Source organism: Planococcus halocryophilus (assembly GCF_022489025.1).
Classification (GTDB): Bacteria; Bacillota; Bacilli; order Bacillales_A; family Planococcaceae; genus Planococcus; species Planococcus halocryophilus_A.
On sequence record NZ_JAKVTG010000002.1, the window covers coordinates 115,344 to 172,669 of the forward strand.

General features: G+C 39.7%; 61 protein-coding genes and 1 pseudogene (2 of these 62 cut by a window edge). 23 read left to right on the forward strand and 39 right to left on the reverse strand.

Annotated features, from left to right (window positions below):
• Together MLE13_RS03460 and MLE13_RS03465 are read right to left on the reverse strand one after the other, a co-directional pair.
• A protein-coding gene (locus tag MLE13_RS03460) for a DUF4181 domain-containing protein (RefSeq protein ID WP_240748070.1) crosses the window boundary here: on the reverse strand, positions 1-73 show its 5' end (the start). It extends 338 nt beyond the left edge of the window; only the first 73 of its 411 coding nucleotides appear in the window; it begins with the start codon at positions 71-73; its stop codon lies off the left edge, out of view.
• A 13-nt stretch (positions 74-86) separates the two neighbouring features.
• Positions 87-302 (reverse strand): DUF6366 family protein, encoded by a 216-nt coding sequence (locus tag MLE13_RS03465; protein ID WP_240748071.1) that lies wholly within the window; start codon positions 300-302, stop codon positions 87-89.
• Between the two features lie 193 nt (positions 303-495).
• On the opposite strand from MLE13_RS03465, the gene MLE13_RS03470 reads away from it, so the two are divergent.
• Positions 496-1,680, forward strand: coding sequence for a MalY/PatB family protein (locus MLE13_RS03470; RefSeq protein ID WP_240748072.1), 1,185 nt, complete (start codon positions 496-498; stop codon positions 1,678-1,680).
• Between the two features lie 96 nt (positions 1,681-1,776).
• Here MLE13_RS03470 and MLE13_RS03475 read toward each other — a convergent pair whose 3' ends face one another.
• The 4 genes from MLE13_RS03475 to MLE13_RS03490 form a co-directional block, all read right to left on the reverse strand.
• A complete protein-coding gene (locus tag MLE13_RS03475) occupies positions 1,777-3,270 on the reverse strand; it encodes a BCCT family transporter (RefSeq protein ID WP_240748073.1) in 1,494 nt (497 codons plus the stop codon).
• Between the two features lie 261 nt (positions 3,271-3,531).
• On the reverse strand, positions 3,532-4,482 hold the full coding sequence (locus tag MLE13_RS03480; RefSeq protein ID WP_240748074.1) for a ribose-phosphate diphosphokinase: 951 nt from the start codon (positions 4,480-4,482) through the stop codon (positions 3,532-3,534).
• A gap of 176 nt (positions 4,483-4,658) precedes the next feature.
• Positions 4,659-7,088, reverse strand: a complete 2,430-nt coding sequence (locus tag MLE13_RS03485; RefSeq protein WP_240748075.1) for a DEAD/DEAH box helicase family protein — start codon at positions 7,086-7,088, stop codon at positions 4,659-4,661.
• Positions 7,081-7,407, reverse strand: coding sequence for a nucleoside triphosphate pyrophosphohydrolase (locus tag MLE13_RS03490; RefSeq protein WP_240748076.1), 327 nt, complete (start codon positions 7,405-7,407; stop codon positions 7,081-7,083). Before MLE13_RS03490 ends, MLE13_RS03485 begins: the two co-directional genes overlap by 8 nt.
• A gap of 442 nt (positions 7,408-7,849) precedes the next feature.
• Here MLE13_RS03490 and MLE13_RS03495 point away from each other — a divergent pair, with 442 nt between their 5' ends.
• The 3 genes from MLE13_RS03495 to MLE13_RS03505 all read left to right on the forward strand — a co-directional run bounded on the left by MLE13_RS03495 (position 7,850) and on the right by MLE13_RS03505 (position 9,386).
• Complete coding sequence (locus tag MLE13_RS03495; RefSeq protein WP_240748077.1) at positions 7,850-8,467, forward strand: recombinase family protein; 618 nt, start codon at positions 7,850-7,852, stop codon at positions 8,465-8,467.
• A 128-nt stretch (positions 8,468-8,595) separates the two neighbouring features.
• Positions 8,596-9,042 carry a hypothetical protein gene (locus MLE13_RS03500; protein ID WP_240748078.1) on the forward strand — a complete coding sequence of 149 codons (447 nt, stop codon included), beginning with the start codon at positions 8,596-8,598 and terminating at the stop codon, positions 9,040-9,042.
• A gap of 17 nt (positions 9,043-9,059) precedes the next feature.
• On the forward strand, positions 9,060-9,386 hold the full coding sequence (locus MLE13_RS03505; protein WP_240748079.1) for a helix-turn-helix domain-containing protein: 327 nt from the start codon (positions 9,060-9,062) through the stop codon (positions 9,384-9,386).
• A 186-nt stretch (positions 9,387-9,572) separates the two neighbouring features.
• Here MLE13_RS03505 and MLE13_RS03510 read toward each other — a convergent pair whose 3' ends face one another.
• The 4 genes from MLE13_RS03510 to MLE13_RS03525 all read right to left on the reverse strand — a co-directional run bounded on the left by MLE13_RS03510 (position 9,573) and on the right by MLE13_RS03525 (position 15,070).
• Positions 9,573-10,142 carry a tyrosine-type recombinase/integrase gene (locus tag MLE13_RS03510; RefSeq protein WP_240748080.1) on the reverse strand — a complete coding sequence of 190 codons (570 nt, stop codon included), beginning with the start codon at positions 10,140-10,142 and terminating at the stop codon, positions 9,573-9,575.
• Between the two features lie 59 nt (positions 10,143-10,201).
• Complete coding sequence (locus MLE13_RS03515; protein WP_240748081.1) at positions 10,202-10,468, reverse strand: hypothetical protein; 267 nt, start codon at positions 10,466-10,468, stop codon at positions 10,202-10,204.
• Between the two features lie 605 nt (positions 10,469-11,073).
• The gene (locus MLE13_RS03520) at positions 11,074-12,099 is read right to left on the reverse strand and encodes an McrC family protein (protein WP_240748082.1); all 1,026 of its coding nucleotides are present in this window, start codon (positions 12,097-12,099) and stop codon (positions 11,074-11,076) included.
• Position 12,100: 1 nt separating this feature from the next.
• The gene (locus tag MLE13_RS03525; protein ID WP_240748083.1) at positions 12,101-15,070 is read right to left on the reverse strand and encodes an AAA family ATPase; all 2,970 of its coding nucleotides are present in this window, start codon (positions 15,068-15,070) and stop codon (positions 12,101-12,103) included.
• A gap of 222 nt (positions 15,071-15,292) precedes the next feature.
• On the opposite strand from MLE13_RS03525, the gene MLE13_RS03530 reads away from it, so the two are divergent.
• Entirely contained in the window at positions 15,293-16,450 is a 1,158-nt protein-coding gene (locus MLE13_RS03530; RefSeq protein WP_240748084.1) for a hypothetical protein, read from the forward strand.
• A 342-nt stretch (positions 16,451-16,792) separates the two neighbouring features.
• On the opposite strand, the gene MLE13_RS03535 is transcribed toward MLE13_RS03530, so the two are convergent.
• The 3 genes from MLE13_RS03535 to MLE13_RS03545 form a co-directional block, all read right to left on the reverse strand.
• The gene (locus MLE13_RS03535) at positions 16,793-17,887 is read right to left on the reverse strand and encodes an NAD/NADP octopine/nopaline dehydrogenase family protein (RefSeq protein ID WP_240748085.1); all 1,095 of its coding nucleotides are present in this window, start codon (positions 17,885-17,887) and stop codon (positions 16,793-16,795) included.
• A gap of 43 nt (positions 17,888-17,930) precedes the next feature.
• On the reverse strand, positions 17,931-19,358 hold the full coding sequence (locus MLE13_RS03540; protein WP_240748086.1) for a YfcC family protein: 1,428 nt from the start codon (positions 19,356-19,358) through the stop codon (positions 17,931-17,933).
• Positions 19,359-19,477: 119 nt separating this feature from the next.
• Complete coding sequence (locus tag MLE13_RS03545; protein WP_240748087.1) at positions 19,478-20,200, reverse strand: GntR family transcriptional regulator; 723 nt, start codon at positions 20,198-20,200, stop codon at positions 19,478-19,480.
• Positions 20,201-20,340: 140 nt separating this feature from the next.
• Between MLE13_RS03545 and MLE13_RS03550 the strand changes: the two are divergent.
• A pseudogene (locus MLE13_RS03550) lies at positions 20,341-20,595 on the forward strand (DNA/RNA non-specific endonuclease); the annotation flags it as partial.
• 4 nt (positions 20,596-20,599) lie between these two features.
• Here MLE13_RS03550 and MLE13_RS03555 read toward each other — a convergent pair.
• Entirely contained in the window at positions 20,600-21,244 is a 645-nt protein-coding gene (locus MLE13_RS03555; RefSeq protein WP_240748088.1) for a copper homeostasis protein CutC, read from the reverse strand.
• Between the two features lie 349 nt (positions 21,245-21,593).
• Here MLE13_RS03555 and MLE13_RS03560 point away from each other — a divergent pair, with 349 nt between their 5' ends.
• The 3 genes from MLE13_RS03560 to MLE13_RS03570 all read left to right on the forward strand — a co-directional run bounded on the left by MLE13_RS03560 (position 21,594) and on the right by MLE13_RS03570 (position 23,215).
• Positions 21,594-21,932, forward strand: coding sequence for a hypothetical protein (locus MLE13_RS03560; RefSeq protein WP_240748089.1), 339 nt, complete (start codon positions 21,594-21,596; stop codon positions 21,930-21,932).
• Positions 21,933-22,007: 75 nt separating this feature from the next.
• Complete coding sequence (locus tag MLE13_RS03565) at positions 22,008-22,571, forward strand: GNAT family N-acetyltransferase (RefSeq protein ID WP_240748090.1); 564 nt, start codon at positions 22,008-22,010, stop codon at positions 22,569-22,571.
• Positions 22,568-23,215, forward strand: a complete 648-nt coding sequence (locus MLE13_RS03570; RefSeq protein WP_240748091.1) for a hypothetical protein — start codon at positions 22,568-22,570, stop codon at positions 23,213-23,215. Before MLE13_RS03565 ends, MLE13_RS03570 begins: the two co-directional genes overlap by 4 nt.
• A 59-nt stretch (positions 23,216-23,274) precedes the next feature.
• Here MLE13_RS03570 and MLE13_RS03575 read toward each other — a convergent pair whose 3' ends face one another.
• The gene (locus MLE13_RS03575) at positions 23,275-23,559 is read right to left on the reverse strand and encodes an AbrB/MazE/SpoVT family DNA-binding domain-containing protein (RefSeq protein WP_240748092.1); all 285 of its coding nucleotides are present in this window, start codon (positions 23,557-23,559) and stop codon (positions 23,275-23,277) included.
• Between the two features lie 387 nt (positions 23,560-23,946).
• Here MLE13_RS03575 and MLE13_RS03580 point away from each other — a divergent pair, with 387 nt between their 5' ends.
• From MLE13_RS03580 to MLE13_RS03615, 8 genes are all read left to right on the forward strand, one after another.
• Entirely contained in the window at positions 23,947-24,348 is a 402-nt protein-coding gene (locus MLE13_RS03580) for a DUF4362 domain-containing protein (RefSeq protein ID WP_240748093.1), read from the forward strand.
• A gap of 64 nt (positions 24,349-24,412) precedes the next feature.
• Entirely contained in the window at positions 24,413-24,709 is a 297-nt protein-coding gene (locus tag MLE13_RS03585; protein ID WP_240748094.1) for a hypothetical protein, read from the forward strand.
• 123 nt (positions 24,710-24,832) lie between these two features.
• Positions 24,833-25,576 (forward strand): SDR family NAD(P)-dependent oxidoreductase, encoded by a 744-nt coding sequence (locus MLE13_RS03590; protein ID WP_240748095.1) that lies wholly within the window; start codon positions 24,833-24,835, stop codon positions 25,574-25,576.
• Positions 25,577-25,612: 36 nt separating this feature from the next.
• The gene (locus MLE13_RS03595) at positions 25,613-25,843 is read left to right on the forward strand and encodes a hypothetical protein (protein ID WP_240748096.1); all 231 of its coding nucleotides are present in this window, start codon (positions 25,613-25,615) and stop codon (positions 25,841-25,843) included.
• A gap of 201 nt (positions 25,844-26,044) precedes the next feature.
• The gene (locus tag MLE13_RS03600) at positions 26,045-26,578 is read left to right on the forward strand and encodes a DUF6773 family protein (RefSeq protein ID WP_240748097.1); all 534 of its coding nucleotides are present in this window, start codon (positions 26,045-26,047) and stop codon (positions 26,576-26,578) included.
• Positions 26,565-26,765, forward strand: a complete 201-nt coding sequence (locus tag MLE13_RS03605; protein WP_240748098.1) for a helix-turn-helix transcriptional regulator — start codon at positions 26,565-26,567, stop codon at positions 26,763-26,765. The genes MLE13_RS03600 and MLE13_RS03605 overlap by 14 nt, the downstream gene beginning before the upstream one ends.
• Before the next feature lie 63 nt (positions 26,766-26,828).
• Positions 26,829-27,116: an SDR family NAD(P)-dependent oxidoreductase gene (locus MLE13_RS03610; RefSeq protein WP_276323810.1), complete on the forward strand. Its 288-nt coding sequence runs from the start codon at positions 26,829-26,831 to the stop codon at positions 27,114-27,116.
• A 610-nt stretch (positions 27,117-27,726) separates the two neighbouring features.
• Positions 27,727-28,686, forward strand: a complete 960-nt coding sequence (locus tag MLE13_RS03615) for a patatin-like phospholipase family protein (protein ID WP_240748099.1) — start codon at positions 27,727-27,729, stop codon at positions 28,684-28,686.
• Positions 28,687-28,810: 124 nt separating this feature from the next.
• Here MLE13_RS03615 and MLE13_RS03620 read toward each other — a convergent pair whose 3' ends face one another.
• From MLE13_RS03620 to MLE13_RS03655, 8 genes are all read right to left on the reverse strand, one after another.
• Positions 28,811-29,113: a TIGR04104 family putative zinc finger protein gene (locus MLE13_RS03620; protein ID WP_240748100.1), complete on the reverse strand. Its 303-nt coding sequence runs from the start codon at positions 29,111-29,113 to the stop codon at positions 28,811-28,813.
• Positions 29,114-29,117: 4 nt separating this feature from the next.
• Positions 29,118-29,393, reverse strand: a complete 276-nt coding sequence (locus MLE13_RS03625; protein WP_240748101.1) for a hypothetical protein — start codon at positions 29,391-29,393, stop codon at positions 29,118-29,120.
• A 379-nt stretch (positions 29,394-29,772) separates the two neighbouring features.
• Positions 29,773-30,678, reverse strand: a complete 906-nt coding sequence (locus tag MLE13_RS03630; protein ID WP_240748102.1) for a glycine betaine ABC transporter substrate-binding protein — start codon at positions 30,676-30,678, stop codon at positions 29,773-29,775.
• Between the two features lie 30 nt (positions 30,679-30,708).
• Positions 30,709-31,446: an ABC transporter permease gene (locus tag MLE13_RS03635; protein WP_240748103.1), complete on the reverse strand. Its 738-nt coding sequence runs from the start codon at positions 31,444-31,446 to the stop codon at positions 30,709-30,711.
• A gap of 4 nt (positions 31,447-31,450) precedes the next feature.
• On the reverse strand, positions 31,451-32,443 hold the full coding sequence (locus tag MLE13_RS03640; RefSeq protein WP_240748104.1) for an ABC transporter ATP-binding protein: 993 nt from the start codon (positions 32,441-32,443) through the stop codon (positions 31,451-31,453).
• A gap of 18 nt (positions 32,444-32,461) precedes the next feature.
• Complete coding sequence (locus MLE13_RS03645; RefSeq protein ID WP_240748105.1) at positions 32,462-33,115, reverse strand: ABC transporter permease; 654 nt, start codon at positions 33,113-33,115, stop codon at positions 32,462-32,464.
• A gap of 1,128 nt (positions 33,116-34,243) precedes the next feature.
• Positions 34,244-35,053, reverse strand: a complete 810-nt coding sequence (locus MLE13_RS03650) for a tryptophan-rich sensory protein (protein WP_240748106.1) — start codon at positions 35,051-35,053, stop codon at positions 34,244-34,246.
• Positions 35,054-35,221: 168 nt separating this feature from the next.
• Entirely contained in the window at positions 35,222-36,292 is a 1,071-nt protein-coding gene (locus MLE13_RS03655) for an aldo/keto reductase (protein ID WP_240748107.1), read from the reverse strand.
• A 205-nt stretch (positions 36,293-36,497) separates the two neighbouring features.
• Between MLE13_RS03655 and MLE13_RS03660 the strand changes: the two genes are divergently transcribed.
• The 4 genes from MLE13_RS03660 to MLE13_RS03675 all read left to right on the forward strand — a co-directional run bounded on the left by MLE13_RS03660 (position 36,498) and on the right by MLE13_RS03675 (position 40,940).
• Entirely contained in the window at positions 36,498-37,316 is an 819-nt protein-coding gene (locus MLE13_RS03660; RefSeq protein ID WP_240748108.1) for an alpha/beta fold hydrolase, read from the forward strand.
• 173 nt (positions 37,317-37,489) lie between these two features.
• Entirely contained in the window at positions 37,490-38,308 is an 819-nt protein-coding gene (locus MLE13_RS03665; protein WP_240748109.1) for an aldo/keto reductase, read from the forward strand.
• Between the two features lie 271 nt (positions 38,309-38,579).
• A complete protein-coding gene (locus MLE13_RS03670) occupies positions 38,580-39,914 on the forward strand; it encodes a hypothetical protein (RefSeq protein ID WP_240748110.1) in 1,335 nt (444 codons plus the stop codon).
• A 57-nt stretch (positions 39,915-39,971) separates the two neighbouring features.
• Positions 39,972-40,940 carry a class F sortase gene (locus MLE13_RS03675; protein ID WP_240748111.1) on the forward strand — a complete coding sequence of 323 codons (969 nt, stop codon included), beginning with the start codon at positions 39,972-39,974 and terminating at the stop codon, positions 40,938-40,940.
• A 273-nt stretch (positions 40,941-41,213) separates the two neighbouring features.
• On the opposite strand, the gene MLE13_RS03680 is transcribed toward MLE13_RS03675, so the two are convergent.
• From MLE13_RS03680 to MLE13_RS03690, 3 genes are read right to left on the reverse strand one after another with little or no spacing between them, the layout of a single operon-like run.
• Positions 41,214-41,705 carry a methylated-DNA--[protein]-cysteine S-methyltransferase gene (locus MLE13_RS03680; RefSeq protein WP_240748112.1) on the reverse strand — a complete coding sequence of 164 codons (492 nt, stop codon included), beginning with the start codon at positions 41,703-41,705 and terminating at the stop codon, positions 41,214-41,216.
• Positions 41,702-42,598: a DNA-3-methyladenine glycosylase family protein gene (locus tag MLE13_RS03685; RefSeq protein WP_240748113.1), complete on the reverse strand. Its 897-nt coding sequence runs from the start codon at positions 42,596-42,598 to the stop codon at positions 41,702-41,704. Before MLE13_RS03685 ends, MLE13_RS03680 begins: the two co-directional genes overlap by 4 nt.
• Positions 42,595-43,167, reverse strand: coding sequence for a bifunctional transcriptional activator/DNA repair enzyme AdaA (locus tag MLE13_RS03690; protein WP_240748114.1), 573 nt, complete (start codon positions 43,165-43,167; stop codon positions 42,595-42,597). The genes MLE13_RS03685 and MLE13_RS03690 overlap by 4 nt, the downstream gene beginning before the upstream one ends.
• 275 nt (positions 43,168-43,442) lie before the next feature.
• Here MLE13_RS03690 and MLE13_RS03695 point away from each other — a divergent pair, with 275 nt between their 5' ends.
• Entirely contained in the window at positions 43,443-44,399 is a 957-nt protein-coding gene (locus tag MLE13_RS03695) for a sugar-binding transcriptional regulator (RefSeq protein ID WP_240748115.1), read from the forward strand.
• 70 nt (positions 44,400-44,469) lie between these two features.
• Here MLE13_RS03695 and lpdA read toward each other — a convergent pair whose 3' ends face one another.
• From lpdA to MLE13_RS03755, 12 genes are all read right to left on the reverse strand, one after another.
• Positions 44,470-45,852, reverse strand: a complete 1,383-nt coding sequence (gene lpdA, locus MLE13_RS03700) for a dihydrolipoyl dehydrogenase (protein WP_240748116.1) — start codon at positions 45,850-45,852, stop codon at positions 44,470-44,472.
• A gap of 13 nt (positions 45,853-45,865) precedes the next feature.
• Positions 45,866-47,200 (reverse strand): dihydrolipoamide acetyltransferase family protein, encoded by a 1,335-nt coding sequence (locus MLE13_RS03705; RefSeq protein WP_240748117.1) that lies wholly within the window; start codon positions 47,198-47,200, stop codon positions 45,866-45,868.
• 13 nt (positions 47,201-47,213) lie between these two features.
• Complete coding sequence (locus MLE13_RS03710; protein ID WP_240748118.1) at positions 47,214-48,197, reverse strand: alpha-ketoacid dehydrogenase subunit beta; 984 nt, start codon at positions 48,195-48,197, stop codon at positions 47,214-47,216.
• A gap of 24 nt (positions 48,198-48,221) precedes the next feature.
• Positions 48,222-49,205 carry a thiamine pyrophosphate-dependent dehydrogenase E1 component subunit alpha gene (locus tag MLE13_RS03715; protein WP_240748119.1) on the reverse strand — a complete coding sequence of 328 codons (984 nt, stop codon included), beginning with the start codon at positions 49,203-49,205 and terminating at the stop codon, positions 48,222-48,224.
• Positions 49,206-49,341: 136 nt separating this feature from the next.
• Entirely contained in the window at positions 49,342-49,689 is a 348-nt protein-coding gene (locus tag MLE13_RS03720; RefSeq protein WP_240748120.1) for a bh protein, read from the reverse strand.
• 55 nt (positions 49,690-49,744) lie between these two features.
• A complete protein-coding gene (locus tag MLE13_RS03725) occupies positions 49,745-51,070 on the reverse strand; it encodes an NAD(P)H-dependent oxidoreductase (RefSeq protein ID WP_240748121.1) in 1,326 nt (441 codons plus the stop codon).
• 16 nt (positions 51,071-51,086) lie between these two features.
• On the reverse strand, positions 51,087-51,464 hold the full coding sequence (locus tag MLE13_RS03730) for a PTS glucitol/sorbitol transporter subunit IIA (protein ID WP_240748122.1): 378 nt from the start codon (positions 51,462-51,464) through the stop codon (positions 51,087-51,089).
• An 18-nt stretch (positions 51,465-51,482) separates the two neighbouring features.
• Entirely contained in the window at positions 51,483-52,535 is a 1,053-nt protein-coding gene (gene srlE / locus MLE13_RS03735) for a PTS glucitol/sorbitol transporter subunit IIB (RefSeq protein ID WP_240748123.1), read from the reverse strand.
• 35 nt (positions 52,536-52,570) lie between these two features.
• Positions 52,571-53,098, reverse strand: coding sequence for a PTS glucitol/sorbitol transporter subunit IIC (gene srlA / locus MLE13_RS03740; protein ID WP_240748124.1), 528 nt, complete (start codon positions 53,096-53,098; stop codon positions 52,571-52,573).
• Between the two features lie 12 nt (positions 53,099-53,110).
• On the reverse strand, positions 53,111-53,497 hold the full coding sequence (locus tag MLE13_RS03745) for a transcriptional regulator GutM (protein ID WP_240748125.1): 387 nt from the start codon (positions 53,495-53,497) through the stop codon (positions 53,111-53,113).
• 189 nt (positions 53,498-53,686) lie between these two features.
• Complete coding sequence (locus MLE13_RS03750) at positions 53,687-54,376, reverse strand: FusB/FusC family EF-G-binding protein (RefSeq protein ID WP_240748126.1); 690 nt, start codon at positions 54,374-54,376, stop codon at positions 53,687-53,689.
• A gap of 212 nt (positions 54,377-54,588) precedes the next feature.
• The gene (locus MLE13_RS03755) at positions 54,589-55,332 is read right to left on the reverse strand and encodes an SDR family NAD(P)-dependent oxidoreductase (protein WP_240748127.1); all 744 of its coding nucleotides are present in this window, start codon (positions 55,330-55,332) and stop codon (positions 54,589-54,591) included.
• Positions 55,333-55,678: 346 nt separating this feature from the next.
• Between MLE13_RS03755 and MLE13_RS03760 the strand changes: the two genes are divergently transcribed.
• On the forward strand, positions 55,679-56,716 hold the full coding sequence (locus MLE13_RS03760; RefSeq protein ID WP_240748128.1) for a PTS transporter subunit IIC: 1,038 nt from the start codon (positions 55,679-55,681) through the stop codon (positions 56,714-56,716).
• Between the two features lie 55 nt (positions 56,717-56,771).
• Here MLE13_RS03760 and pabB read toward each other — a convergent pair whose 3' ends face one another.
• On the reverse strand, positions 56,772-57,326 hold the 3' portion of the coding sequence (gene pabB, locus MLE13_RS03765; protein ID WP_240748129.1) for an aminodeoxychorismate synthase component I. 1,191 nt of this gene lie beyond the right edge of the window; only the last 555 of its 1,746 coding nucleotides appear in the window; the start codon falls outside the window, past its right edge; its stop codon occupies positions 56,772-56,774.

Below are 57,326 nucleotides of genomic sequence, written 5' to 3' on the forward strand. Positions count from 1 at the left end.
TCAACAACCATTTCACCAACCACATGCCACCAAACAAAACCACTAAAAACAAAGCAATTTTCAACCCATCCATTTAAAATCTCCTTTCAACTAAAAAACAATTGATAAATAACGTGCGCTACAATTAACACGATAATTAATAAAGCCATGCCCTTCCAGCCCATGTCACCTGCTATGTCTGTTACATTCCCGTTTCCCGCGCCTCGGTCAAATCCGTCACGCAAGTTGCCAGTTGGGTTTTGCTTTTGCTCACCTTGTCTTAATTTCTCTCTTTCTTCTTGAGGTGTTTTCTGTTTATCCATAACCCACGCCCCTATTTATAAAATTCAATCAATTATTTTCTATTATGACATATATTGGATTTACCTCCTAGATTATTTAACCTATTCAACAAGATCGAGACTTGAAAGATTAACGAGGACGGGCTATGCTTCAGTTAGCTATTAGTAAAAGACTGTGGATTTTTAAAATTAACCGGATAAGGGAGCTCTTTCTATGAATTCTTTTCAGCATGTGTACGACCGAAAAAATACCCGTTCTGTTAAATGGGACATGATAGGTGAGATTTACGGCCTTGAAGATACGTCAGACATTTTGCCAATGTGGATTGCAGATATGGACTTCCCTGCACCGCCAGCTATTTTAAAGGCATTGCATGACCGTGTAGAGCATTCGATTTTTGGCTATTCTTTCATGTGTGAAGAATGTCGAACTTCCGTGATCAACTGGCAAGAAAAACGAAACGATTGGAAAATCGAAACCGATTGGATGCTGTTTCACCAAGGCATCATTCCAGCCATTGCATCTATTATTGAAACCTTTACAGAAAAACACGATAAAATTGTGGTGACGCCTCCTGTTTATCCCCCTTTTTTCCAGCTTGCTGAGCATCAAGATCGAGAGGTTCTGTATTCTCCGCTCGTTGTGCAGGACGGTCAGTACACGATTGATTTCAAGGACTTTGAAGAAAAGCTAAAACAAGCTGCGCTTTTTATCTTGTGCAACCCGCATAACCCTGGTGGACGCGTCTGGACTGTTGACGAGCTAACTGAAATACTTCGCTTGTGTACGAAACACGACGTGCTCATTATTTCCGATGAAATTCACGGGGATTTGATGTTAGGTGAAAGCCGTCATACGCCAATCGCAAAAATCGCAGGCAAAGAAAGCGACCGAGTGTTCACGTGTCTTGCGCCGACTAAAACCTTTAACTTAGCGGGCATTCAAGTGGCGATGATCATCGCAACCGACAAAGAAAAACGCGCAAAACTCGAAAAACATGCACTGGCTCACGGTACCGGTATGCTCAACGCCTTCGCACCAACTGCTTTGACCGCTGCATACAATGACAGCGAGCCTTGGCTTGAAGAGATGTTGAAAACAATTGCTGACAACATCGAGTTTGCCCGTAGCGAATTAGAGAAAAAAGTGCCGGGCTTACAAGTGATGAAGCCACAATCGACTTATTTGCTATGGATTGACTACAGCAAGTTAAACTTAACCGAAGACGAAGTCATGAAAAAATTGCTGTTAACTGGGAAAGTTGCATTAGAACCAGGCAGCAAGTACGGGTCTGCCGGTCTCGGCTATTTACGCTTAAACGCAGCTTGCCCGAGAGAAACCTTGTCTGAAGGAATTGACCGGGTTGCCTTGGCATTAACAGGCAAGAAAGAAAAGTAAACGACAACTGATACACATAACAAAAGCCGCTGATTCCCAAGTTAAGGGGATCAGCGGCTTTCTTACGTCTATTCCAGCTGCGCTACTGGAATCGCCTTATTTTTTCTTGCCTTCGTATAATTTCTCTGCTTTGAGTGCTTTGAGCAGCGACCAAATCATCAAAATCATGACAAACGAGAACGGCAATGCCGCAATGATAATGGTGTTTTGAATGGCTGCTAGCCCACCAACAGATAACAGAATAGCAGCAATCGCTGACTGAAGAATTCCCCAGACAATTTTGACACTATTGACAGGGGTTAACGAACCATTTGTTGATTGCATACCGAGCACAAACGTCGCCGAATCGGCAGACGAGATAAAGAACGTCAGCAATAACAAAATGGCAATAATCGAAAGTCCGAAACCAAATGGCATTTCGTTAAACACCATAAACAAAATCGTTTCTACAGCACCATCCGTTAAATCGACAGCGCCCCTTTGTTGGATATCGATTGCCGTTGCACCAAAAGTAGAAAACCAAATCGCACACAACAATGTCGGCAAAAGAACGACATAGATTAAGAATTCGCGAATCGTTCGCCCTCTAGAAACACGCGCGATAAACATACTAACGAATGGAGCCCAAGAAATCCACCAGGCCCAGTAAAAGATTGTCCATGCATCCAACCATTGACGATTTTCGCTACTAAAAGCTTCGGTTTTTGTGCTGATTGCCATCAAATTTTGGATGTACTCACCAAACGATTGAGTGAAGACATTCAAAATGAGGAGAGTTGGTCCCAAAATGACAACCAATGCCAGCAGAAGAACTGCTAATACCATATTAATATTGGATAAATACTTGATCCCTCTGGAAAGTCCCGACCATGCCGATGCCAGAAATAAAACAGTAATAATGGCAATAATGATTAACTGGCTCCAATTGTTGTTAGTAATACCAAATAAAAAGCTGAGTCCGCCGTTTATTTGAACAGCACCAAATCCCAGTGATGTCGCAACACCAAATACCGTTGCGAAAATAGCGATAACATCAATCATCGTTCCCCAGCCCGTATTCATTTTATCGCCAAAAATCGGTTTTAACGTACTAGAGATTAGACCACGTTCGCCTTTTCGGAATTGGAAATAAGCAAGTACCAATGCGACAATTCCATACATTGCCCAAGCGTTAAATCCGTAGTGGAAAAAAGTGCGTTGCATCGATTCCTGAAACGCGGCTTGTGTTCCAGGTTCTGCGGTTGCCGGCGAGATGATAAAGTGGGAGAGCGGTTCATAGGAGCCATAGAATACGAGTCCGATTCCTAGCCCTGCTGAGAAAAGCATTGCTACCCAAGTCGGAGTTCTAAATTCTGGTCGATCCTCAGCGTTACCGAGTCGGATATTGCCGTAAGGACTAATAATAAGAAACCCAACGACTACCAGGACGAGTGTCATAATCAGCATGTAATACCAGCCGAATACGGTACTCAGTAAAGAAGTAATGCTGCTTGTCACTTGTTCATATGCACCAGGCATAAGTGCAGCCACCAATACGGCGATGATAACAAGTGTAATGGTAATATAAAATACTCTTGTGACTTCTTTCATAGGAGTCTCCTTTCCAACAAAAAATTTGCACATAGTAGATCATATATAAGGATAAAAGCGTTTATTCAATCAAGTGAAAATTGACGGAATATACGATTTATATTCCCGAATTCCAACAAAATATTCCTTTTTTATTCGATTTTCTTATGAAAACGTAAATTCCACATTGAAAAAGCACTGCAGAAAATTCTCTTCTGCAGTGCTTTGGTTGGACGTTTTTTCACAAAAGGAAGCTCTTCCCTTTTATCAAAATCAAGTCCGTTATTCAAATAATGGCGTAACCGGTTTTTCGTTATGAACGTGTTCAATCGCTTCAGCTAGTAGCGGAGCAACCGATAAAATTTTAACTTTTGGCGTTTGTTTTTCTTCTGGCACATGGATGGTATTCGTGACAACCAATTCCGTCACAGCCGATTTCTCGATTTTTTGAATGGCGTCACCAGATAATACAGCGTGTGTGCAACAAGCGTAAACAGCTTTCGCGCCATTTTCCACAAGCACATCCGCAGCGGCCGAAACCGTCTTCGCCGTATCGATGATGTCGACAATAATGATGACGTTTTTGCCTTTGATGTCTCCAACAATGTTGACCATTTCCGGCTCATCAGGGTGCATCCGACGTTTATCGATAAAACCGATAGGTACGTCCAAATGACTGGCTAGTTTACGAGCACGTCCGAGTCCTCCGTTGTCTGGAGCTACCACAATCGCATCTGTTAATCCTTTGTCCGTGAAATACTGTTCTAAAATTTTGCCGCCAAGCAATTGATCGACTGGCACATTAAAGAACCCTTGAATTTGCGGAGCGTGTAAATCCAACGTGATGATGTGGGTTGCGCCTGCTTTTTCTAACATATTCGCAACTAGCTTTGCCGTAATCGGCTCACGCGAACTGGCTTTTCGGTCTTGGCGCGCATAGCCGTAATACGGAATAACCACGTTAATGGTTTTCACCGAAGCACGTTTTAACGCATCAATCATGATCAATAACTCCATCACATGCTCAGTTCCCGGCTGCGATGTCGATTGCACCACATAGACATCTGCCCCGCGGACACTTTCTTCAATGTGAATTTGAATTTCTCCATCACTAAAGTGAGTAATGGCGCTTTTTCCTAGCTCGCACCCAAGCGAATCTGCGATTTCCTGTGCCAACTCCGGATTTGAGTTTAATGTAAACAGCTTAAAGTTTTTTCTTAATTGATAAGCCAACTTATAGCCCCCTCGAATTTTTATAGTACCTATTAGCTGATTAGCTATGGCTATGACCAAGCAATTGCAAATGGCCTGTAGCTGTTGGTTTTATGATACCTGTTTAATGGGGCAATAGCCACTGAAAATAGTAGGAAACTCGCTACAGGCGGTCGCTTTTTTCCTCCTGCATTAAACTAATTTAATACAGTTAATATTGATTTCTTTTCAAAATAGGCATGAAGTCGGTACTCTGCTATTTCTCGAGTCCACTGATACAAGCTCTCATTTTCTTCATGAGAGGGCTGCAAATTGAATTTGAACATATCGTTTTCAAAAGTGACTAATCCCTCTTTTGCGCTACCGCTCCATTTTGTCATCGGCATCTGCGAAATTACATCAGCCATTTTTTTCTCATCATACTTACGTAATCTTTTCCCCTGGGCATCACTAAAGTCTAATTTCATACGGTAATCTTTTTTCGTTAAATAGCTATGGAAAAACGGAGCCGCTTCTTGTGGAGTTATCGGCTCGAGCCATTTCCCCATACCTTTTGACAACATATAACTCAAAACAACCAGTTTGTAACTTTTGGTCATCAAGGTTTTCTCAACTTCTAACAGCCAGTTCTTGTATTTCAACCAGACATTTTGTTCTGATTCTGTTAGTTCCTCGGCGTAAGCAAGCATACCAATATAACTCCCAAACTCTTGTTTTACCATCTTGGAATCAAGATTAGCATGAAGATGGAACTCCAAATAACTTGGACCTTTCCCCATTTCCTTCTTCAATTCTTGATACTCCATAACCACCAACTCTTTACGTGGTGATCTTTTTTTACGCATTTCTTCCAATAAATTAATGACTTGCAAATCTAAATTAAATTCACATTGAAGAGGAATAAGCGGCTCAACATTCTTATTCCCTACTGTTGTTTCTTCTTTATTAAACACAGCCAATTTCAAATCAGCATTTCGATAATTGCCGATAAAATCAATAATGACACAATGTGTTTTGCCATCTGCAATACGTAAACCACGTCCAATTTGCTGCGTATAAACTGCCAGAGATTCTGTCGGTCGAATGAAAACGAGCGTATCTACTTTCGGAATATCGACCCCTTCATTGAAGAGATCTACCGTGAAAATCAATTCAATATCGCCAGTATCTAATTTGGTACGAGCTGTTTTCCGTTCTTGTGGATGAGACTCACCATGAAGGGCAATAGAGCGAACACCTTTACTCTCGAAAAAGTTGTTCATATAAAGAGCTTGTTTTACTGAAGAACAAAAAACAATGGTTCTCGTTTGTTTGTAACGGCTCCATTCATCGAAAATCTTTTCCGCAAAACTCTCACGTAACTGTAACTGCAGTAATTCTTGTTCATCATAGCGGTTGCCTCTCCACGGAATAGCTGAATAATCGGTATCATCATGTACTCCGTAATAATGGAACGGTGCTAGCCAATTTCGCTCGATGGCGTCAAGAAAATGAATCGAAATTGCTACGTTCCCATCGCATAAAGCATAGACATCTTTATTATCCATACGGTCTGGTGTGGCAGTAATACCTAACAGAAATTTCGGCTCAAAATGATTTAATAATCGCTCGTAAGTTGGTGCTGCTGCATGATGAAATTCATCCACAACAATCAAATCAAAAGCAGCTTTTTCAAAACGGTCTAAATGATATTGGCTGCTCAATGTATAAATGGAAGCAAAAATAAAATCTGCAGCCGTATCTTTTTCAGAAGCATTGTAAAAAGAACTCGTTCTATTAGGGTGTACATGCTTGAATGATTGCTCGGCTTGCGTCAGAATTTCTTCGCGGTGAGCGACAAACAACACGCGTTTGAATTTCGCTGCAAAAAAAGCAGCTAAGTACGTTTTCCCTAAACCTGTTGCTAAAACTACCATTGCCCGAGTATATTCCTCTGCGAGTACATTGTCCAAAGCTTCTAACGCTTCTTTTTGCGCCGGTCTTGGAGAAATTGGCGTATTGTAAACCACTTGGGTCTCAGCCACTTCTGGTTGTTGAGGCTGAGCTGGTCCTAAGGTTATTTCAACTTCTTCAGCTTCTGACCATACCGGACTGATGGGTTTTAGTATATTCGCTTTTGTATGTAATGATCGATATTCTGCTAATGTCTCTGTATTTAGAGCCACCGTTTGATCGGCATAAAAATATTTTAAGAACTGAGTAGTTGCTTCTTCAAAAACCTCTGCATCCACTGCTGTTGGTGCGATTAAGTTCCACTCCACTCCATTCGTTAATGCAGACGCTGATAAATTAGAAGATCCCACGATTAACTGAGAGGCTTTGGTCCCTCGAAACAAATAAGACTTCGGATGAAAAGAAGTTCCCCCGCTCCGCCAAATTCGAATTTCCGCAGACGGTAACTCTTCAAGTAGTAATTGTAATGCGTCTGGCTGTGTAACAAAAAGGTAGTCGCCTACTAATAACTTTATCGGCACACCTCTCTCAGTAGCTTCTTTTAAGAATGGAATGATTTTCTTCACACCAGATTTCATCGCAAAAGCTGTAATCCATTGAATTTCAACGGCGTCTTTTGATAACCTTTCTAAATGTGAAACGAGCTGAGAAGTAACCAGTTCCAGCTTAGTCATCTTCTACCTCGATTAAAAAGATCCGCTTTTCAAAACCGCCACGTTTCTCCGCTTTTGCTTTACGAATATTTCCGAGTTCTTCAACTGAAGATCCGTGGATTTTTGTAGCTGCATAAAGAAGTTCAAGTATGTCGGCCAACTCTTCTACTGCTTCTTCGTTATTCTTTGCTGCATTATACTCATCAAGTTCTTCACCTAATTTCTTTTTCAACTCCACTCTATACTCATCTTCTGATAAAATTCGAGTTGAAAATTCTTTTCCTGTTTTCGCAATTACTTCAGGTATCGCGTCGCGTACTAGTTTGTTGTAGATCGGCATGGGTAGGCTCCTTTAAGGTTTTGTTTTCTAATTTTATCATTTTTCATGGTATAAGGACTACATAGCACCTTACATTTCAGAGAAAGCGTAAAGCGACATATAGTAGTTTTTGCATCGAATTTAATACATTTCATAGCATTGATTGGAGACACTTAAAATATACTTTTCATTTCTTTAAGTACTTCATTTTTTATAACCGACTATTAGATATTATGGTTTAAGACAACGTCTCTTATCATCTTATTCTCTTCAGATACAATTTTTTAAAATTCTACCATCACTTATTATTTTATACTGTTCTTTTTTTCTCTTAGATTTCTATTTCAATTGATTAGAATAGTATCCGTAAAAGTACACTTTTACGAACGTTCGCGAAATTTCATATACTTTTACGAACGTTTTTCAGGTATAATTAACAGTAAAATCGTTTAAGAGGTGAATTATGGAACATCGCAAATTTGGTTACATAACTGTCAGCAGCAAAGATCAAAATGAAGGACGTCAATTGGAAGCCATGCGGAAAATGGGCATCACTGAACGGGATATTTATCTAGACAAGCAAAGTGGCAAAAATTTCGAACGAGCGAACTACCAACTATTAAAACGAGTTATTCGAAAAGGGGATATTCTTTACATTCACTCGTTAGATCGATTCGGCCGAAACAAAGAAGAGATCCTCCAGGAATGGAATGACCTGACGAAAAACATCGAAGCCGATATTGTCGTGTTGGATATGCCATTACTCGATACAACGCAGTATAAAGATAGTATGGGTACTTTTATTGCGGACTTATTTTTGCAGATTCTTTCCTGGATGGCTGAAGAAGAACGAGAACGCATCCGCAAACGGCAGCGTGAAGGAATCGACTTAGCATTGCAAAATGGCATTCAGTTTGGCAGACCAACCGTTTTTGTTTCAGAGGAATTTAAAGAGGTTTATAGAAAGTGGAAAGCTAAAGAGCTAACAGCAGTTGAAGCCATGAAGGAAGCCGGAGTGAAAAAGACCAGTTTTTATAAATTGGTCAAAGCACTCGAAGAAGAGACAGTTAAATCATTATAATAGAAGAAACTCTTTTCCATTATCAGAGCTATTAGTATAGGGTAACTCTATATTCCCAATAAAAAGGAGATGAATATATTACATAGAATATAATTTGTTAGAAAATTTATATTCTACGTGATATAATTATGATAGAAATTGAATTCTTAGCAGACGAACATGGCAATCAACAAGTCATCGACTTAATCACTTCCATTGCTGATAGAGCCATGAGCGATAAAGATTATGCCGAACTTGCAGCTCGTATAGCCCAGCTACTTGATTACATGAAAGATATAGGAGTTCCTCCTATAGAAAAACGTACGTTATACGGTATCAGTTCGGCAGGAAATCCCATCACACTAGTCAATGTGGTAAAAGAACTGAACAACCATCCCCCACTGATGGAAGCGCGAGCGAATTGGAGACCAGTAGGAGCTTTTCGAGCGATCTTTTTCTATGAAATGGACGACAAAGGCAACCAAACCATTTATTTCACAAAAGCTGTTATCAAGCAGGCGACCTATTCACGAGACTTTGAACATGCAATTAGTGCGAGTGAAAAAATGATGGTTAAATTTTTTAAACCTGAGTAAAAAAGGAGAGGGTTTAAATGACAAACAAAAATTATAACGATGTGATGGGGACCTTAAGGCAAGTGCCGAAAGTAAACGAACACTTGAATAAAATTTCTGTTATTATGGGGAAAAAAATACTCAAGAGACGTCTTGAGCTAGGTTTGACCCAAAAAGAAGTTGTCAATATGGTTAAAGATCATGGAGATGCTTTTACACAGGCGACGCTATCGAAGATTGAAAGTGGTGCTGATAATATCAAATCCGAAACATACGATAAAGTTTTCCTAGCTTTGGGTGGTCTCGAAGACTTAACTCCTACATTTAAAGAAAATCCTAAAGGTAAAGATTTAATTCATTCATAGACATCAATAATAAAAGAAACTCAAAATAGAACCGGAGAGAAAGAAGAACATCTTCTCTGGTTCTATTTTTTGCATATGATTTCATGACCTGAAATACGGAACATCATCATTTAAGCCAAAGGATTTAAAAGTCCAACTCGAAACTATATGCTTCCTCTTTGCAAGTGCCGCCATTCAATCAGGTATTTATAAATACTTATCAATGGTTTCTTCAGATACCGTAAGATAATGTTGAATTAACGTTTCTAGGGATTGATGGCCTGTTTGTTTCGCGATGGTTGATACATCTGCACCAGCTGCGTGCATCGCTACCACTTGGCTCTTCCTGAAATTATAGCCGGTGAGTCCTGTCCATCGCTGTAAGGCTTTGCAAAAACCTATTTCACTGATTGCGGTGCTTTCGTAGCGTCCATTCCTATATACTCTCCCTACGAAGTAGTCATCTGTCTTAAGGTCATATTCGCGTGTATAAACGTCGACTGCATGGGTAACTTCCGGAGTGAGACGTTTCGTATGCCATCTTTTTTGTTTTTTCAAGTAAACATGAACAAGTCTATTTTTCAAATCAAAATCTCTTACTCTTAATCGAACCATTTCATTGGGTCTGTTGGCGGTTACCAAGTTAACTAAACAAATCGTCTTTGCTCTTATCGGAAGAGTGTTTATAATATTCATCAATTCCTTCTTATTAATGGCTGACTTTCCTCGAACTTGGATTAAGTGAGCATACTGATCTTCACGATACATCTTCCTCATTGCTGAAAGTTCGTATGCAACTCTAGTCCTTGCTCTAAAATCTATTCCATGAATCACACTCAAATATTTTCGAATAGCTGCCAATCGTCGTTCCCATGTTGTTTTTTAACCTTTTGCTCGATCAGCGATATATATAAATAATCGAGCATCGCCTCTGTTCCAACAATTTGACTCGTACTACAGCAATACTTTTTGTAACTACGAATATCCCCAGCGTATTGCCTTGGGATTTCCTCCATCTTTTTTTCAATATGAATTTTCCTGTTGTAGTAACGCTTCTGAGTCTCCAGTGCATCTTGGTGCATTACTAATTTAAATTCTGACATTCTACTTCTTCCCCATTTCTTTTCAAAATCATTTTGAGACACCATTTATGATAAATAGATTTTGAAAAGAATTATGAGACAAAGCAAAAGAGACAAAGAAGAAAATTTGAACCTTCTTCTCTGTCTCTTATAAACCATCGTTTTTGATAGATAATTCTCTATAAAAACGAACTTTTTTATAGCAACTAAAAAGATGTCACCTCAAAAGGAGGCTTTTAATATGATGATTTAATGTTAAGTAGGTATTGAATCGTCTCCATCGATTTCGAATTCTCTAGTTTTGAAGAATTCTTTTTAACTTAAAATTATCGCGAAAATAAGAGGGCCGGATTTATCTCAAAAAATTAACAAAGAGAAGAACCTTCAAGTAGAAGGGTCTTCTCTTTGTTAATTTCATGTTCTAAAAAAACTCATTTACTTATGATACGGCTTCAGCATCAAACATTTCATAAGTATCGACAATCCTCTGTTATTAATACTAATATGCTCCACTTCCTCAACCACTTCAATTCTATAATGCAATTCTCTCAAATTTCTTGTCGCAAAATAGGTGCTGCATAGATGTTTTTATTAACGTAAATTTAACAGCTTCAGTCTTACTTTCTCTATTCAAGCACTCTAATTAGCTTCTGATATATATCCTTCCAAGACCCATTCAAATCCAAAGCCATCACTTCCATCGACATCCGCTCATTCCAGACATATCGTTCATCTACGGTACTGCCATTAAACGGATATATTAATATCCCTCGCAAATTCAAATGCATTTCTTGGTGCATTAAATAAGTGAATAACTGATACATATTATGACTGTGAAATGATGACTTTTCGTAATGAACTTGGAAAATATTTCTATAAAATTTTGCATCCATAATGATTTTTTCTAACTTGTTTTTGTGCGTTAATGATACATCCGTCCTCATCCCTGGCAGGAGTGCTTTATTGCCTTCTAGCTTCCATTGCATCCCTTCAGCTTTTACGTGGTAGTCTCGCTGTTCTAGTTTGTAGAAATTGAATAGGAACTTCTCAAAGATGGCATTTAGCGAACGTTCGTCTAGCTCAGCTGAAAACAGACTCCAATTGCCGGTTTTATGAGACAGTAGCAACATTTCGTGCAGCAAGAGCGCAATTTGAAGTACTCGTTTGTAATGTACGTTGTGTCGGCCGAATACCATTTTAGCAAATGACGATTTGGTTAAGGGTGGCGCGTCGACTTCTGGCATTAATTCCATATACTTAAAGCTTCGGCTTATGGTTTCCTGTTTGACGTACCGATTTGATGTGATTGATTTTAAAGTGGACTTAATCAATTGGTTGATCCAAATGTTTGCTGTATACTCATCCTTCTCACAAACAACAATTGGCTTTTTCAAAATCATGTACGACATGGACTCTGCCATTACCATTCGACCAGACAGTCGATTGGTTGGTTCTGTAACCGCCACATAATCTTTTACTAGACCTCTCCGGTTTACAATTTCCACTTCTTTTAAAAATTGTTTGCAGAGAAAGTCATACGTGATCAAATCCTCATCTACATCATTCATGCTATTGACCAGTTCTGGCATATTGTCTGCATAACTGAGCAGAACAAATAAATTACGAATCGGAACTTTAAAATTTTCCTCCATTTTATATTTCCTCAGTCAATTGCTTAACTATTTCAGGACGATCGAAATAGTACTCTTCCAATAAAGGCACGATTTCAAAATCCATGATTCCATCAACCCAATATTTTTCACTGATGTCATCTGGTTTTACTGAGAAGAAGGAATGCCCGATTGCATAGCCTTGCCCTAACTGGTAGTCATTCATGATTTCATGATTTAATTTTTCGACAATCTGCTGGATTTTGCTAATCATTTCAACTGAAACATTCTCGCTAATCATGTGCTGCCGCCATTTTTCATTAAATGCTGGTGCCAGGGTTACAAAAGCAAAGCGTCTGCGTAAAGCGACTTCTAGCTGCGCGAGTGACCTGTCAGCTGTATTCATCGTTCCGATCAAATACAGGTTACCTGGAACGGTGAACTTCTTTTTTGAATAACCCATCGTGACAAATTCATCCCGCTTGTCTCGTTCAATCAACATGAATAATTCACCAAAAACTTTTGATAAGTTGCCCCGGTTAATCTCATCAATGACGAAATAATAATCTTCTTCTGGATTATTGATCGCACGCTGGCAAAAGTCATAAAAAACACCATACTGCAAAGAAAATCCATTTTCTTTTGGCCGGAAACCCATCACAAAATCTTCATAGGAGTAATTTTGATGGAACTGTACCATTTCCACTCGGCTCTCATCTTTCGAACCTATCAACGAATAAGCCAATCTCTTTGATACAAAGGTTTTCCCTACGCCTGGTGGTCCTTGTAGGATAATATTCTTCTTGTACTTGAGTAAACTAGCAATCTTGTCATAAGCTTCTTCATCGATGAACACTTCTTCAAGAAACGATTCTTTGGAATAGGATTCGTATATTTTTTGCTTGCCGATTGTTTCGCCAAGCGCTTCTTTGAGATTTGGTTTCAAGCGCCACGAGAAGTGATGGTTTTCCTCATATTCTTCTTCGAACAATACACACCAATAACAAATACTGCTGTCATCCCGATGCACATCCTCCAGCCCCATTATTTCTTGAATTCTTTTTGCCAAGTTTACAATGGGACCATCAAAAGAAGATCTACTCATGCCTAAAGCTTCTCCAAGCTGAGTAGCTGTCGCTTGCCCTCCGAGTTCATATATTTTCGTTAAATAAACCAGATCTTTTTCATAAAAAATATTTTCATCTGCTAGCAAATCAATCCAGTTATCTTTGGTGAGCTCTCTTAATAAAGGAGAATGTGTAGGTTCAGTCGATTCCTCTAATCTTTCACTCTTCAACTCATCAAGCACATCGATAATTTTGCTATGAAGGTCTTCGTAAGAAAAACCTTCCGCGTTACTCACATGAGCTACGTTTCTTTGTCCTCCTTGAGGGTGGTTGTCACCGTTATGCAAACCATATTCTATACCGTGGGGATCAATCGCCAAAAACAGTTGCGGCGCCTCCCTATGACTTGCATGTTCTGTTTGGTATACAGCCAGCCAGCAACGTGACGTTCCAAATTGATTATTCCAGCTATAGCCGTTCAATACTTTATCTTCTACAAAACTCAGATCTTTCAATTCTTCAAATTGTCGGATTGCACGATGGATTTTAGTAAGTTCTATTTGGACTTTTTGCTTTTTATCAAAATAATACAGCTGGAAGAGAATTGAGAAGTCACTCCAAGAGTTTAGAATCTTTGTTTCGTACTTTTTAATAACATCTTGCTTGATGAAATTCATATCCTCGATGGATACCGTTCCGTCTTCCAAAATCATTTCGATAATTTTATAGCGGATTAAATTCACTTTTTCATTGTTCCGGTATTGATCGCTTAGCTTCTCCAAAATCTCCGGATCCATATCGGCTATTTGTAGCAACATCAATTCTTGATCGTTTTCAAATTGACCTAGTTTAGTGGAAAGATCGAATAAGTAATCTATCGCGCTTTCTACTTTAATCTGCTCGTAAGTAGTTGCGCAGTAAAAGAAGTCCTGTACGTCGAGCGCCGTAAGAGATGGATTGTCCCGATTGAAATGCTCGAGTACAGCATTGCATACGTAACGATAAACTTCGTAATTTTTTCCTACAGCACCTAGTTTCAAGTCAATATCGTAATCCACTTTAATTGCACTGAATACTTCTTGTTTGTAGATTGGGTATTTCTTGTAGTCTTTAGCCGCTAATAAATAAGCGAAAAGTGGAGCACCTAACGATATTTCATTGCTAAATGCTTTGCCTTCTACTCTAAAGTTTTCAATTAGTTCACTAATTGGCGCTTCAGAGTTATAAAGTTCATTAAGCAAAGTAGCTACTTTTGCGGGTTTTGCTTCAGCAAACTTCACTAAATCAGCCGTATTGCTCCAGTGCACAAAACTTCCTGCGCTCGGGTTTTCTTTTTGCAGCTTTTTAACAATATCAACTATTGTTAAAGCTGTAATTTCTTGTCCTTTTAAAAACTCATTTAAACGTGAAAGGATTTCAAGCTTATAAGCCTCGTCATAAAGTTTGTTCTCTTTAAATTTTATGTACCTTCTATAAGCCATATCAATATAGGGGCTATTGAAAAGCTTCTTTCTAATTTCCGAGTACTCAGTTTGAGTTGGCATCGAACGTGCTTTCTTCAACTCCTCCTCGAAGAACACTTCCACCGCTTGTTCAAGCGCAGGTCGTAAAATCCAAATAAAACGGTTTGTGTCAAAATGCCACTCTCCCATAAAAGGAATATGCCAAGTTCGATTTTTACCATCTTCTTGTTTAGGATAAGTAACTTCAGGTAAATGCTTCATAACTCGTTTTCCTAATCGATCGACTTGTAGATTAATTGCGCCTCTGCCCTTTAATCCGATTGCATGAGCAATCAGTGTCGCATGCGGAAGGCCGTCGTATTGTATAACCGCTAAAATCATTTGTCTGTCTCTTTCTTGAAAAACCTCTTCGTTCCGAAGCATTTCCAGCCACTGATCTTTTGTGATCTCGAGTGGTGTATCATAGATTGTTTTTTCAGCCATTCATATCATCCTTTCAATTTCCTTCTCTGTTTAGTGTCATAATTTTTGTTCCCACCATAATTACTTCCATTATAACGTTTAAATATTTAGATTAATTAACGAATCAAAATATTACCAAATAAAATATTGTTATTTCCTTACATTCCCCCCTTATTACATGGTATATTTTGGACTAGAAATTAGAGAGATAGATTTTTAAAGAAATAATAGGGGGATTTTTAAATGGATATCGTTTTTGGTTTATTAATGGTTATTGCCTTATTGGCTTTAGTCGCTAGTATCGTAATGTTACTGGTCAGTTCAATATTTAAAAAGGGATGGACGACAAAGAAAGCAGGTTTAGCTACAGGAGTTTCATTCTTAATAATGGTTGGTTCTGTTATTGGCCTAGGCTTTACGATCGAAGAAGTGGAGACTACGGAAGAAGTTGAAAGTGAGGCTGCAGTGGCGGATTCAGAAAAGGAAAAGGCAGAACTTCTAGCTCAGGAAAATGCTGAAAAGCAGGCTGCCGAAGAAAAGAAAAAAGAAGAAGCACGTCTCTTAGCTGAGAAAGAGGAAAAAGAAAAAGCTGAGGAGCTTTTGAAAGAGCAAGAAGAAGAACGTATGGCTAAAGAAAAAATTGCAGAAGAGGAAGCTTTAGCAAAACAAAATAATGATTTATTCGCCGGATACGAACTCATCGAAGTTGATGGCGGGGATTTATCTGGATATCGCGAGGCAAACGTTGCCGTTAACATCGGTTTTGGCGACCGTGACTATTGGGCGTTTACGAACGAACACGGACAATTGGAACGAGTTGTAGCTGATGAAATCGTTTTGCAAGATGACGATAATGAAGCTGTATTAGCGTCAGGTCGATATTATTCAGATGAGGCCAAAGTTCCTGGTGTCGAAAGTGATGTGTTAGATGAAGGACATGTACTTGCGGATTCGCTTGGCGGGGTATCGAATGCTTATAACATTACTCCACAAGAAAGTACGCTTAACCGACATGGCGATCAAGCGTATATGGAAGATGCTATTCGCATAGCAGGTGGCGCGACCCATTTCGAAGCCATTATCACTTACCCAGATACAGAAACTCAAATTCCTTCAAGTTATCAGTACACCTACACGATAATGGGGAACGAAGTTGTGGATACTTTTGATAACATAAACCCTGATGAAGTGAACGCATCCCTCGGCTTAACAGACAGCGAGCCGACAGAGTCAAGTAGTCCAACCACAACTGAAGATGTTTCGAGTGTGGATACTAACGGCAATGGACAAGTGACGATTGCAGAAGCCAAAGCAGCCGGCTTTAGTATGCCAATCATGAGTGATCATTGGTTATATCCGCATATGCGAGATAATGATAATGACGGTATGGTGGGCGAGTAAGTCTATTAAACTGAAGCGCAGCACCCTTCTGTTTTAGACTCAGTAGTCGTTTTTCAATAGAAACGATTTTAATAACTAGGACATGTAATTGTGAAATTGGGGTGTAGGCTAATGAAAGACTTTTTTGAAGCATTGAGTTACGTAAGTAAAAGGATGTATGAAGCTACTAATATTTGAACTCTAACTTTTGGGGTGTTTTTATATGACAAAATATAGGTCTAAGAAGTTGTAAAAGAATAGAATTAAACATAAAATTGCACAAAGGCATAGAAAATCCGAAATGATAAGTCTATTTATGACTCATCCATCTCGGATTCATTTGAAAGTTATCGATTTACCTTCTTAAGTTCGTTGCCCAGTTTGGACATACAGCAAAAACTCTTTGGCCGTCATGTCATCAATCCCAAGATTCTTAAGCGTTCTTGCATTTGTCATTAAGTCACGGTCAAGGACGAGTTGTGCCAAGTCAATAATGGCTTCCATACGTGCTGTGGGCAGTTCAAGTAATTTTCCAAGAGCTACAAAAGGAACAAGCCCCATTGGGATGTCTTCTGATAAGTAGCGCGTATCTAGTGTTTTTTGACCTTTGATGTCCCGGTAAACCGGATTTCTGCGTACTGAATCGGCTAAGGTGTTTTCAAAAACATTGTATTCTACTTCGAACTGCTGACGGCATGATAGCAAATCGAGTCCTAGAGCTCGTCCGATAGCAAGCCGCTCTTCGTCCATGCTCTCAACAAAGCGTCCAATTGAGGGCGTGAAACCATCAACATAAAAATGCCATTCGCGATTGGATTCAATAGTTCCTGTATTGAATAAAGTGGTCGCAGTATGCAAAATTGGATTGGTATTATCAAAGCTCGTAATTAAAATACTATCAGCAGCTATGAATTGAGGGAATGCGACTTGCAAAGTGGTAACCACTCTTGTTGTTTCTGTGGCAGGAAGAGCTGCAAGTAAAATACGGTTTTTTAATCCGAACACTTGAGTTCTACCAGGTTCGATAATCCGACATCCATACAGCAATGTGTTTGTTTCTGCTAGCGTCACGTTTGCCGTGCATCCTTCATCTTTTAGCGTTTTTTCGAATGCTAACGAACCAAATGTAGCGGCAGGATTTAAAATAATAATTTGGCCGTCTTTCAAGTATGGTGCACAGGATTTAGCGACCATCTGATGTGCAGTAGCCGGTACTGTAACAAGTATAATGTCTGCCTCTCGTAATGCTTCTTCGATATTTGTGGTGGCACAGCTAACTTTGCCAAATCCAGTTAACGCATCTTCTAAGTAAATGCCACCTTGTTCGGCAATGGCTTCAATCGTCTCTTCGAAAATATCATAAATCGTCACATCAAACCCCATTGAACCGAGATGACCAGCTGTTGTTTGGCCACCGTTTCCTCCACCCAAAATGGTCCATTTTAAATCCTTATTCATAATGATCTACTCCAGTCAGTTGTTTTTAAATTGATCGTTCAGCTTAAAATGGACCCCAGTCGATCCCTACGCCAATTGCTAAAATAATCATGGTCCAAATCGTCCATTTTAAAACGAGTGGACCGGCAAAACGAAGCCACTTGCCGAACGGAACAGCTGCAATTCCAAGTGCTGCCATGAGAACTGGGTGTGTCGGTGTAATCATATTCCAATAACCGTCTCCAGATTGAAATGCTTGAACGGCAATTTGACGGTTAATGCCAATAACATCACTAATAGATGACATAATAGGCATAACAACGGCAGCCTGACCTGTAGATGAAGGAATAATAAAGTTGATAAATCCTTGTGAAATGTACATACCCCAAGCTGCAAAGACACTGTGTAAGCCGGCTAAAGGTGTTGAGACGGCATAAACGAATGTATCGATAATTTGTCCTTGTTCCATAACAACTAGAATGGCACGCGATAAACCAATAATCAGAGCAGCCGCGGTTAATTCTGCAGCGCCTTTCATAAATTCATCCGTAAATTTGTTGAAACTGCCATTAAAAGCAATAAGACCTACAACGATGCCCATTAATAACATCAGTGCAGAAATTTCACCGAGGTACCAACCGTACTTTAATACACCGAAAACAAGTGCAATAAGTGAAAGTCCTAAAATCCCCATGATGGCTTTATGCTGTCTCGTCATCGTTAAGTTGTCTAATACGGTGACATCTGTTTCTACTTCATGAATTTCATCTGCTAAAAGACTTGTTTTAGGATCTAATTTTACTTTCTTGGCATATCGCAATGTATGATGAATGGCAATGATCAAACCACCAACCATTAAAACAGTTCGTAAGCCAATTCCAGAGAATAGCGGTAATCCCGCGATAGCTTGTGCAATCCCGACGTTAAAAGGATTGAGAGGACCAGCAGAATAACCAGCATAAACGCCAACTACGACAATCGATACAGCAACAATTCGGTCATACCCCATGGCGATTGCTGCTGCTAGTACGATGGCGACAAAAGGCAAGGTTTCTTCCGCCATTCCAAATGTCGCACCACCAATCGCAAATGCTGTCATCGCGATTACAATAAACAAAGATTCTCTTCCTTTAAGACGGTTGATCAAACGAGCTAAAGCTGCATTAATGGCACCACTTTTAACGATGACCCCAAAGACCCCACCAACAATTAGTACAAATGCAATAATTTCGGCAGCCCCAACAATTCCGTTAAATACCGATGACAAAACGCCTCCAGGACCAACTGGTGTCGACTCTGTATAAGCAAAGCTGTCTGCAATAATTAAATCTCGACCGGTTTCCTCATCTAATGCTCGTTCGTATTGACCAGCCGGTATGATGTAAGTTAATAAGGCGACAAGCACAATCATAAACATAAGTAATGCTGTAGTTGTAGGCGCTTTCAATCTTGACTTTCGTTTTTCGTTTTTCCCCTTTTTTTGCTGTTCCATTTCATCCACCATCCCTTTAATCGTATGTGTAATAATTAAAAAACTAATTAAGTATAATATTATAACTTTATATAATAACAGAAACTAAATACTACTAGTTTCTATTGAAAGTGAGAATATCAAGTCAGATCTAACTCTACAAAGTATTTCTCTTTATCTTGTTTCATGACAAATTTTGAATACTCAACAGCTTCATTGGTAGTTGAATAAGTAATTCGCTCCCAAACAAATAGTGGCGTATTTAAACGCACACCTATCAATGACATTTCTTTTTCATTCGCTACGGCTGCGGAAAAATAGTTTTTTGAACGAGAAAGAGAAATCCCACATGTGTTTTTCAGCACATCATAAATGAAGATATCTTTATTGGGTGGTTCTTCTAACGCAGGCCAAATATTTTGCGGTATATACGTATATTCCAGCGAAACATTTTCTCCTGCATCATAACCAATTCGCTCTAAATAAACGAATTTTGTTTCCGGTGGTAAATTGAGTTTCTTTGCAATCGCTGGATAAGTTTGTTGAAACTTACTTGTAAGTAAATCATGAGAGCTGATTGTTTCTTCGTTCATACGAATAAACTCTGACTTATGAATATTTTTTTCTTGAGGCAACTTAGTTACAAAGGTTCCACGTCCACGTTGTCGTATAAGAAGACCTTTATCAACTAAATTCATAACAGCTCGTTTTACTGTGATGTTACTGACATCATAAGTATTTGCGAGTTCATTTTCAGTTGGAATTTGAAAGCCTTCATCCCAAGCTCCGGTAAGAATCTTGTCTTCTAAAATAACCTCTACTTGCGAGTAGAGAGGAGTTGTTGCTGCTTTATCAATTTTCATGCATCCCACCCTCTATTCATTGAATATAATATTATAACTATTCAGTTACTATATTCAATAAATTATATATTGTAAAGCTTTTTTTAATTTTTTATGCAAAAGTTTTTTTTATTTAGTGATTCATTTCTATGCTATCTTTTAATGAGATCGTTAATATTTTCAATAATGTGAACCCCAGTGAAGTAAACGCATCCCTCGGTTTAACAGACAGCGAACCGACAGAGTCCAGTAGTCCAACAACAACCGAAGATGTTTCGAGTGTGGATACAAACGACAATGGACAAGTGACGATTGCAGAAGCCAAAGCAGCCGGTTTTAGTATGCCAATTATGCGTGATCATTGGTTATATCCGCATATGCGAGATAATGACAATGATGGTATGGTCGGCGAGTGATTTTTTAACTTGCGAATAGCACTCTACTTTTTTGAACGCCGCTCCCAAAATGATACTCATCAGATTTCACATTTTGATGAATTTCTTCTATATTTGTCGAAGTTAATCCACCCCCACAAAGTATAGCCGGTCCCTCCGTCTCTTTTGATAATTCGACTAACTTTCGTAACTCATGCTTCCCTTTCAAACAATCCACCTGACCACCAGAAGTTAAAATCCGGTTCACCTGTTTTTTGTAGTTTGCTAATACTTTGTATGCGCTCAACTGATTGTCAATTTCATCAAACGCACGATGGAACGTGATATCGAGTTGATCGGAAACTGCGATAATTTTTTCTAATGCATTTTCATCTACCGTGTAATCCTTTGTTAAAGCTCCAAACACGATTCCACGACCACCTAAATTCAATACATTTTTGAAGTCTTCGATGATTGTGTTCACTTCTGAATCGGTATAGAAAAAGTCTCGACTGTGAGGACGGATCATCACTTGAACCGGTATCGTGACACTGTTTAAAACTTGCTTGATTTTCTCAAAATTTGGCGTTAACCCTCCTTCATTGATTGCCGAGACAAGCTCTAACCTTTCCGCTCCCAATTTTTCTGCTTCTATTGCTTCCTGTTCATTTTGCACAATAACTTCTATCATCTTTTTTCATTTCCTTTCAGATTGGGCGATTTCCGCCCGAGTCTTTTCACTCTTGCTATAGGCTTTATACATTTCTTTATTTCTTAACTCAGTTTTTTCCATAGGATAAATAAGGCATTGCTAAGGTGGTTCTCTAAGTACTCCCTCATTACTGTGTTCACTCCTAGCGACTCAAGGGGTACGGAAAAACCCAACTTATTTCCAAGGGAATTTTGGTCATTATGATGAAATAAATTCTTAGCTTTTTGTATTTCCTTCCTTTATTTTCATAATGAAGTGGTATATTTACAGTAAGAAACCTAAATAGGTCAGATGGTCAAGTAGTTTTCAAATAGGAGATGTCATAAACATGAATTTTGATTTAGGAAATGGTGTTACTCTTCATTTACCCGCTCTACACATTACGATTAGCGCCATTATCATTATTGTCCTTTTAGTTAGATGGAGCAAACAGCTCGAAACACGCCGCTTTACAATTTTCTTTTATTTTTTAATTAGTGCTTATATCTTTCCGCTTTATACACGAAGTACGGAAAATGGCGTTTTTGAATTATGGTTTCCTATCGGATTTCTTTTTATAATGGCTTATCTGTATAGCAGTAAACGGTATCATCCCGTTAAATTAAAAGCGAGTGCTTTAGGATTTTGCGTAGCGATCTATCAACTGGTTTTTCAATACTTTGGATAGGTTTGTAGAGTGCGATTGTTGAGTAAAGCTTAAGAAATTGGACAGCTATAAAATTTAAGAAGGTGGAGATCCATCGTGAAAAACAAGTTTCCAGTTATTGAAACAGATAGATTAATTTTAAGAGAGGTAGTAAAAGAAGATGCAGCGGATATGTTCCGCTATTTATCTGATAAAGATGTGATGAAACATATGGGGCTGAAAACTTTTAAGACGGAAAATGAGGCACTCGATGAAATCGGCTGGTACCAAACCATATTTACAGAGGCCACAGGAATTAGATGGGGAATCACTCTTAAAGAAGAAGGAAAAGTTATTGGCAGTTGTGGTTTTTTTAATATGCACCCCGAGCATTCCCGAACGGAGATTGGTTATGAATTGAACAAAGACTATTGGAGCAAAGGGATTGCCAGTGAAGCATTGGAAGCGGTAATTGGTTATGGGTTTCAATACTTCCAATTAGAACGAATTGAAGCATTAGTTGAGCCTGCTAACTCCGCTTCACTAAAATTGTTAGATAAAAATGGATTTACACAAGAAGGGTTATTAAGGCATTATGAGTTTACTTGTGGTAAATTCGATGATTTGTACATGTACTCTATATTAAGAAGTGACCTCATAAATAAAGGAGAATTTGAATGACAATAGCGGTATCTACCGAAAAAAGTCCAATCTATTTGAAATCTTATCTGTTATTTATTGGATTGGGATTGATCGCTGGTGTAATAACTAGATTGTCAGACTTTTTTCCGAATGATGATCTATGGAGCTTTAGTTCAATAGCCACTTTGTTTGGCTTTTGGATGCTAACAGTCACATTAGTTATCTACTTTAGTACATCAAATATAAATGCTGCTATTAATGTGTTTTTGTACTTATTGAGCATGAACTTCGCTTTTTACTTTTTAAAATATGTACTCGGTTTCTTCTTTCCTATTTTCGCAAACGGAGGAACATTTCAATGGAATCTTTTCATGCTGTACAACATCATCGCCTTAGTATGCAGTGCTATTAGTTATGTACTTTACTATTGGAACAAGGAGAGCAAATTGAGTAACTTTTTGTATGCACTACCAGTAAGCGGTTTGGCTGCGGAAACAATTGGCGTAGGGATGTACTTATATCACCATCATACTTTTTTGTTTCAATTCATTTTCGATTTTTTTAGTTTCTTATTATTAGGATTCTGGTTTTATCAAAAAACGAAAAACAAAATAATTTATTCATTAACCCTTGTTGCAATAACACCAATAGGTTATTACTTCTTTTATTACCCTTTTCTATGAGTGATTTTATTTGAAATTTGTTAAGTATTGAAAAAAGAGTAGCTAGGTGGGCTACTCTCTTATGTGTTTACTTTAGCTTTTTTGTTTTGCAGCTCATGCAAGAGAACGCGCGCACCCTCTAGACTTAATGTGAGTCCCGGCGCAAATTCTTTATTTTCCGCTAACACTTCACCTGTCACTAAACAAGCACCCGCGGCTTGGGATTTCCTTAACATAATCACGTCTTCTTCTACTAAAATCTCCACTGGATCTCCAACGTTTATCTCCATTCCTCTTCTCAGTTCTTTCGGAATGACGATGCGTCCAAGTGGGTCGGTGTTTCTTACGATTCCTGTAGTTTTCATGGTTCGACTCTCCTTTTAATACATACATGTTTTGGTCAAATTCATTTCGTGACAAGCATCAACTAGTATTTCTTGAATGCCTGATTTGCTTTTAGTATTCGTGGTATTCAAAACTTCTACCAAAAAGAACGTACGTTCCTATCATATCATTTAATCTCTACTTTTACTCATGAAATTTAGTGAAAAAACCGAAGAAATCAATACCTTTCCAAACCTCTTTCATCTGTTATGAATTTTCTACTTCCTTCTTATTTATATTTGTTTCTTTACTAAAAACAGTGAAACAAAAGCAAAGCTGACTCGTACTAAGGTTATAGGCATCAAAAAACGGTTCAATTTTTACTAAAGGTGGTAAATCTATCCCCTATTCAAAAGGAGGTTACGGTATTGCGAAAAATTTTACTGGTAATTTTATTGGCCATTTTCTTAAGCGCGTGTAACCCTGTTATGGATACCGACATTGTATTCGAGCAAGGGGAAATCATAACTAATTCGGAGAAATTTGAAGCATTTACCGAAAATCTTAAAAATGAAAAAGAAGATAACATACGTATTGTCCAAAGAACGATAGAAGGCGATCCGATTTTTGATACGTTAGATTATAATGGCGAAAATATTACGTATACGCACGATAATTCCCATGATGAATTTGCAGACTCATCTAAAGGAACACAAAGTGGGACTTGCGAAAACCTAGACAGTGAACAAAGTGAAAACGGAAGAATATATCGCCTAAGTGGCTGTTCTTCTGAAATTGGAAAGTATTTTAGCCTTGAAGTTTTAGAGTAACTTTTAATGAGCAAAGAAATATTAATAAATTTTAGAGAAAATCATAGTTAGGAGGAAAGATAAGATGTTCAAAAATCATATTACCGGATTGGGAATTATTTCGATCATATTAGCAATCATAGGATTGATTTTACTGTTTTCGAGTGCTTCTTTTGGAATTTCGTTAGGAAACTCTTGGCTGACCGGTCAAGTAGATGGTATTGCTGATACGAGCAATTACGTGATGGTGATGGAAACGTATACTAACGCCTTTCTCATTACCGGAGGGATTTTATTTGCTGCAGGTTTGGTCACAGCTATACTTACTTATTTCACTGCCTTATTTTTGGGTGTTAAAGCTCCGCCTGAACAGGAAAAGTAAAAGTGAGCTAGTGGTTATTCTAGTTCTAGGGATTTATTTAATAAACGTTTAAAAAAGAGTAGCTTCGGCTGCTCTTTTTTGGTGAAATTTCTTTATGTTATATTGATAGAAAGGAGTGGTTCCATGCCCAATTTAACGAATAACGTCATTCTTGTCACTGGAGCTAATCGAGGTCAAGGACAGGCAATTGCCGAGCACCTTACTACATTAGGCGCCACAGTCGGAGTTGGTGCTCGGAATTACGACGAAGCTAAAAGAGTCGCTGAGATGATTGGCGAACGTGCCTTCCCGGTTCAGTTAGATGTTACAAAAGAGTCGGAGTGGCAATCAGCGGTTGAAACGATGGTCAATAAATTCGGCAAACTGGATGTATTAGTGAATAATGCTGGCGCACTGACGCGCAAATCGTTTCGAGAGACAACGCTTGATGATTTCCAACAATTGATCAATGTTAATCAACTCGGTGTTTTTCTTGGCATGCAAGCAGTACTTCCGCAAATGGAAAAGCAGCGAAAAGGTTCGATTGTAAACAACATCTCGATTTCTGCTTTTTCTCCAATTGCCAAATCAGCCGCTTATGCAGCAACAAAAGCATCTGTCGTGGCCATGTCTAAAGTGGCTGCTATTGAACTCGGTTCACTCGGAATCCGAGTAAATATGGTCCATCCAGGCGGAATCGAAACGGACATGGCAACTGGAGGCGAAGCTGTTCCTGCCTTTTACGATTCTGTTCCATTAGGGCGTATTGGCCAACCCATTGAAATCGCAAAAGCAGTCGCCTTTCTCGCTTCTGACGACAGCTCTTATTGTACGGGCACGGAGATTGTTGTCGATGGTGGGATGACGCTTGGGGTTGCGGATGAGTGAGCACTTGTAAATTAAAATAGAAAGGATGACCGTTTCATGTTATGGATACTTACGCAAAATAAACAAAGCTTAATGAATGTAAGAGACGTTTCTGTAAAAGGAAAGCATATTGTAGGATTTATAGAAAGTAGCTTATTGGACCAATGGAATAAAACTATGGGCAAATACGAATCTACTGATAGAGCAATTGAAGTATTGAACGAAATTTTCACGAAAATTGAAGAAAGTAATGGCACTGCTATTACTTTTACTATGCCTCAAAAATAAGAGTTGAATTGAAGTATGTGGTTGTATAGCAAACTTTTGATTAGAGTGGCTCTAGCCACTCTTTTTTATTTTAAGAAGAAAACTTTTTTACCTAATATATATACCTAAAAGATTATTTTATAACACATTTTGACATATATATATTGCATTTACTTTTTTTATTTGGTATATTTATTTCAAATAGAACAGGGGGCGTATTATATGAGGTTTTATAAAAAAACGAAATTTGAAGATGAACGTCTTACAAATATCAAAAACAAGATTTATGCAGAAGTTTATATTTTAATTATCGTATTTCTCAGTATTTCAATTGTGTTAAAGTATTTTATTTATAACCTTGGTGCGCAAAGTATCACTACTGAATTAATCATTCTTTTCGTGAGCGGCATTTATTCTGCTTACCGATCTACGAAGCTAGGTTTGTTTTCTGCTGAAATTGAAATGCATGACCGCAAAAGTAAGTGGTCTAGACAAAAGAAAAATCTGTTCGCTAGCATCATCCTTGGCGTTGGTATCGCTCTTTTCTTCGGGATAAACAGTGCAGTTCAGTATGCAGAAGGAACGCTTCAAAGTATTCATTACTTCTTATTGACCACTCTTGTCTCGTTAATGATGTACTTACCATTTTTCCTCATTTTCTTCGTTCTCGGAAATGAAGTTCTCAAAAAAAACAGCGAAAACTCTATAAACAAAATGTTCGATGATGAGTCTGGTGATTCCGATGAAAAATATTAAACTCAAAATGGCAAGGACTGAACATGATTTGTCCCAGGCCGACCTAGCCGATAAAATCGGCGTATCTCGCCAAACAATCGGACTCATTGAATTGGGTAAATACAACCCGACCTTAACTCTTTGTCTAGCTATTTGTCATACCTTAGGCAAAACATTGGATGATTTATTTTGGCAAGAACCTGAATGAGATGCGATTTTAATAAACTCTTGACCATTTTTTCATTAATAAAAACCAGCCACGAAGTCTCTTTTGAACCGCACCCTAAATGGTAGACACTTAAAAAAAGTTACTTCTTTAGGGTGCGGTTCACTCGGAATCCGAGTAAATATGGTCCACCCAGGCGGAATCGAAACTGACATGGCCACTGGCGGCAAAGCCGTTCCTGCCTTTTACGATTCTGTCCCCTTAGGTCGTATTGGCCAACCCATTGAAATCGCAAAAGCAGTCGCCTTTCTCGCTTCTGACGACAGCTCTTATTGTACGGGCACGGAGATTGTTGTCGATGGTGGGATGACGCTTGGGGTTGCGGATGAGTGAGTGTCCCCCGACTATGAGTGGACTAAAAGCTCTCATACAATAAATGAGTTTTGAAAGATTGCGTGATCTTTTATTTCTTATGCCGCTAATCACGAATTGAATAGAGAAAAATTTTATTACTAATGACTTTCTGGTGATGCCGCTACGATATTAACTTTTTGTACTTGTATCACGACGTTTTTTTCCATATATTTGGATATACTGTCCGAATTAGTCGAAATACTGTCCGATTTGTCTTAAATACTGTCCAAATTGAACTGAATACTGTCCAAATCAACTCATTTACTAGCGAACGAAATTTTTCAGAGGTCAATCAAGTTTTCTATAAAGAGATTCCCATTCAAAACAGCCACAGATACCTCTTCTCGAGAGATTTTGTGGCTATTTTCATTCGACAACTACTCTTATACGTTCTTTCTTATTTTATAAACCCTTATAGTTGTCTTAATTAATAGAATAAAATGATAATTAAATGACATTTTAGTGAATTTATTGTATAATTCCTCTAACTATTTATAAGCACGGTATGTGATCCATGAGTAGAAATTAAAAAGCTATCAAGTCAGTTATGGAATTTTGGTTATCTGCACTTCGAAAAGGAGGAGTAACCATGAAGAAAATACTCTCTATTGATGGCGGAGGCGTGCGCGGCGTAATCCCTGCACTTGTCTTAGCAGAAATTGAAAAACGTACAGGCAAACCCATCTCCGAGCTTTTTGACTTAATTGCGGGTACCTCGACGGGCGGGCTTCTTACTTTGGGTCTTGTGAGCCCAAATAAAAATGCGACCGCCATGTATACGGCACGGGAACTGGTGCAGTTGTATGAAAATGAACGCAAAGTGATTTTTGCTAATTCGTTTGAACACCGACTCCTTTCACTTGGGGGACTCGTGGATGAGCGCTATCCTTCAACAGGAGCTGAATCTGTATTTCAGAAATATTTTGGTGAAACAAAACTTTCTGAAGCTTTGACGGACGTCATTATTACAAGCTACGAAATTGAAACCCGTACTTCTTGGTTTTTTAAAAGTAGGAAAGCCAAAATGAAAGATCAACAAAATCGAGATGCCTTTATGAAGGACATTGCGAGAGCAACTTCTGCAGCTCCAAGCTATTTCGAACCAAAGCAAATCAAAATGCACGACACATTTAGTTTTATTGATGGTGGTGTCTTTGCAAACAATCCCGCTATGTGTGCTTATGTTGAAGCTAAATGTACTTATTTAAACGAGGAAAACTTTTTAGTCGTTTCTTTAGGAACTGGAGAACAGCAAGATCCCATTTTATATAAAGATGCAAAAGATTGGGGTCTTGCCGAATGGGCCGGCCCCTTATTGAATGTTGTATTTGATGGAGTCAGTGATACGGTTGATTACCAGCTTAAAAACCTTTTACCCCATCAAGAGGGTTTTGAGCGATATTATCGTTTCCAAACAAATCTAAATACAGTGAGTGACAAACTGGATGACTCCTCAGATGAAAATTTCAAAGCATTGGTTGATTTAGCGAAAGATTTGATTGTACGGAATGACCTACAGATTACGGCTTTATGTGAGCAGTTAAAATAAATTTTGTTTACTACATGAAAATGGCGCTGCTAGTGAGCGCTTTTTCTTTTTGAATTGTTGGGGAAGTGACAAGAGCATGGCTTGAGTGAATTCAAGCCATGCTCTTTTTCGCATATTCTTTTGTTCAATTTAATGTTTTTTCATCGCTTGAAAGATTGAATGTAAAGGGATAAATTATCAAAAATATAATAACTAATACAACAGCGAACATAAGAACTTGTGGCACGCTAATGTCAAAGATCATACCAACAGTGATAATAAGAAATGCAGGTAAAAAGTTCAGTATAGCTGTTGCAGGTTTAGACTTAACTACAATGTATTGAGTAGTTCCGCAATAAGGGCAGTTAGCTTTATTAGTTAATTTAAACGTATTTGAAACTATTTTTTTCCACGGCCATTTTTGACCACAATTTTCACAAGTTGGCATGATTTCACTCCTCCTTAAATTCATTTTCTCGATTAGCTGTTTGCATATAGCGAGTAAAGTAAGCACCGGAGATTAGCAATGCCACGGTTAGCGCCATAGTGAACACACCAAGAAAGTTTAACCAATAGCCGGCTAAGTTAACGACACTGATTAGTAAAAAACAAATCGCTGGCACACTACTTTTGAGATCTGTATTGGTTGTTTCTTTCGTTTTTATGATTTTATTGATTGAAATGCCTAATGCCACGATTGCTAGTAAAGTGAATATGATTGGCCACAAAATAGCACCTCCCTTTATTTCCTATAGCTGTATTTACGAGTCGAATGAAGAGAAGTTTCGGATTTTGTAGAGGTTTTATTGCTAGAAACTCTATATGTGGTGTGAAATTCTTTTGCAATCAACGCTTTCTACTTATTTCACGTGGTTTTTTCCAGTTAATTGGATATACTGTCGAGTTTAATAGAAATACTGTCCGTTTCACAGCAAATACTGTCCAAATGAGGATGAATACTGTCCAAATCACACCATTTACTAGCGAATGAAGTTTTTGCAAGATCAATTTAAAGTCCGGACACAGTTCGCTGTAAAACCTTACCTATTTATCCACAAAAAAGCACTCCGTTTAGAACTCTAGATCAGCTCTAAACGGAGTGCTTTGTTACTCTTCTTCCAAAAAGTCATTTTCAACAAGCCAGTCGTAAGCAACTACAGAAACACTTTGCCCTTCAATGTCGACGAGATAATTTAGTTCTCTCATAATGTCACTGTTTAGGCTTTCTGCCAAACGAGCAGTAATTTCTTCAATTTCGGGATATTTTTCAAATACCTCTTGATTGATCGCGACGGCTGCTCGGTACGGTGGAAAGAATCGTTGGTCGTCTTCTAACACTACTAAGTCATAGTTTCTGATTGTAGCGTCTGTTTCAAAGGCTACTGAAACGTCAACTTGCTCGTTGTTCAATGTTCTTTGCGTCAACCCTAAGTCCATTTGACGCACTTGGCCAGAACCAAATTCAAAACCATATGTCTCTTCTACGCCTGGCAAACCGTCTGTACGATTCGCAAACTCGGCATCGGCAGCCATCGTCAACTCTCCAGGATTTTCATTAATATAGTCCGAAAGATCACTGATGGATTTGATGCCGAGCTCTTCTGACTGCTCACTTCTCATGGCAAGCGCATAGGTGTTGTTGACACCCGACATATTCATCCAGTGGATATCGTTTTTGATATCATTTTCTTTTACCTTTTCAAAAGCAGCATCGGGGTCAGCGATGGATTCTTCGCCCATATACGTAATGAGTGCCGTTCCTGTGTATTCCCACATCATGTCTACTTGGCCGTTTTCTAGCGCTGAGCGAACGACACTACTGCCGAGGTTGTTCATTTGGTTGACTTTAAAGCCTTCATCTACTAATAAGAACGCCGTCATCTCTGACAGTAAGTATTGTTCCGTATAGTTTTTGCCCCCTACCGTCACTTCTTTTCCGGTCACGCCTATTCCTGAACAGGCCGACAAGATCACCGCAGTAATCAGCAGAGGGATCAGTTTGAGTAAGTTCATAACAAATTTCGATACCTCCTATCCTTATCGCTAAGCTTTCTCAATACGCCTTGATCCTTTTGGCACGACGATATATTCGATTTTACGTAAAATATAATCAGCTAAAATCGCCAATAAAGTCACAGGGATAGCTCCGGAAATTAGGAAGCCGTTATCAAATAAGTTTATCCCGGTAAAGATCCAAACGCCAAGTCCACCTGCTCCAACCACATAAGCTAAAGCTGCTGTACCAATATTCAAGACAACAGCCGTCCGGATGCCGGCAAGAATGGAGTAAGCCGAATTAGGAAGTTCGACGCGAAATAAAATCTGATGGGGTTTCATCCCCATCCCTTTTGCCGCATCGATCATGTTCTTATCAATAGAGTCGATGCCTGCTACTGTGTTTCTGAAAATTGGCAGAATCGAATAAATAAACAGCGCAAAAACGGCAGATTTAAAACCGATACCTAAAATACTAATCATCAATGCCAGAACTGCTAGACTGGGAATCGTTTGCCCCAAATTGGCGACATTGGAAACCAGCCATTCGGCTTTTTTGAATTTGGGTCTAGTGATGAGAATGCCCGCTGGTACTGCTACCAAAATGGCGAGAATTGAAGAGACCAGTACTAAAACAATATGCTGCCTCAGCAACACCAAAAATGTTCCTGATTGAGTAAAGATGTAGTCAAAATAACTATTGGCAATCGCCCAAATGAAAAATGTGGCGACCAATGCATAAAGCGTGTATTTGACAATATTGCCTATCCATTTTTTACGGTTCACCGAATCACCCTTCCTGAGATGCGGACATTTTCCCTTTTATTTCGAAATGCAGGTATTTTTGCACAAGATCGATTGTAATCGTGCCAATATTTTCATCCTGATCGTTTTTCACAACTACTTGATCTGCTTCTTGATTCATCAGCATGGACAACGTATTGCGTAAATCTTGATGGATATTGATCGTTTTCGTATCTTGAACCGATTCGTCAACCGGACCGAGTCCAATGATTGTTTGTAAATCTTCTACCGTGTGTAAACTTAAACTTTTAATGGCACGGTCTTTGCCAAAAAATTGAGAGACAAATTCATTTTTGGGATGTGACAGCATTTTTGAAGGTGTATCAAATTGCATAATTTCTCCGTTGCGCAAAAGTACGATTTTATCGGCCATTTTGATCGCTTCGTCGATATCATGGCTAACAAAAAGAATCGTTTTTTTCACTTCACGCTGAATCTGTAGAAACTCTTCTTGTATCTTGTCTCGAATAATTGGATCAAGTGCCCCAAATGGTTCATCCATCAACATAACCGGAGGGTCAGCCGCAAGTGCACGCACTACACCGATACGCTGCTGCTGGCCACCTGATAATTCATGCGGATAACGCTTGCCGTAGTCTTTAGCATCTAATCCAATCAGCTTCATCAAATATTCAAAGCGTTCTCGCTTTTCTTTTTTGCTCCATCCTAAAAGATCTGGAACGAGCATAACGTTTTCTTCAATTGTCATATTAGGAAAAAGCCCGTTACTTTGAATGACATAACCAATTTTCCTTCTCAATTCGATGGCATCTAAATCTTTGGAGTTTTCATTATTAATAATGATTTCGCCTTCTGAAATAGATTCCAACCGGTTGACCATTCGTAACAGCGTTGTTTTTCCACAGCCGGAAGGGCCGAGCAACACGACGATTTTTCCTTCTTCAACGGTAAAATCAACATCGTTGACAGCTACGATCTCTTCTCCGTATCGTTTTGTAACATTCTTAAATGAAATCATATGCTCACCTCTCTAGAGTTAATCGGTTAACGCTTTGATGGTAAAACGTTTTTGAATCAATAATAAGATGGAATCTGCAATGATGGCGAGTATCGCAACAGCGATAGAGCCACTGATGATCAAGTAATTGTCACCTCTGCTAATTCCTTGTGTAATTAAAACCCCGAGACCGCCAGCGCCGATATACGAAGCGATGACGGCTATCCCAATATTCATAATGACGGCCGTTCGTACGCCTGCCATAATAACGGGCATGGCATTTGGAATTTCGACACGTAACAAACGCTGATGCGTTTTCATGCCCATGCCAATCGCTGCATCGCGCATTTCTGGATTGACGTTTTTGATGCCGGTATACGTATTACGGATAATTGGCAGTTGTGAATACAATACGAGCGCAACAAAAGCTGGCACAAAGCCAATTCCTTGATTGATAAGAGAAAAAATAGGAATCATTACTCCAAAAAGTGCAATGCTAGGAATTGTTAATGTAATAGAAGCAATTTGAAGAACTGTGTCTGCTAGATACTGGTTCGTGGTCAAGTAAATACCGAGCGGAATACCAATTAAGAGTGCCACGACAATTGCTAGAGAAACTAGCACAGCGTGATCAATTGTTAGCTCTAAAATACGAGGAGCGTTTACCTCAAGAAACCGGAGCCACTTTTCCATTAAAACACCTCCCTTCTATGATCAGAAATTACTAGCTGAATTAGAACTTGATTCGACAGCTGTACTTGTTAAAAAGTATTAATCTTCTTTAAAAAAATAAGACGACTTAAGAGCACGGAAAACCCGCTGTACTCATAAGCAATCTAAGCCGTACTCTTTGAATATTCATGCATAATAATTGTCTTTATTTTTCGTAAATCCTAAACCATTCGAATTTTCTATTTATTTAACGCATAAAAAGACCTGTTAAATTGTTACTGTTGGGAAATTATGTTTCTTTGATATTTTTTTAAGTATAACATACTTTTCAGGGTCATTTTTTTACCGATAGGCTTCACACGGGTGATTCACCCACTTGTCAGTCCAATAAAAAAGGCTTCCGACCTTCCCGAAAGTCCTTTTTATTGGACTCAATTATTTATCTAATCCTATCGACTTTCTATACCCTTTCAAACAGGTTTTCTTAGAAGGGCTACCCATCTTCATCAGGCGGTGCCAGTTCGGATAAATAGGTGCCGGACGCGCGGTGGATTTGACCTGGCCATGTTCTTCTTGTGTTAGTTTTATTTCATACGAGGCGATGTGATTGGTTGATACATGTTAGAATATCTCTTCGTTAAACTCCTCTAACGTCAGTGTTTCTTTCATCTTTTTTATGATTTTATTAAGTAAGATGCCTAATGCTACGATTGCTAGTAAAGTGAACTTGATTAGTTACAAAAATAGCACATCCTTTCATTTCCTATATCCGTATTTACGAGTTAAATGAAGAGAAATTCCGGATTTTGTAGTGGTTTTATTGCCACAGATTTCGTATGTGATGTGAAATTCTTTTGAAATCAATGCTTTCTACTTATTTCACATGATTTATTTCCAGTTAATTGGATATACTGTCGAGTTTAATAGAAATACTGTCCGTTTCACAGCAAATACTGTCCAAATGGGAATGAATACTGTCCAAATCACACCATTTACTAGCGAATGAAGTTTTTGCGTGGTCAATTTAAAGTTGTGAATTAGTTTCCCCCATTAAAATCTGTCATAGATTGTCTAAAATAAAACCGAATTAAAACCAGCCACAAAAAGCTCTTTAAAAGAGACTTTGTGGCTGGTTTCATTTAATTACTTTTATTCATTGGTTTTCGGAAAAAGCCCTTTATCATTTTTAACAAACGTCCATGCACTCGCAATCAGCAATAAGACAATCCCGGCTACTAAAACTGCTTGAATCGTTGTTGCCATCGTTGCATCTAATACACCGCTCGCGTACGCGCTATAGATACCAAAAAAAGCCCATGCGATCGGAAGTGGAAATGCGGCGTTTTTGTATAGGGCCAAGTAGAAAAACACAAATCCAATAGCAACAAACAAAATGACGATTGTCCAAATCGAATCAGAAAATCCAAATCCGTCCCACTGTTGCTGCACTAAAAATAGAGATGTGTTAACGATTGTCGCGATAAAGACCCATGAGCTGTAAAGCGTAAAACTAATTCCTGCCAGCGTACTTGGAAATTCCGAGCGATTGTTCGTGATTCTTTTGACGATCAAGATTAATGAGAACAGTAGCCCCAAAATCAACAGCGTTGAAATCCCGAGTAGTTCGTATGAGAACACGATAATCCACGCCATATTGAATACAGCACTGGCGATAAATAAGGGCGACACCAATCGAATAAGCTTGCTTACATGTTGATTTTTTCGTTTAATAAAGAAATAAATTAATGTCACCAGCAGCAAGGTATAAATCACGCCCCAAATTGAAAACGTGAATGGTGCTGGGGAGATGAGCGTCATGTATTTGTCTGACAGATTTTTTTGACTCATGCCATTAAAAAATCCAGACGACCCCAGATAGTTCACCCCTAAAGTTAGGAAATAAAAAACTAAATTTAAAATGGAGAACAGCTTTGTGTTCTTGAGTGTTTTTTCATCCATGCGGATTGCGCCTCCTGATTTGTAGTTTTTATTTGACGAACAAGTCTTAAAAAAAGACTGCCAGCTTTTAAATGACTCGCAGTCTTTTTGGGTACTCATTATAGTATAAGAATTCCCTAGTATCTTCTTAATTAAACCACACTTCTTTTATTTCCCTGACTTTATCAATTAGTCATCAATGCCCATCGATTGTTTATAACCTGCCAAATACGTTTTTTCAGCTGGGCTGCCCATGTCAAATGAGTTCATAGCACGGTGCCAGTTCGGATAGATTGGCACTGGTCGGGCAACAGATTCGATGCGGTCATGTTCTTCTTGTGTTAGCTGAATTTCAAAAGAAGCGATGTTTTCTTTTAGCTGCTCTTCGTTACGTGCCGCGATGACAATCGGACCGACGTTCGGCCGATCTCGAACCCATGCATAAGCAATTTGTGGCACTGAAGCATTGTGATTGGCTGCGACTTCTTCTAACGCATCGATTACTTGGTAGAGCCGCTCCTGATTTTGCACCCACGGCTCTGGCCATCCAGCACCTTGTCGTGTATTCGACGGTGCTTGTTTGTTGCGCCCGATTTTGCCGTTTAGTAGCCCTTCACCGAGTGGACTCCAGATCATCGAGCCAATGCCTAGCTCACTGCCTGCAGGAAGCAATTCATATTCCGCTTCCCGTGCTTCTGGTGTGTAGTAAATCTGCTGTGTAATAGGCGGGATACAGCCCGATTGCTCTGCGACCGTAAACGTTCGGGCCAGCGCCCAGCCGCTATAGTTTGATACGCCCCAATGGCGGATTTTTCCGGATTTGACGAGACTCGTCATGGTTTCGATCGTTTCTTCGACCGGCGTCTGCCCGTCCCACAAATGGACAAAATAGACGTCGAGATAGTTTGTGCCTAAACGCTCAAGTGAATGGTCGATTGAAGTCAAGATATTGCTTCTCGAAGCCCCTCTTGCATTAGGGTTTTCCCCGAGTGGAAAGCCTGTTTTCGATGTCAGCAATAATTCGTCACGGCGCCCTTTAATGGCTGCTCCTAATATTCGTTCTGCATCGCCTTTTGAATACAAATTAGCGGTATCAAACATATTGATGCCTGCCTCAAGTGACATGTCTACCATGCGCCGTGCTGTTTTTTCGTCGATATTGCCTGCAGCGTCAAAGCCATTTGTCCCGCTAAAAGGAACCGTTCCAAGTATGTACTTCGGAACCCGCAAACCTGAATTTCCCAAATAGATATAGTCCATGATTGCCTCCTTACGAATCTGTATTTTCTACTACTAGCTTCCCCCTCTAATGTCTCAGCAAACCAAATGGTCGTGACGATTAAATTATGACTATGATTTGTATAAAAGGATTCTCCGACAATCTCTCAATTTCCAGTAGTTTACTTTAATGCAACAACGGGAAGTTCTACATTAATACTGTTTTACATTAAAGGAGGAGAATTTGGTGGGACATTATATTGAAGTGGAAGATGGCGTAAACGTTTATGTGGAAGACATTGGATCGGGGCAACCTGTCGTCTTTATTCACGGCTGGCCTTTAAATAGCAAAGCATTTGAGTCGCAAGTAAGTGTGCTTGCGGAGCAAAACTTTCGATTTATCGGCATTGACCTGAGAGGTTACGGGAAATCAGACAAGCCGTGGTCGAGCTACGATTACGACATGGCAGCAAACGATGTCAAAGCGGTTGTCGATTATTTGAAACTTGATCATTTTGTGCTTGCCGGATTTTCAATGGGCGGGCCGATTGCCATTCGTTACTTAACGAATTTCAAGCAGCAAGGCGTCGATAAATTATTGCTATTAGCAGCAGCGGCTCCGTTGTTCACGCAACGCGATGATTTCCAACACAATCTTAAGCCCGAAGAAGTTGATGGCATTATTGACCAACTTAAAGAAGATCGTCCGGCCTTTCTTGGGCAATTCGCGGATATGTTCTTTGAACAGAAAAAATCACCGGAATTTCTGCATTGGTTCCAAACGCTTGGACTTCAAGCCGGTGCTCACTCTACCATTAAATCCGCTATTGCCTTAAGAGACGAGGACTTGCGCGATGAGTTAGCAGGCATTACTGTTCCGACTGCTATTTTCCATGGGAAAAAAGATCAAATTTGCACTTACGAATTGGCCGAAGAAATGGACAAGCAAATCCCCAACTCAGTGCTCGTTCCTTTCGAAGACAGCGGCCATGGCATTAACGCAGATGAACCAGAGCGCTTTAACAATGAGTTGTTAAACTTCTTAAAAAGTTCCGATGTGAAATAAGAACCTACACAGCACCGAACTTATTAGGCACCTGGACGACAAATCGAGGTGCCGTTTTTAATGGTTTATGGCTTTCGCAAACAGATGCTTTAAGCAACCTAAGTTCCGGGTACAATTACGAGAACACGTATAAGACTACAAAGGAAGATCAATAAAGAGGAGGAAATTTTTTTATGACAAACGATCAATTTTTCACGTTCCACAATGGCGTTAAAATCCCCAATATCGGCTTTGGTACTTGGCAAATTCCAAACGAAGAAGCTTACGACGCAGTGACAATTGCGTTAAAAAATGGCTATACGCATATTGATACGGCGTTAGCATATAAGAATGAAGAAAATGTTGGCAAAGCGATTAAAGATTTTGATATTTCCCGGGAAAACGTCTTTATTACTAGTAAACTACCAGCCCAAACAAAAGGATATGAAGCGACTCTAGCGGCTTTTGAAGAAACCATTTCAAATCTCGGGGTTGATTTCTTAGATCTTTATTTGATTCATGCGCCGTGGCCTTGGGATGACATTGGCAAAGATTGCACAGAAGGCAATATTGAATCGTGGAAAGCGATGGAGAAGCTTTATAAAGAAGGCAAAATCCGCGCAATCGGTGTTTCCAATTTTGCTGAAAGCGATATTCAAGCACTTATCGATGCTTGCGAAATTGTGCCAATGGCGAATCAAATTCCATTTTATGTCGGGCGCGATCAAAAGAGCTTGCTGCAGTTTTGTGAAAAGCATAATATTGTGGTCGAAGCTTATTCTCCGCTGGCGACTGGACAAATTTTGGACAGTGATGACCTTAAAGAAATGGCTGCTAAATATGACGTAACGCCTGCTCAATTATGCATTCGTTACTGTTTAGAAAAAAACACTTTACCCCTTCCGAAATCGACAAACGAAGATCGCATCTTAGAAAATAGCCAATTGGATTTCACTATTTCTCCAGAAGATGTTCAAACACTAGATGCGTTTGAAGATGTCCGCGCTAAGTAATTATGAAAACCGCCTAGGGGCGGTTTTTTTCAAGAGAATTTCTTTACTTTTTGCACGCCTATTTCCAGTTAATTGGATATACTGTCCGAATTAGAACAAATACTGTCCGTTTCGCATCAAATACTGTCCAAATGAGACTGAATACTGTCCAAATCACGCCATTTACTGTCGAAACAAAATTTACCGTTAATTTTTCAACTAAAATGTGATCTAAACTTTCAATCTCTCCGTTATGTCTAGTAACAGATTAAAAAATGAGGAGTGTTTTTATATGAAATGGAAAAAAATCTTACTGCCTGTACTTGGTGCGGCAATTTTAGTTCCCGGAATGGCTACTAATGTATCAGCAGATGAACATTCACCAACTGAAACGACAGGCGTGGAACTTCGCGCGACGTTGGATTCATTATTATCCGAGCATTACGCACTAGCAGTTGATTCGATGATGAAAATTTATGACGAAGATGAAGCGGCTGAAGCGGCAATTGCAGCGCTGGATGCCAACGCAGCAGACATGGAGCCAGTTATTGCTTCTGTATATGGTGAAGAAGGCGGCGCAGCGTTTGTTGAAATTTTTGATAAGCACAATACCGGCACGGATGATTATGCCGAAGCGGTAAGAAATGGCGATGACGCAATGAAAGAAGAAGCGTTAGACGAAATTCAATCTTTTGTTGACGACATGGGTGCATTTCTTGATACAGCGACAGAAGGCAATCTTCCTGAAGAAGGTGCGACTGCAGCACTTCGCGAACATGAAGATTTTGTTCAAAACACATTTGACCTTTATGTAGAAGGTGATTATGTTGCTGCTTATACTTCTTACTTAGATGGTTTTACACAAATTTTCGGAGCAGGTAGCGCAATTAGTGGCGCCATTTCAACTCAGTTCCCTGACCAGTTTTCAGACCCAAATACGCCAGCTGGTGACTTCCGTTCGACAGTGAACCGGATTGCGGCTGAGCATTTCGCTTTAGCGCAACTTAGCATGACAAAAGGCTATAATGGTTCTGACGACTTTGATTTTGCCGATTGGGCGCAAGATCAAAATACGGAAGAATTTCGTGCAGCACTTGCTACGGTTTATGGTGAAGAAGCAAGCAACGAATTTGTTGAACTATGGAACAACCAACATATTTCTGTTCAAGGTGACTTAGTGATTGCTGTAGCAGCTGATGATAAAGAAGCGGCTGAAGAAGCAACAAACACATTAACAAGCACATTTGCAACAGACCTTGGAACATTTTTAAACACTGCAACAGAAGATCGCATGCCTTTGGATGAAACCATTGCAGGTGTGACAGCTCACGAAACGTCAGTTATCGATACGTTCCAACAATATGTATCTGGTGATTACACAACTTCTTATGAAACGTACCGTTCAGGATATGCGATTATGTTTGATATCGGTAAAGGATTGAGCGGCGCAGTTGTTGATCAATTCCCTGATAAATTTGAAAACACTGCACCTGAAAAAATGCCTGCTACTGGACTTGGCGGCACTGCGAACCAATCAAACACAATGGTTCTTTGGATCACATTGAGCGCAATGATTTTATTGGCAGCTGGAACAATCACTTACCGTCAAACGAAAAACCAACAATAACCTATCAGAGAGAGCCCCAAGCTCTCTCTGTTCCCTATTAGAAAGGAGGAATGACAAATGAAGCAGCTTGTTACCATTGGGACTGCCTTAGTTTTATGTCTCGCTTTGTTTATCATATTAAAGCCTATGGCCGCTAGCCCTACTTTTGAAGAGCAAATTGAACAGGTCAAAAAAGTAGAAGAAAAAGAATCCGTTAAAAAAGAAGAAGTGACAGGCAACTACGTAGACCAGATTGCCGAGTTTCCCATTCTTCCAGAACAACGTGAAAAACTACAAATGCTACAACGCGAACGTCAAGAAAGCATCAAAGGCATGGAGCCTTTTCAAATTAAAATCCCTTCAATCGGTGTTGACGCAGCCATCGAATCGACTGGTATTTTAGACAATGGCGAAATGGGTGTACCTGAAGATGTTGACCAAGTTGGCTGGTTTGAGCCTGGTTATAAAGTAGGCGCTAAAGGTCATGCGGTTTTAGCAGGACATGTTGACAGCTTGACAGGGCCCGCTGTTTTTTATGAACTTGAAAATATAAAAATTGGTGAAACCGTTACGGTAACAGGTCCAGACGGACGCGAAATGGTCTATAAAGTGACCGACTTAACTAGTTACGAAACAGATGATGCACCGATTGAAAAAATATTCGGTAGCTCAGACAAGCGTCTCTTGAGCTTGATCACATGTACAGGCGATTACAACCGCGATATTGGTTCACACGAAGAGCGTTTAGTTGTAACAGCTGAATTGATTTCTGATTCGAGCGTTACCGACAAACAGCCTGAACCACCAGCAAACGTTTTTGCTACTGCATTCAACATTTCTTGGCATGCAGTGCGTGACGATGCGATTATCGGTTACCGCATTTACGAAGAAGACATCCAAACTGGTGAAATGACAAAAATCGAAACAGTATCATTGTTTGATCGCAAAAAAGTAAACATCCAAACTGATGACACGAAGCGTTATTTTGTTACTTCTGTTGATGTTGATTTGAATGAATCTAAAAAAGCTGAGGCAGACACGAAATAAGTTTTATAATCGAAGAAATCGTTCCAGCCGGACGCTTTCCAGGGGGCACGGCTCACGCAATTAGCCCTTGGACGCGCCAGCGCTTAGAAAAGAATCTAAAACCTGAGAAAGAAAAGTCCACCACTTTTCTTTCTCAGGTTTTTTAATATAAGCTGATTCAAATAAAGGCGGCGTCCGCCAAAATGGAAATCAGTCTGACTTCTGTGATCAACAAAAAAGCTGTCCCTAAAATCATTTCACATGATTTTAGGGACAGCTTTCTCTATTTCATCCTTAAACAGATTGATTTTCACTGCATGCTTTTTCATGACGCAGTAGCCATTCTTTTCGTGGCAATGTGCCGGCGTAGCCCGTTAGTTTGCCGTTTGCGCCGATAATGCGGTGGCATGGCACGACAATGCTCAATTTGTTTTTACTGTTGGCATTCCCTACTGCTCTGACAGCTTTTTCGCTGCCGACAGCTTTGGCAATTGCGCCGTACGATACGGTTTCCGCATATGGAACATCCGTTAACGCAGTCCATACTTTTTGCTGAAAGTCCGTTCCTGCAGACTCACAAGCAAATGTGAAATCCATACGTTGCCCTTGGAAGTATTCCTCGAGTTGCTGTTGACAGTCTTTCAACACTTGCGGGCTGTCTAGAGAGAGTGGCATCGTCACGCTACTTTTTTCACTAAACAAAATTGATCGGATGGCTTTATCTGTTCCGGTAATTTCTACGATGCCGATAGGTGATTGGAATTCAATTTGGTGCACTTGATTCATAATAATGACCTCCATAAATAGAATGTGGCATAGGCTTCCCACCCGCTCCAATTTGCCGATAGCTCGCTAATTTCTGCGATTGTTGGTTTTCGCTCCATGTTCAGCTGGGCTTTTAACGCATTGTGGAGCCCGACATCTGCAAGCGGGAAAGCAGATGCGTCGTGCAAGCATTTCATCATAACATAATTGGCCGACCATGCGCCCACGCCACGAATTTCTAACAATTTACTTTCCATGTCTGGCTCTTGTAACAATCGTTCTTTGTTTAAGTCGCCTATAGCCATAATAGATGCAATACCTAAAATGTATTCCGATTTTCGACCCGTTAACTGCAACGCTCTCAAATCAGCAAGTGGCAAAGCTGCGATTGTTTCAGGATGCGGGAAAGTCCAATACGTTTCGCCTTCGTAAACGACTGAGTCCCCGTAACTTTCGACAAATCTTTTCTTTAAGGTATACGCAAATGTTAAATTGATTTGCTGTCCCATGACAGCCCACACTAACGCTTCAAACAAATCCGGCACACCAATTACACGCAAGCCATAATATTGCTGGACCACTGGATTTAAGACGGGCTCAGCTTCCGCCATTTCGTAAAACTCTTGCAAATCGGTGGTCAAATCAAACCAGTCTTCTATATACGCAACGACTTGCTTGGTTTCATTTGGAGTAGGTGCGTTTAGCGGAAACTCGATGCGTAAAGCTCCCGGGACGGATGTTAGTTGAAACAATACCAGCTCTCCGTTTAACTTTAACAACTTTATCACTTTGCCTTCTTTAATCCGGTATAAGTTTTCTTGCGAAGATCTGCCAAGGTGAACGAGACATTCTTCATAATTAAAATCAACAGGTGTTGAAATTTCTGTATACTGCGTACTTTTTATAGATTTCATAGTAGAACCAACTCACTTTGCTTGCGGTATTCTGATGGTGAATGGTTTGTTAGCTTCCGGAATACTTTATAGAAGTTTGACGGACTTTGAAACCCTACTTCTAACGCGACTTCAAGATTTGATAAGTCAGTGCTTGTTAATAAGTATAACGCTTTATCAATGCGAATCTTCTCAAGACATGCATGCGGTGTTTCTGCGGTTTCTTGCTTGAAAATTCGTTCTAAATATGAGGGACTCATGCCGACATGATGTGCGATTTGTTGAAGGTTAATCGGTTCTTTATAATTGGCAGTTAAATAAGTCATGACGTTACGAGTGAGTTCTTCGGCAGGAGAATATTCGGTTTCTGGCTGACATCTTTTGCATGCGCGAAATCCATTTGCTTCTGCTTCTTCCATCGTCAGGCAAAATTCCACATTCACTTTTTTAGGCTTCCGAGAACGACAAGAAGGTCGGCAGTAAATTTTAGTTGTTTTCACACATGTGTAAAAAAGACCGTCATACTTGCGGTCGCAAGCCATTACTTTGTCCCACATTTCATCAAAAGACAACCAACATTTCTTTGCCATTTGCTCCCCCTCCAATCGTCCTTTTTTAAGTTATGTAACTTAACTCATGTTGACTCTATTCTATAGTGAATAGTTGGAATTTGCATCCTCAATCTTACTTTTATAGTCTAAATTCATTCGTTGTATAGACCTTACAAATACGAGCCTTAGAAAGGCTACTTCTTACTTTTCCAATAGTATACAAAAAAGTGTTGCAACCGTATAATAGAGATATGAAAGCGGTTAAGGTTTAAGATTTGAAACCGCAAATCGGACTTTGACGAGAAGGTGCAATGATGATGAATTGGGAAGAACGTAGACAGATCGTAAAGGTCGCTAACCTCTACTATTTCGACGGTCAAACTCAGGCGCAAATCGCCACTAAAATGGGAGTTTCCCGTCCTGTAATTTCAAAATTGCTGAACAAAGCTAGGGAAATGGGTATCGTGGAAATCTATATTAAAGATGAAAACGCTCATACTGTGGAATTAGAACAGCAACTTGAGAAAACCTACCAGTTGAAAGAGGCATTAGTGGTTCCTGCAGCCAATTTAAGTACAGATATGATTAAGCACGCTCTTGGTAAAGCAGCGGCTTCTTACGTCTCCAAAAATATTAAAGATATTAAATCGCTAGGTATTTCATGGGGCAGTACTTTATCTAAATTTGTACAGGAATACCCTTACGAACAGCATCGTGAGCTGCAGATCGTTCCATTAGTTGGAGGAATGGGCAGAAAATTTGTAGATATTCATTCGAATTTACTCGCTTATCAACTGGCGCAAAAAATGAACGCCAGTTGCTCATACCTATACGCGCCTGCTATGGTGGAATCCATAGAATTAAAAGAGCGTCTTGTACAATCAGAAGACATCGCTATGGTGTTAAAAGAAGGCCGCAATGTTGAAATGGCAGTAGTGGGATTAGGCAATCCGTTTACAGGTTCAACCATGACTGAAATGCAATATTTGACTCCAAAAGATTTGAAATCATTAGATTCAGCAGGCGCAGTGGGAGATATCGGGTCACGCTTTTACGATGTCGACGGCAACCAAATCAATCACCTGTTGAACAATTTGGTCATTGGGCTTGATTTAGAAGAATTCAAGAAAATTCCGGAAGTCATTGGGATTGTCGAAGGTGCACATAAAGTGGAAAGCTTGAGAGCTGCTTTAAAAGGTGGCTACTTGGATGTCCTTGTCATCGATGACGTTACGGCAGACTTACTTTTGCGCAACAATGCACAAAATTGAGCAAAACCTTTTACTAAACTAAAAAGCCAGTTGACTGAGTGTGCACAGAGCACTCAGCCAACTGGCTTTTTTAATGATGGATTCCTTTTCCAAGCCAAGAAGCTGCTGCTTCGTAAAGGCTTTCTGAAACTGTAGGATGCGCGTGAATCATCGATGCTAGTTCATCTACTGATCCTTCCAAGCGCATATAAGCAGAAGGCTCGGCAATCATCTCTGTAACATGAGGACCTACCATCGAGACACCTAAAATCTCACCATATTTCGTATCCGCAATCAATTTAGTAAAGCCTTCTGTTTCATCTAATGTCAGCGCCTTACCGTTGCCTACATGATCTACCTTGACCACTTTATAGGAAATGCCTTTTTCTTCTGCTTCTTTTTCAGTCATTCCGACACTGGCGATTTCAGGATTTGTATAGACGCAACGTGGCACCACATGATAATCGATTGTTTCTCGCTGTCCTGCTGCATTAGATGCGGCGACTAACCCTTCAGCACTTGCTACATGCGCGAGTTGCCAGTTGCCCACCAAGTCTCCCGCCGCGTAGATATTTGACTGACTAGTTGCCATATGTTCATCAACTTTTACAAAAGAACCTGCCATCTCCAATCCCAATAAATTGAATGACGATGTATTAGGGGATCTTCCAACTGACAAAAGAATGATGTCTGTGTTCAATACCTCAAGCTGTGCTGATTGATTTTCAACGTGAACGTGTTGACCATTGTCGGTTCGCTTTATCTCCACGACTTTGGTTGATGTTAAAATGGTAATGCCTTTCTTTTTCAGCGACTTTGCCAAAACCTTTGCCGCTTGGGGATCTTCGCTCGGAACAATCTGTTTGCTCATTTCAATGATTGTCACAGGTACACCGAGTGCAGAAAAAATACAAGCAAACTCCACACCGATGATGCCACCACCCACTATGACCAAAGTTTTTGGTAGTTCTGTAATATCAAAAATGGTGTCACTGGTATGAAAATGTCCTTTCTCCAGCCCTGGAATAGGCGGAACAATCGGCTTTGAACCAGTAGCCAAAATGATTTTTTCTGCTTTGACTGTTTTCTGTTCACCGTTTTCATCTACTTTAATTATTCCTTGTGTTTGCACTTCTCCATATCCATTCAAAACTTCAATTTTGCCTTGTTTCATTAAATAAGCGATTCCGTTTCTTAGCTTTTGAATCACTTCATCTTTGCGTTGCATCATTTTTGATAATGACACGGTTACTGGTCCTGTTTCAATCCCCCAGCTTTTCGCTTTTTCGATATTTTCGATGACTTCAGCATGACGCAGCAAGGTTTTGGAGGGGATACACCCGCGATTTAAGCATGTTCCACCAAGCTCTCTAGCTTCTATTAATACTACGGTCCTACCCAGTTTGGCGGCTCTAATAGCAGCTACGTATCCTGCTGGCCCACCGCCAACCACTGCCACTTCATAAGTCTTCAATAGAATCTACTCCTTACATTAATAATTCAAGTGGATTTTCGAGAATTCCTTTTAACTCAGTTAAAAATGCCGCAGCTGGTGCGCCGTCTATGACGCGATGATCGAATGATAAGCCAACGCCCATCATTGGACGTAATACAATTTGACCTTCCCAACCGACCGGCTTGTCGTGGATGCGCCCGATTCCTAAAATCGCTGATTCCGGCTGATTGATGACGGGGTTGAATGTATCGACTGCGTACATCCCAAGATTGCTGATGGTGAACGTTCCCCCCGACATTTCGTCTGGTTTTAACTTACTTTCTTTTGCAGCCTGTCCTGCCGTTTTACATGCGACAGTCAGTTCAGCGAAACCTTTCCGATCAGCATCTTTGATAACTGGCACTAACAGACCATCTTCGAGTGCAACTGCCAATCCTACGTTTATGGTATCGTGGTAAACAATTTCATTGCCTTCTAGTGAAATATTAATATTGGGATGCCGTTTTAATGCATGAGCTGTTGCTTTTAAAATGATTTCTGTGTAGCTGATTCGATAACCCGTTTGTTTTTCAACAGGAACTAGTAGTTTCTTACGCATCGCCACTACTTCTGTCATATCAATTTCACTGTTGAGAGTAACATGTGGTGCAACTGATTTACTATGGAGCATTCGGTCTGCCACAGCTTTCCGGATTCCAGTCATTTTCATACGTTTGGTAGGTAGGATTTCCGGAACATCTATTGCCGCCTTGGCACTTTCTACATCAGCCCGATATATTTTCCCTCTTGGACCACTGCCTTTAATGTCTTGTAGCTCTACTCCTTCAGCTATCGCTACTTTCTCAGCAAGTGGCGTAGCACGACTCGAAATGGTAGCAGCAGGAATTTCAAACTTTTCAACATCCACTTGTTGTATGCGACCATTTGGTCCAGACCCTCTTATCTCATTAAGACTTACTTCTTTCTCCTTGGCGATTCTTCTAGCCGCAGGCGTTGCCCGAACTTTTTCTGTTTGTTCAAAAGCTTGTTCGGACGTTTCTGCCTGTAGTTGCTCTATTGGAGTTTCTGAGGAAGTCTGCTTACCACTGACACCCGATTCTCCAGGGGGTGACTCCGGAATACCTTCTCCCACATCACCGATATAGCCAACCACATGATTAATGGGAACTTCATCGTCTTCTTCAAAATAGCGTTTGAGAAGAGTTCCTTCTTCGTAAGAATCGACTTCGATATTAATTTTGTCAGTCATGATTTCAAATAACGGTTCTCCTACTTCAACGGTTTCTCCTTCTTCTTTAAACCATTGAAGTATTGTCCCGATTTGCATGGTACTGCTCAGCTTCGGCATGAAAATTTCTTTAGCCATCTGTTTCTCCTCCCTACAAGCGGTTTAGCGTTTCTTTGGCGGCCTCAATGATATCTGACACTCCTGGAATCGTCGCTTTCTCTAGCTCCGGATTATAAGGAATTGGTACTGCTTTGCCACCGAGTCGCTTGATAGGTGCATCCAAATAGTCAAAAGCTTCACTTTCTGCTATCAGACTGGCAATTTCACCGCCAAATCCTCCACGTTTCACTGCTTCATGAACTACGACAAGTCGTCCCGTTTTTTTGACGGATTGAACGATCGTTTCAATATCGAGAGGCACAAGTGTCCTTGGATCAATTACTTCGGCATGGATTCCTTGTTTTTCAAGTTCTTCTGCGGCTTCTAATGATTTATGCACCATAATGGCTGTAGCCACGATTGTTACATCAGTACCTTGTTTTTTAATGTCTGCCTTGCCTAATGGTATTGAGTACACTTCCTCAGGAACATCTGATGTCGTCCGGTAACAAAGTTTATGTTCATAAAAGATAACAGGATTATCATCGTCCATAGCAGCTTTCAATAACCCTTTGGCATCGTATGCTGTCGACGGTTGAACCACTTTCAGACCCGGAATGTGAGCCATCCATGCCTCTAGACTTTGTGAGTGTTGTGCAGCTGCGCCAGTTCCTGAACCAGCAGGTGTACGGAGAACCATTGGAACTTTTCCTTTTCCGCCATACATATAACGAATTTTTGCTGCCTGATTAACCATATTGTCCATCGCAATTGTCATAAAATCGGAAAACTGCAATTCCAAAATCGGACGCATTCCCGTCAATGCCGCTCCAACAGCTGTACCCGAAATAGCCGCTTCTGAAATTGGGGTATTACGGATTCGCTCAGGACCAAATTCTTCAATCATGCCTCTCGTTACACCGAATGCACCTCCATAGACGCCGATATCTTCTCCTAATATAAAAACATCTTCATTCGTTCTCATCTCTTGGCTCATTGCTTCTCTTACCGCTTCTAAATAAGTCAATTCTCTCATGCGTCGATTCTCCTTTGCTCTGGCTTATGCATAAATATCTTCCATCAAATCATCCAATGTTGGTTCAGGACTATTTTTTGCAAATTCAACGGATTCTTCAATTTCTTTTTTTGCTTCTTCTTTAATTTGTTCTACTTCCTGTTGTGTTAAAATCCCTTCTTCAATTAACACTCCCGCCATTAATTTTATTGGATCTCTCAACAACCATTCTTTTTCTTCATCGCGTGTTCGGTATTTTTTGGCGTCACTCTTTGAATGTCCCTTAGAACGGTAAGTTTTTGCTTCAACAATCGATGGTCCTTCTCCATTACGCGCTCGGTCCACAGCTTCATTGACGCTATTCATGACTTCAAATACATCATTTCCATCAACAACTTTTCCAGGAATCCCGTAACTTGCTCCACGCGTTGCAATATCCGGGATATTGATCATCTCTCGTATCGGTCCTGACATGCCGTATTGATTGTTTTCGCAAATAAAGACAACTGGCAATTTCCATATTGAAGCCAAATTTATCGCCTCATGGAAGCTTCCTTCATTCGATGCCCCATCTCCAAAAAAGCATAATACAACATATCCCTCTTTTTTCATCTGGGAAGTTAGCGCAGCTCCAGTAGCAATCGCAAAGCCTCCACCTACAATTCCATTGGCTCCTAAGTTTCCTTTATCTACATCCGCAATATGCATCGAGCCACCTTTTCCTTTGCAGTAGCCTGTAGTTCGACCGAAAAGTTCGGCCATCATGCCATTAACCGTTGCACCTTTCGCAATGCAATGTCCGTGACCCCGATGCGTACTAGTGATTTTATCTTTACTTTCTAAAACGGCGATTGAACCGACAGCAGAGGCTTCTTGGCCTACACTCAAGTGAGTAGTACCATGAATCATTCCTTTCGCAAAAAACTCATCTACCTTTTCTTCAAATAAACGAATCAACCACATTTGCTTATACAAATCCTTTAACTCTGTCTCTTTTACTTGAGGTGGTAATTTTAGTTTCTGTGTCATGAATTTTCCTCCTTTTACATATGTTCATTACTGTGACATATGTAAAATATAATATTTTTTGATTATTTAGTCAAGTAAAATAAAAAGACCATTCTTCTCTTTTGGTTCTAGAGAAGTTTGGTCCTTAAGAAAAATGTTATTTAACACGGCTTTTTCTTTGTTTGTATTGTTTAACAATTTTTCGAGAAGCGCTCACATCCTGTAGCAGGCGATAAGGTTTGCTGATGGTCCGGACCGGCAGAGAAATCAGCAGATGACTCAAATCTTCCTTGTATTCCCCTGTAATCCGATTCGGCTTCGAAGAAATTCGGTCATAAATTTCTTTATAAAATTTCTTATTAACATCTACTCTTAGATGTTTTGTTTTATTGCATTGCTCACAACGAATACTCTTTATATCCTCATTGATATAAGTAATTTCATGGTTCACTTCTTCTTTGCAGTGATTGCAGTACAAACCTGCTTCCATCGTTTTAACTTCCATGTTTGAACACCTTCTCATTCAATTTATTGGTTTTATCTCCGTTAAATTGTATGAACTAAGCTTTTATTGACACCGCTTTTTTTGTTTGTGCTTTAAACGTTTCATCTTGCATACGGCGAAGACGCCAAATAGTGGAATCTTTGGTTTGTTCAATATCAGCATAGCTAATGATTTCACCTTTTTTGATATTCTGTTTTAAGCGGACGTTTTTATCAACTAAACCTAAAGGCAATGCATTTTGATCGTAGGCATCTTGAGCTGTCAGGATGTGACCATAAACCGTGAATCCTCCAATACTATCTAAATAATCGCCTGCTGTTAGATCAACTTTCGCTACAGTGACTGTTTCAGCTTGAAGTCCGTGCCAAGGTGCAATTGTGGCCTCGTTATAAATATGAGCTCTTGCTATGGAGATTGGAGTTTCCAAGCTAGTCAAATGATATGGGCGGTACAGTACATAATTCGGCCCTTCGCCCATACTCAAATACTCTAGCTCGTGATTAACTTCTTCTTTTTCAGAAGCAATAATGGCAAAAACGCCAGGCGCGATGCCATTAATGTATTCTACAATCTGCTTGTTGTTAATCTCTCCACCTTCACTTTTTAATCTAAAGATTTCAGGTAAGCCTTTTACATCACTGACAAAACCATGCATGCCCGGTTGATCTGGTAAAAAACCTGTAGCATTTGCCACAGCCGTCATCTCAACCATTGTTTTAGTCCCATCTTGGAAAGAGGCAAGCATTTTCGGACTGGCCCCTTTTCTCGCTGCTTCCTCCGCTGCAGTATCGGGGTTTGCATTTAAGTTCAATGGATTATTCTTGCCTTTACCAAGAGCTACCACTTCAAACCCAAGCGCATCCGCAAAATCGAATAACTCCATAATTGCTCCCGGTTCATCCCCTGCAGAACCGGTATAAACCACTCCGCTAGCATCGGCCATTTTCTTGAGAATAACACCTACTGTAACGTCAGCCTCTACATTCAACATGACAATATGCTTTCGATTAAGGATCGTGTCCCAAGCAATTTTCGCCCCAATATTAGGAACTCCTGTCGCATCAACTACGACATCAACCTCGGGCAAAGATGTAACTAATTGAGCATCTGTCGTTGCCACCACTTTTCCTTCCTGGACGGCTGTTGAAGCTTTCTCCATCTCATTAGTCTCAATGATTTCACCTGGCAAGACACCTGACTTCATATATGCGTTCGTGACATTATCAATTTGAATATCTGCAGTAATGACTACTCGCATACCTGCCATGCTTTCAATCTGGGAGATCATTCCTCGTCCCATTTGGCCAGCTCCCACTAAGCCAACTTTAATAAAATCTCCATTTCGCTGAAGTTCTTCGAGTTTCCTATTTATACCTAGCATGAACTAACCTCCTTTCCTATACCTTTAATATACGAATCGCGGCACCCACCTGTAGTTCAGGTAATGGCTTTTCTTCAACACACATCGTCCCTGGCAAGTCGGCTGTCGTTTCGCCATTAAAAGCGATTGTACAATGACCGATTTCCTCGAGAGTTTCATTGACTTTGCTTCCAACAAATAAAATATTGTAACGTTGCCCGTTAATTTCCAGCACATCGCCTGTTCCGACTTTTTCAAGCAACCCCGCCTGCTCATGGATCACTCCAATTGACTGCAATGATTCAGGAACCGTATCATCAAAAATAACTAGCATATTTTCTTCCATAAAAATTTCTACTTCATCACCAATTCCTGTTATTTTCACTTCATATTTTTTTGTCATCGTGTCCTCCATATGACTACCCCCTTATTTTTAGCTGTACAGACCAAAACTAAATAGATACGCAATAACAACTGCCAGTGGACCTGTAATAACGCGCGACATCAAGACCGCTGGAACTCCGACTTCGATGGTTTCCGGTTCCGCTTCTCCTAATGTCAGACCAACCGGCACGAAATCTGCTCCAACTTGTGGGTTAATCGCAAACAACGCTGGTAAAGCTAATTCCGGTGGGATATTTCCTCGACCAATTTCTACACCGATTAATACCCCGACTACTTGTGCAATGACCGCTCCTGGGCCGAGTAGTGGAGACAAAATTGGTAAAGCACAAATCACCGATAGTAACAGCAAACCACCAATACTTCCCGCTAGAGGAGAAACGAAATTAGCGATTAAATCACCGATACCTGTATAGACGATAATGCCGATTAACATACTGACAAAAGCCATGAATGGCAAAATGTTTTTCAATACTTGATCAATCGTTTCGCGTCCCGCTTGATAGAATATTCCGACTACTTTACCGGCAGTACGACCGATTTTTTCGACAATATTCATCTTTTTCGGTTTTTGATAACTAGCGGCTTTTAGTTTCGCTTCTTCTTTTATTTGTTGCGGTGTCTTTTCACGCTCTGCTGGATTTTCTACTTTTTCAACGGCTTTTTCTACAGCATCTTGATCTTCGTAAGGAGCTGCGACTTCAATGATATTTTCAATTTTCACTCCCGAAACAAAATTTTCTTCATTGATGAATTTCATCAACGGCCCTGATGGTGATGTTGCGTTGACATTAATCGTTAAAATGTTCATTTTCGGATATACGCCACATCGTGCCGTACCACCGCAATCGATAACGACACAAGCCATGGTCTCTTTATCATACGAGCCTTTAAACCCATCAACCGCTTCTGCACCTGTCAGTTTTGCAATTTCTTCAGCAATTGGATGGATACCGCCGCCTGTTACAGAAACAATATATCGTTTTTCTTCGTTTGGGCGAATAGTTAGCGGACCACCCCAACCGCCTCTTCCTTTTGACACTGTTATTGGTTTGTAATTTGATGGCGCTTGTATATTACTCATTTTCTTTGCCTCCCCTTTTTAAACAGCTTAGATAATTAGACTTCCATACCTCTTGATTTCATCATACGGACCGTAATAATCTCTGTGACGATACCTCGAATCAAAATTACAATGACGCCTACAATAAAGAAGCGAATTGCTAATGGTCCCAATGAAAAGCCTAATTGTGTAATGCCTGCAGAGATTCCTAAGTAAACAAATAATTCAGCAGGGTTGGCGTGTGGAAACAGACCTGTGATTGGGTGGACAAAAGATACTGCTGAATCATAAAATGCTGGCTTTTGCTTTTCCGGTAAAAACTTACCGAACGTGTAAGCCATTGGATTTGTTAGGAAAAAAACTGCCAATACCGGAAAAAGGGTATAGCGCAATATGATATTCTTTGTGCTTTTACGCGCTAAGTTGTTGATGCGTTCTTCACCGACCAGCCGGATAAATGCATTAACTGCAGTAATAAGAACTACAAGCAATGGAATAATCCCTGTTACTAGACCTACAAAGACATCTCCTCCTGCTTGGAACATGCCGATAAAACCTTCTGCTAATTTAACTAAAAAGTCCATTTTTCTTCCCCCTTATATTGCTAGATTTGTATTTCCATTCATTTGCGATTCAATTTTTTCAATTGCCATCTTAAGCGCTAAATCTACTGGATCCTCCCCCAATTCTATCTTTAACATATCTAGTGATTGGCCAATATATTTAGTAGAGGGTTCGAAACGACTAAACACTGTGACCCCTCGCATTAATTGGCTTTCGATTACTACCCCTGTCTCATCAGTTACAACAATTGCAACTGCGCCTATTCCAAGCTTTTGCTTTTGGATACCTAACCCTAAATATCCAGATGGCCTTTGGCTCAACTTTTTAATGGTGCCATGATAATTTCTTAATTGTGCCTTTGTCAGCCAAATTTGAAGCAGCCATGCTATTGCAAAAACAACGACGAACCATCCCCACATGTCTAAAGCCCCCCCCTTTACATTTGTTCATATGCGTGACATTTGATATTAATATTCATTATAAAAGCGCTTACACAATAAAGCAATAGATAATTAAAAGAAAATTCGAATAAATCTAACTAGGAAAATTGAGAACAAAAAACCATCCCATTATTTCGTTTACACGATTTCAGAGGGATGGTTTTTGCTTTATTTATTTTGGAACTGACCCACAAATTCAGCCAACGAATCCAAGGTTTTAATATTGTCATTACAAACCGCGGCGTCTTGGCAAATGTAGTTGCCACGTTTAATAAATTGGTCGTTCCCTGAATTTTTCATCTTGGCGATAAACAATCCTACTTCACTATGACGATTGCAGACTCTGCAAATGCCTTGTTTATGACTGCGCGTAAAACTGCCTTGAACACCAATCATTTGATCTTTTACTTCAGCTACTAAATACATTAGATTAGAGCTTTCTGTCCATGCAAGATAAGAGGTCTTTTTGAAGTTGATGTTTTCAAGCTTTGGACCTTTCAACTTTTTCGCTTTAGGAAATAAACACTTTAAATGTTGGTCGCTAACTGCTTTAAAAGGAATACGATAAGGCTGAAGTTGTTCTAAAAAAATTTCTGCCTCGCTCAATTCGTTTATTTGGACCAACGGGTGAAGAATTTTCTTTTGTTCTTCGGTAAGAGCAGGAAAGAGATTCTGGACTTTCTCATGTGCAAGATGCCGCAGTACATTTAATACTTCAGCATCGTTCGTGCTAGTTTGTGCCGTCAACAGAATTTTTGTTTGGTCTTTGATAAAGTTATATTGGTCATTCCGGATAAACGCTTTCGACTGATCAGCATTGGTATTCTGGTTATCCGTTGTTTCTTTTGCATGAATCATAAGTACCCGCTCCTTACGTTTTGATACTTGCTTGTAGACGGAAGAAAGAGGTTTACTACATAACGATTTCCTTTAATATCGAAGATTTACTTGTGGTTTTATCATACTTTATCCGTTGCTTCTTTTCCATCCATCAGATTTTTGTTATTTTTATCAGTATCGTAAATCCACATAAAAAAAGAGCCGTACAGAACAGCCCCTTTTCTATCAGATTATTGAGTCGTATACCCACCATCAACCATCAATGTGCTACCTGTAACAAATTCGTTCTCAACTAAAAAGACGATGGCATGCGCAATTTCTTCTGGCTGGCCCAGTCTACCGACAGGATGTTTGTCTACTAAGGCATCGTAAAAGTCGCCCAATGCTTCTTTGCTTACCATACCGGTTTCCACATATCCTGGCGCTACTGCATTAACGCGAATTTTGTGTTCAGCATACTGTAAAGCAAGTGACTTGGTCATTAAGTTTACAGCACCTTTTGAAGCATTATAGGCAAAAGCACCACCTTCACCAACTGACCCCAAAATTGATGAAGTATTGATGATGACACCGCCGTCTCCATGTTCTAGCATGTTTTTAATCGCATGCTTGGCACCAAAAAAGACACCATCTTGATTTACAGCAATTACTTTATGATAGTCTTCGTACGTCAATTCATGCGTAACCCCAAGTACACCAATTCCCGCATTATTGACGATAATATCAACTCTTCCAAAACGTTTAACAGTTGCTGCCACCATTTGTTCAACTGATTCTTCATTCGCAACATCAACATTGATAAAAGCCACTTCGGCTTCTCCTTGCTTGAGTTGCTGTTCTGCTTGTTGACCGCCTTCTTCGTTATAGTCCCCAATCACCACTTTTGCACCTTTATCCAGAAATGCTTTGGCTGTTGCAAAGCCAATTCCAGATGCCCCGCCTGTTACAATCGCGACTTTACCTGCTAACTCCACTCGTTCCGCCTCCTTGTATTGGAAAGATCTCACCTTCTATTAAACGCCAATAATTAGAAGATTACAATTTTTCCAATCAAAAGACTTATCTTAACTAATTTAATGAGCATTTATTAACTACAGCATATATGTTTTTACAATAACGATTTAAGTAAAATTATAGTAAACAAGGATTCTGATTTGGTATAGCATATAACAAGTTATTCCGAATTGCGTTCTAATACTATTATTCCGCCTGCACTTTAGTACACCAACGCGTTAATCCAATAAACTTTTTATTGATTTCCATCAGACTATTCATTATAGTAGTAACTTAATTTACTCAACTAAGATAGGAGCTGCAGAGATGAAAGAATTTATTGGTAAACTGTTAAATGGTGTCAGTATCGGCATTGTCGTGGCACTGATTCCGAACGCATTACTTGGTGAGATTTTGAAATTATTAATCCCTTACTTCCCGTCTCTACAGCATTTGTTTGATATTACAGTCTTCACGATGAGCTTATTGCCTGTGATGATTGGCGTCATGGTTGGTGTTTCATTTAAGTTATCTTCTATCCAAACCGCTAGTGTCGGGATTGCTTCGATGGTCGGGAGTGGCGTTGTTCAAAAAACAGCGGAAGGCGTTATGACATTGAATGGCATCGGCATTGTTCTTAACATCACCATTACAGCAGCTTTAACTGTATTGTTTGTTCAGCTTCTCGGCAATAAATTAAAAGCATATGAAATTTTGTTAATGCCAACACTCAGCATCCTGATTCCTGGAATGGTCGGCTACTTGTTGCTGCCATTTATGAGACAGTCAACTGGTTTGATCGGTTCTGTCGTTGCGCACATCACGTCGTTGCAACCTATTTTGATGGGTTCGCTCATCGCCATGATTTTCTGCATTATTATTTTACTGCCGATATCAACGGTGGGTGTAGCCACAGTGATTATGCTATCAGGTATTGGCGCTGGTGCGGCGAATCTTGGAATTGTTGCGGCCGGGATTGGGCTTGCGATTTCCAGTTACAAAGCGAACACATTGGGAACTGCCCTTGCTCATGTACTCGGGTCTCCAAAAATCCAAATGAAAAACTTCTTGATGAAACCACAAATTGCGACACCGATGCTGATCACGGCTGGCGTTCTTGGTGCTTTAGCAGGTATATTGAATATCCAAGGCACGCCTTATAGTGCCGGATTTGGCTTATCTGGTTTGGTCGGCCCGTTAAATTATATGAACCTTGCAGACGGCGGATGGAACGGTCGCAATATTGCCATTATGTTGAGTACCTTCCTCGTCATTCCAGTTCTTTTAAATATAGGCTTGCTCTACATTTTTACACGCAAATTGAAAATTATTAAAGCCATTGATTACAAACTAGATTTCGAATAAAGCACAAAAAGCCTAACCGAATTTTTTTCGGGTAGGCTTTCTGATTTTATGGTACTTATTCTTTTAACTCCACAGAGAGCCATCCCCGCACACCATTAATAAACCAAATAGCATCAAACTCTTTTAGTTCTTCTTTTAAAATGATTTTTTCTTCTATTTGCTGTTGATCTAATAGATGCTGCCTAAAAGTGCCTGCTAACAAACCACATTCTACTGGCGGCGTGAAAAATCGACCGTCTTTTTCGACTACCACATTGCCGATTGTGAATTCCGTGATTTGCTGTTTTTCATTCCATAATAAGACTGAAAAGAATTCTTTTGAATGTTCAACACTTGCCTGTTTATATACTTCACGGTGTGTAGTTTTATGAAACAAAAACGGATTTTTGCTATCTACAGGAGAAGTAGCTAAGACACATTTTACCGGTTCCTCTATCGGAGCTGTTTTTTGCGCTTGCACTTCCAGCTGCCCTTTACGATCTAATAAAAGACGCACTTTGTAAGTTCCTTGCGGATAGTGTTGTGCTAGTTTGGTCAATTCGGCTTTAACTTCTTCAGTATTTCCCGGGAAATGAAAATAACCCGAAGAATCTTCAAGACGCGCCAAATG

Excerpts from the sequence above, each read along its gene's own strand:
- MLE13_RS03465 (WP_240748071.1), bottom strand. The coding sequence starts at position 302 with ATGGATAAACAGAAAACACCTCAAGAAGAAAGAGAGAAATTAAGACAA.
- MLE13_RS03470 (WP_240748072.1), top strand. The coding sequence starts at position 496 with ATGAATTCTTTTCAGCATGTGTACGACCGAAAAAATACCCGTTCTGTT.
- MLE13_RS03475 (WP_240748073.1), bottom strand. The coding sequence starts at position 3,270 with ATGAAAGAAGTCACAAGAGTATTTTATATTACCATTACACTTGTTATC.
- MLE13_RS03485 (WP_240748075.1), bottom strand. The coding sequence starts at position 7,088 with ATGACTAAGCTGGAACTGGTTACTTCTCAGCTCGTTTCACATTTAGAA.
- MLE13_RS03490 (WP_240748076.1), bottom strand. The coding sequence starts at position 7,407 with ATGCCGATCTACAACAAACTAGTACGCGACGCGATACCTGAAGTAATT.
- MLE13_RS03495 (WP_240748077.1), top strand. The coding sequence starts at position 7,850 with ATGGAACATCGCAAATTTGGTTACATAACTGTCAGCAGCAAAGATCAA.
- MLE13_RS03500 (WP_240748078.1), top strand. The coding sequence starts at position 8,596 with ATGATAGAAATTGAATTCTTAGCAGACGAACATGGCAATCAACAAGTC.
- MLE13_RS03505 (WP_240748079.1), top strand. The coding sequence starts at position 9,060 with ATGACAAACAAAAATTATAACGATGTGATGGGGACCTTAAGGCAAGTG.
- MLE13_RS03510 (WP_240748080.1), bottom strand. The coding sequence starts at position 10,142 with ATGAGGAAGATGTATCGTGAAGATCAGTATGCTCACTTAATCCAAGTT.
- MLE13_RS03515 (WP_240748081.1), bottom strand. The coding sequence starts at position 10,468 with ATGTCAGAATTTAAATTAGTAATGCACCAAGATGCACTGGAGACTCAG.
- MLE13_RS03520 (WP_240748082.1), bottom strand. The coding sequence starts at position 12,099 with ATGGAGGAAAATTTTAAAGTTCCGATTCGTAATTTATTTGTTCTGCTC.
- MLE13_RS03525 (WP_240748083.1), bottom strand. The coding sequence starts at position 15,070 with ATGGCTGAAAAAACAATCTATGATACACCACTCGAGATCACAAAAGAT.
- MLE13_RS03530 (WP_240748084.1), top strand. The coding sequence starts at position 15,293 with ATGGATATCGTTTTTGGTTTATTAATGGTTATTGCCTTATTGGCTTTA.
- MLE13_RS03535 (WP_240748085.1), bottom strand. The coding sequence starts at position 17,887 with ATGAATAAGGATTTAAAATGGACCATTTTGGGTGGAGGAAACGGTGGC.
- MLE13_RS03540 (WP_240748086.1), bottom strand. The coding sequence starts at position 19,358 with ATGGAACAGCAAAAAAAGGGGAAAAACGAAAAACGAAAGTCAAGATTG.
- MLE13_RS03545 (WP_240748087.1), bottom strand. The coding sequence starts at position 20,200 with ATGAAAATTGATAAAGCAGCAACAACTCCTCTCTACTCGCAAGTAGAG.
- MLE13_RS03555 (WP_240748088.1), bottom strand. The coding sequence starts at position 21,244 with ATGATAGAAGTTATTGTGCAAAATGAACAGGAAGCAATAGAAGCAGAA.
- MLE13_RS03560 (WP_240748089.1), top strand. The coding sequence starts at position 21,594 with ATGAATTTTGATTTAGGAAATGGTGTTACTCTTCATTTACCCGCTCTA.
- MLE13_RS03570 (WP_240748091.1), top strand. The coding sequence starts at position 22,568 with ATGACAATAGCGGTATCTACCGAAAAAAGTCCAATCTATTTGAAATCT.
- MLE13_RS03575 (WP_240748092.1), bottom strand. The coding sequence starts at position 23,559 with ATGAAAACTACAGGAATCGTAAGAAACACCGACCCACTTGGACGCATC.
- MLE13_RS03585 (WP_240748094.1), top strand. The coding sequence starts at position 24,413 with ATGTTCAAAAATCATATTACCGGATTGGGAATTATTTCGATCATATTA.
- MLE13_RS03590 (WP_240748095.1), top strand. The coding sequence starts at position 24,833 with ATGCCCAATTTAACGAATAACGTCATTCTTGTCACTGGAGCTAATCGA.
- MLE13_RS03595 (WP_240748096.1), top strand. The coding sequence starts at position 25,613 with ATGTTATGGATACTTACGCAAAATAAACAAAGCTTAATGAATGTAAGA.
- MLE13_RS03600 (WP_240748097.1), top strand. The coding sequence starts at position 26,045 with ATGAGGTTTTATAAAAAAACGAAATTTGAAGATGAACGTCTTACAAAT.
- MLE13_RS03605 (WP_240748098.1), top strand. The coding sequence starts at position 26,565 with ATGAAAAATATTAAACTCAAAATGGCAAGGACTGAACATGATTTGTCC.
- MLE13_RS03615 (WP_240748099.1), top strand. The coding sequence starts at position 27,727 with ATGAAGAAAATACTCTCTATTGATGGCGGAGGCGTGCGCGGCGTAATC.
- MLE13_RS03620 (WP_240748100.1), bottom strand. The coding sequence starts at position 29,113 with ATGCCAACTTGTGAAAATTGTGGTCAAAAATGGCCGTGGAAAAAAATA.
- MLE13_RS03630 (WP_240748102.1), bottom strand. The coding sequence starts at position 30,678 with ATGAACTTACTCAAACTGATCCCTCTGCTGATTACTGCGGTGATCTTG.
- MLE13_RS03640 (WP_240748104.1), bottom strand. The coding sequence starts at position 32,443 with ATGATTTCATTTAAGAATGTTACAAAACGATACGGAGAAGAGATCGTA.
- MLE13_RS03645 (WP_240748105.1), bottom strand. The coding sequence starts at position 33,115 with ATGGAAAAGTGGCTCCGGTTTCTTGAGGTAAACGCTCCTCGTATTTTA.
- MLE13_RS03650 (WP_240748106.1), bottom strand. The coding sequence starts at position 35,053 with ATGGATGAAAAAACACTCAAGAACACAAAGCTGTTCTCCATTTTAAAT.
- MLE13_RS03655 (WP_240748107.1), bottom strand. The coding sequence starts at position 36,292 with ATGGACTATATCTATTTGGGAAATTCAGGTTTGCGGGTTCCGAAGTAC.
- MLE13_RS03665 (WP_240748109.1), top strand. The coding sequence starts at position 37,490 with ATGACAAACGATCAATTTTTCACGTTCCACAATGGCGTTAAAATCCCC.
- MLE13_RS03670 (WP_240748110.1), top strand. The coding sequence starts at position 38,580 with ATGAAATGGAAAAAAATCTTACTGCCTGTACTTGGTGCGGCAATTTTA.
- MLE13_RS03675 (WP_240748111.1), top strand. The coding sequence starts at position 39,972 with ATGAAGCAGCTTGTTACCATTGGGACTGCCTTAGTTTTATGTCTCGCT.
- MLE13_RS03680 (WP_240748112.1), bottom strand. The coding sequence starts at position 41,705 with ATGAATCAAGTGCACCAAATTGAATTCCAATCACCTATCGGCATCGTA.
- MLE13_RS03685 (WP_240748113.1), bottom strand. The coding sequence starts at position 42,598 with ATGAAATCTATAAAAAGTACGCAGTATACAGAAATTTCAACACCTGTT.
- MLE13_RS03690 (WP_240748114.1), bottom strand. The coding sequence starts at position 43,167 with ATGGCAAAGAAATGTTGGTTGTCTTTTGATGAAATGTGGGACAAAGTA.
- MLE13_RS03695 (WP_240748115.1), top strand. The coding sequence starts at position 43,443 with ATGATGAATTGGGAAGAACGTAGACAGATCGTAAAGGTCGCTAACCTC.
- MLE13_RS03705 (WP_240748117.1), bottom strand. The coding sequence starts at position 47,200 with ATGGCTAAAGAAATTTTCATGCCGAAGCTGAGCAGTACCATGCAAATC.
- MLE13_RS03710 (WP_240748118.1), bottom strand. The coding sequence starts at position 48,197 with ATGAGAGAATTGACTTATTTAGAAGCGGTAAGAGAAGCAATGAGCCAA.
- MLE13_RS03715 (WP_240748119.1), bottom strand. The coding sequence starts at position 49,205 with ATGACACAGAAACTAAAATTACCACCTCAAGTAAAAGAGACAGAGTTA.
- MLE13_RS03720 (WP_240748120.1), bottom strand. The coding sequence starts at position 49,689 with ATGGAAGTTAAAACGATGGAAGCAGGTTTGTACTGCAATCACTGCAAA.
- MLE13_RS03725 (WP_240748121.1), bottom strand. The coding sequence starts at position 51,070 with ATGCTAGGTATAAATAGGAAACTCGAAGAACTTCAGCGAAATGGAGAT.
- MLE13_RS03730 (WP_240748122.1), bottom strand. The coding sequence starts at position 51,464 with ATGGAGGACACGATGACAAAAAAATATGAAGTGAAAATAACAGGAATT.
- srlE (WP_240748123.1), bottom strand. The coding sequence starts at position 52,535 with ATGAGTAATATACAAGCGCCATCAAATTACAAACCAATAACAGTGTCA.
- srlA (WP_240748124.1), bottom strand. The coding sequence starts at position 53,098 with ATGGACTTTTTAGTTAAATTAGCAGAAGGTTTTATCGGCATGTTCCAA.
- MLE13_RS03745 (WP_240748125.1), bottom strand. The coding sequence starts at position 53,497 with ATGTGGGGATGGTTCGTCGTTGTTTTTGCAATAGCATGGCTGCTTCAA.
- MLE13_RS03750 (WP_240748126.1), bottom strand. The coding sequence starts at position 54,376 with ATGATTCATGCAAAAGAAACAACGGATAACCAGAATACCAATGCTGAT.
- MLE13_RS03760 (WP_240748128.1), top strand. The coding sequence starts at position 55,679 with ATGAAAGAATTTATTGGTAAACTGTTAAATGGTGTCAGTATCGGCATT.